Genomic DNA, 50862 nt, shown 5'->3' with positions numbered 1-50862 from the left:
GTGTAGTTGAGCACGCATTCGCCTTCCCGGAACAGCCCGGAGATCAGATAGCGGTCGCGCAGTTCCTCATTGCTCACGCACGCCATCATGTCCGGGTGCGTGGCGTAATAGGTACGGTCGAACATCCGGCACTCCTTCAAAATCATGCGGGACGGAGTCGATGCGCCGATCAGGACAAGGCCGGCCGACACCGGCAGGCACCTTGCACCCATCGGGAAACGCCGATCATGACGATCCTCTCCATCCGCCGCGTCTAGCGGTTGGCCCAATTGGTAACCGGTGTCATGAGCGTGCGCAACCCTCCTGGTGCACCTGCTGCGTCTTGGCGTAGAGATCCGCTTCGACTTCCGTGTGTTGCATGAATGTAACACTTGGGGCTCGACTCGCTCGATCCACTTTCCTTGGTCGCCGTCGAAACGATTTTACGTCCGTACCGCACGCGGCAGCTTGCCATTGACACCGGTTTCCCATACCGATCGGGAAAAGGACGATCAAAGCGAGAGGGGCGGCAGTGGAGCCGAATAGCGATATTTCGCAGATAGCGCGCGCGTTCGTAAAAGCACGCCGGACTGCCTCCCCGCTTGCCGCATTCCCCGGCGCCATTCCAGCGGACCTGCCTGCAGCCTATGCCGTGCAGGACGCAGCCTTGGCGTTGGTGCCGAAAGCCGTCGCGGGCTGGAAAGTCGGGCGAATCAACCCGCCCGTCGACGGCGTCGACCGGCTGGCGGGTCCCATTTTCGCCGATCAGGTCGAGACGGAAGACGGCGTCGCGATGCCGATCTTCGCCGACGGCTTCGGCGCGGCCGAAGCGGAATTCCTGCTGCGCATCGGCCGGGCGCCCGATCCGGCGCAACGCCGTTTCAGCATGGCCGAGGCGCGCGCGCTGATCGATGCGGTGCATGTGGGCATCGAGATCGCCAGTTCGCCCTTTGCCGGCATCAACGATCACGGCCCGATGGTCACCATCTCCGACTTCGGCAACAATAACGGCCTGATCGTCGGTGCCCCCATCGACGACTGGCGCGAAATCGATCTGAACCGCTGGCCCGTCGCGCTCCACATCAACGGCGTGGAAATCGGCACCGGCGTCGCGGCGGACATGCTCGACGGGCCCTTCGGCGCGGCGCGCTTCCTGTTCGAGCATCTGGCGGCGCGCGGCATCGCGGTCACGCCGGGCCAATGGATTTCCACCGGCGCGGTCACCGGCGTCCACCCCGTCGCGATTGGCGATCGGGTGGAAGCGCGGTTCGACGGCCGGCTTTCGCTACGCTGCACGATCACGGCACAATAAGGCCCGCCAAGCGGCCGCACACAGGAGAGAGAGCCGATGGCTAGCAGGGAGGCGCCGGCGGTCGCGGCCGCGGCAGACAAGGTCGGGCGGTATCGCTGGGTGATCTGCGCGCTGTTGTTCGCGGCGACCGCGATCAACTATGTCGATCGCCAGATGATCGGCGTGCTGAAGTCGACCATCTCGGGCGAGCTCGGCTGGTCGGAAACCACCTATGCCGACGTCATCTTCTGGTTCCAGGCCGCCTATGCGATCGGCTATCTGACCTTCGGCAAGCTGGTCGACTGGGTCGGCGCGCGGATCGGCTATTCGATCGCCTTCGTCATCTGGACGCTCGGCCATACGCTGTGCGGCTTTGTCGGCTCGGCGTTCCAGTTCTCGGTCGCCCGCTTCATCCTCGGCATCGGCGAAAGCGGCAACTTTCCTGCGGGCCTCAAGGCAGTAACCGAGTGGTTCCCGGCCCGCGAGCGCGCGCTGGCCACCGGTATCTTCAACGCAGGCGCCAATGTCGGCGCAGTGGTGACGCCGCTGATCGTGCCGGCGATCACCATCGCCTTTGGCTGGCGGATGGCCTTCATCGTCACCGGCGTCGCCAGCCTGGTCTGGCTGGTCGCCTGGGTGGCGCTGTATCGCCGGCCGAAGGAGAGCAAAAAGCTCTCCGCTGCCGAGCTCGCCTATATCGAAAGCGACATGCCCGATCCGGTGTGCAAGATCGGCTGGCTCAAGCTGCTAGGCTATCGCGAGACCTGGGCCTATGCGCTGGGCAAGTTCCTGATCGACCCGATCTGGTGGCTGTTCCTGTTCTGGACACCCGATTTCCTCGCCAAGACCTATCATCTCGATCTGGTCAGCTTCGGGCCGCCGCTGATCGTGATCTACCTGATCTCGGACCTGGGCAGCGTCGCCGGGGGCTGGGCGTCGTCGCGGCTGATGCAGCGCGGGTTCACTGCCAATGCCGCGCGTAAATGGACGATGCTGGCGTGCGCGATCCTGGTGACGCCGATCTTCTTCGCCCAATATATCGACCATCTCTGGCTCGCCGTCGCCATCGTCGGGCTGGCGACGGCCGCGCACCAAGCCTTCTCGGCCAATCTCTACACCCTCCCGTCGGACATGTTCCCGCGCGCGGCGGTCGGGTCGGTGGTCGGCATCGGCGGGACGGTGGGCGCGATCGGGGGGATGATGATGGCCAAGTTCACTGGCTATATCCTCGAGGCGACGGGCAGCTACACCATCATCTTCGCCGTCGCCGGCAGCGTCTATCTGCTCGCCGTGGCGGTGGTCCATCTGCTGAGCCCGCGCCTCGCCCGAGTCTACAGCATCTGAGCCGGTTGCAGGAGAGGATCGCCGCCATGCCCACCCGCCCCTTCGCTTCCGTGCTCGCTTTGGCAGTCGGTTGCCTGTCGCTGCCCGCACAGGCGCAGACCGATGCCGCTCCCGGTCTGCTGTTCCGCGCATCGGCGGACACGTCGCTCGATGCCGATGTGGCGCAGGGCGACCCCGCCCCCAATTTCCGCGCGCATGTCGACATCGTGCCCGACGGGGCGATCCGCGGCGCGGCGCGCTGGGCGGACGACGGTTATGTCGCGTGGAAAGCGCCGGGCAACATGCGCGCGGCGCGCGGCACGCTCGCCTTCTTCTGGCGCGCGCGCGAGCCGCTGGGCGAAGTGCCGTTCGTGATCTTCCGCGCGGGATTTGCGGATCACACGAGCTGGGACATGGCCTTCCTGCGGATCGACTGGAACGGCCATGGCTTCGACGCCTTCGTCACCGACGCCAATCTCTCGCGGATTCGCGTCTCGTGGCGGATCGACCGCCTGCCCGATCCCGCCGCGTGGCAGCATATCGCCTTCGCCTGGGAGGAGACGCAGGGCGTCCGGCTCTATGTCGATGGCCGCGAGGTCGCCCGCAAGGACCAGCGCGCCGATCTCGACTCCGGGCTCGACCAGTTCGGGCTTGCCGGGCGCGTCATCGCCCCGCACCAGGTGCAGAGTCGCTACAGCTTCATGCGCGGATCGGACGTGGACGAGATCCGCGTCTATGACCGGATGCTGTCCGCCGCCAATGTCGCACGTCTGGCCGCCAAGGCGGAGCCGGGGCACCTTCCCGCCCCCGATCGGACCGCCGAACGCGCCGCCTGGCTGCACCGCTATGGCTGGGACAAGGCGCTGCCGCCGCTGCTCGATGCGCCCGTGACTCGCGTGCGCAAGGTCGAGTTCGCCGACGCCAAGGACCTCAAGCAATGGATGTGGAAAGGCGTGGACGGTATCGCCGAGACGACTTGGCCCGGCGTCTACAACCGCTCGCGCCTGCCCGGCCGCAACGATTATTTCGAGCTGCCCGACTGGAACACCTATGTCGAGGGCGGCAAGCGCTATGACCTGACGGTGCCGACAGGCGAGCGCTTCAACCGGGTCGAGCTGCGCGGCGCCGCCTATGGCACGCTCGGCTGGAGCGGGGACGGCAAGGACCAAGTGCTGGCCAAGCGGCCGCAGGGCGTGGTGCGCAGCGTCGACCAGTTCGCGCCTCGGACCGGCGGCACCCTCCACTTCACCAACGTGATGCAGGAACAGCCGATCCAGGAGCTCTGGGCCTATGACATCGGCGCGGGCGCGGAGCCCGAAGGCAGCTTCAAGCTCGACTACACCATCCGCGCGGACATGGCGCCGACACTGGCGGCGCTGGCCCCGCTCAACGCCTTCATCGCCGGCCGCTACGCACCCGACGAACGCGCGACCGTGGTGGCGATGCCGAGCGCGGGCGTGAAGGCCGCCGTGGGTGCTGGCGCGGCGGGCGGCGGCGGCAAGGTGGCGCGTCCGGCCGGCATGGCGCCGATCGTCCACATCCTCCTGCCTGCCAGCCTGGGCGACGCCCCGCCCGACCAGCCCGTCGCCCGCGCCTTTGATTATGGCTGGCAGAATATCCATGACGGGCTGGACGGCATCGCGATCGACCTGCCCGCGCTGCCCGGCGCCCGGCCGGTCGCGCTGGACATCCGGGTGAAGGACCCGATCTGGCCCGAGCGCGACATGATCGACCTCTCGGTCACCGTCCGCCCCGGCGAAAAGCGCACGCTCTGGCTGGACCTGCGCGATCGCATCCTGTCGCAGGACAGCCTCTATCTTTCGATCGCCGCCTCCGATCCCGCTTTCTCGGCGACGAGCCTCGACGGCGCGCGCATCCGGCTGGTGTTCAAGCCGCGCGCCGAGGCGCTGCAGGAGCATGTCACGGACCGGCTCAACCAGGTGAAGGACAATTGGGCATTCCTGGTCGAGGAGCATACCGCGTCGAAGCGGATGGCGCTCTACCGCCGCCTGTTCGCCGACATGACCGACCTGCTGCGCGTCGACCCCGACAACAAGCTCGCGCGAACCTATTGGGCGGACATCAACTATCGCCCCGAGAACCTGCCCGCGTTTACGCAGCCGGTCCCCCAGGCGGGCGAGCCGCTCTGGGCGTTCCGGCAGCTGGAGGACCTTCGCTATGTCCGCCGCTTCGTCGACTGGTGGATCGACAAGCGGCAGGTGCCCTATGGCGATTTCGGCGGCGGCATCTCCGACGATACCGACCTGACCCAGCAATGGCCGGGGCTCGCGCTGATGGGCATCGAGCCGGACAAGATCAACGCCTCGCTGCGCACGCTGTCCGACGCGGTCTTCGCCAACGGCATGCGTACCGATGGGCTCGGCACCGTCACCACCGACGAGCTGCATGCCTATGAGGAAGGCCTGAATTCCGATGCCGAGCGGCTCTACCTCAACTGGGGCGAGCCCAAGGCCGTCGAGCGGCTGATGGAGACGACGCGGGCGCTGCAGGGCGTGATCCTCAAGAACCCGGCGGGGCATTTGCACTTCGCTTCCAACTGGTATGGCGGGCGCACGATGTACCGCGACCCGGCCTGGGCCTGGCAGAAGCCGTACAGCTTTACCGTGCTGCACGCGCCGATCCTGATCGGGCTGTACAACGGCAACGCGAAGGCGCGCGGGCTGGTCACCGGCGTGATGGACGGGTGGCTGGCGCATGGCCGGCAGGATGCGAGCGGCAGCTGGAGCTTCCCCAACGAGATCAACTGGGGCACCGATGCCGAGCGCGCCGGCGACGGCGGCGGCGTCACCACACCGCTGCAGAGCGCCTGGAGCGCGTGGCGCTTCACCGGCGACGCGAAATATCTCCGCCCGATCGAGGCGCGGATCGCCAAGAGCGGCGCGGCGAGCCTCGCCGAATTCAACGAGAACGCCTTCACGGCGCTTCCCGGCGGCGCCAAGCTGCGCGCCGACATCGTCGCTGCGGCCAAGGCCGATCCCTTCTCGCTCTATGCCCGCTGGGACGCGACGGGCGACACCAAGCCGCTCGAACGGCTCCATGCCGAGGCGATCGCGGACAAGGCGCAGCACGAATATCTCTACACCGAAGGCCATTGGTGGTCGGACCGGGTCGAGCAGCCCAACGAGATCCTGCAGCGCGAGCGGCTGGGCGGCATCGCGCTCCGCCGCAACCAGACCTGGCCCGGCAACAGCGTCTCCTGGCGCTTCGCCGAGGACGGTGCCGGCGAGCAGGTGGCGATCCTCGTCCCCGGCGCGACGCCCGATCGCTTCCGAGTGCTCGCCTATAACCGCACCGATCGCCCGCAACGCGCGAAGATGACCGCCTGGAACGTCACCGCCGGCAGCTGGACGGTGCAGCGGTCGACGAGCAGCGACGGCGGGAAAACGCTAATCGCGGACGGTCCCCCTGTCACGCTGCCACTCGAGCGCAGCCTCGGCACCGAGGTCGTCTTCGCGCCGCATACCACCACCCTCTATGACTTCGCGCTGGCAGTCCCGACCATGCCGGTGGAGCAGCGGCCGGATCTCGGCATCGGCATCGACGATGTGGTGCGCACGCCCAAGGGCTTTGCGGTGACGGTGCACAGCCTCGGGGCGCAGCGTGTCGTAGGCGGCACGCTCACGCTGCGCGCCGCCGATGGCGCGGTGCTGGCGACCACGGCGATCCCGCCCCTCGATGCGCCGACCGACCTGCGGCCGCGTACAGCCGTAGTGCGGATCGCGGCGCCGAAGCAGCAAGTGGCAAGCGTCGAGGTCGCGCTTCCGCAGAACGCGCCGGAGGTCACCCGCCTCAACAACCGCGTCACGCTGACACCCGCCCGATGACCTTCTCGCGGCGCCATCTGCTCGCAGGCGCCGGCGTGCTGGCACTCGCTCCCCTGCGGGCAAAAGCGACCAACGATGCCGACGTCCGCCACGCACTGGACGAAGCGGCAGCGCTTCCGCCCGACCGCGCCCTGGCCCTGCTCCAGCCCCTTCCGGCAAGGAGCGGGTCGGTCGGCAGCGACCTCGACCTTCAGGCAGCACGCGCAGGGCTGCGCATCGACCTGGCGCTGGAGCATGCACCCTCGACGGAATCGCAACGCTTCGACCTTCAAGTGCAACGGATCACCGGGAACGATGCCGAGCTGACGCGGGTGGAGCGAGACCTCCATGCCGCCCACCGCGCGCTGCTGGCACGCGCCACCGCAGCCTTCGATCGCCTCGCCCTCCCCGGAACCACGGTGGGCGCGCGCTTCGAGCGGCTCTGGCGCGATCCGCGCTATCTCTTCCCGGACGACGCCGACGGGCGCGCCGCCGCCGTGGACGCGATGCGGGCGACGCTCGCCGCCATCCAGCCCCGCCTGCCGCGACTGGTCGGCGCCCTGCCCCCGGAATGCAGCCAGGTCGAGATCCGCGCGCTGACTGCCGAGGAAATCGCCGCCGGCAAGGGCGGCTACCGCATCCTTCCCGGCGCGGGGACGCCCGGCGCCTATGTGGTGGACCTGAAGGAGATCCGCCGCCGGCCGAGCTTCTCGCTCCCGAGCGTCGTCGCGCACGAACTGCTGCCGGGCCATATGGCGCAGCTGCCCCAGGAAGCGAACGCCGACCCGCATCCGCTGCGGCTGCGCTATGCCGCCGCCTTCACGGAAGGCTGGGGAAGCTATGCCGAGATGCTGATGGCCGAAGACGGGCTGTTCGCCGATCCGCACGCGCTGCTGGGCCATCTCCACTGGATGCTCTTCCGCATCTGCCGCGGCCTCGCGGACATCGCCCTGCATGTACGCGGCGCGCGCCTCGACCAGGCGCTGGCCGCGATGCGGGCCGCGATGGGCGAGCCCGTCTATTTCGCGCCCTTTGCCGCGGACCTGGCCCGGATCGCGAAGGAACCCGCCGTCCGCGCCGCCGAGGCTTGGCTGCCGCTCCGCCTCCGCGCCCTACGTCCGCGCGATCGACGCGACTGGCCGCGCTACCATGCGGCGCTCCTCCAAACCGGGCGCCGCAGAACCGAGCAATGTCGCTGAGCGGCGACGCGTGCTTCCTCCCTAACGGCTCTCGCTCGCCAGCCCGCCAATCGCTCGCAGATATTCCCGATGTGGCTGCGCGAGCGATACCGCGCGGGCAATCGCCTCCCGCGTGCGGGCGAAGGCACCCTCCAGTTCGCCCTCGGTGAAGTGATGGGCGAGAGATTGTGGCGGTCGGGCAGCAGGCCCGAGGATGTCGCACGGCACCTGCCCGACGCGAGGTATCCGCCTGCCTCGGCCATCGTGCTAGTTCCCGGGGTGGAAGCCCTTGTCTTCGGTCACCGGCTTGGCTGTGGGGCGAGGCGCGGGCAGGCGAAGGTGGGCGCCTCAGTCGGCGCGCGGCAGCAGCACGCGGAAGGTGGAGCCCTGCCCCACAACGCTCTCCTTGAGCACGATGCTGCCGCCGTGCAAGCGCACCAGCTGCCGGACCAGCGCCAGGCCGATGCCGAGCCCGTCCGCCTGCTCGCCGCTGCGGTCCACCTGCGCGAACAGGTCGAACACCTGCCCCTGCATTTCCGGCGGGATACCGAGCCCGGTATCGGCGACTTCGATCGCCACCTGCCCTGCTTCCTGCCGAACCCGCAGATCGATGGCGCCGCCCTCGGGCGTATATTTCGCGGCGTTGGAGAGCAGATTGCTCACCACTTGCGCGATACGGGCCTGGTCGGCGTGCAGCCAGACCGGCGCCTCGGGCAGGTCGAGTGTCAGGCGATGCCCGCGCGCCTCAATCTGCTGTCGGCTGAGCTCCACCGCCAATGCCAGCGCGTCGCCCAGGTCGATGCGTTCGGCACGCAGCACGATCTTGCCCTGGTCGATCCGGGCGACATCGAGCAGATCCTCGATCAGCCGCGTCATGTGGGTGACCTGCCGCTCCATCTGCGCACGGACCTGCTCGCCCGCATCCTCGCCGGCGCGGCGCTTGAGCAGGTGCAGCCCGGCGCCGAACGCCATGATCGGGTTGCGCAGCTCATGGCCGACCATCCCCAGGAATGCGTTCTTGCGCCGATCTGCAAGACGCAGGCTCTCGGTCAGCCGCGCGAGTTCGTCGCGCTGGGCGATGATCTGGCGGCGTTGCTCGTAGAGATCGAAGAAGACGTTGCTCTTCGAGCGCAGGATGCCGGCGTCGATCGGCTTCTGGAGGAAATCCACCGCGCCCGCCTCGTAGCCGCGGAATCGCCGCTGCGCGTCGGCGCTGCCCGCGGTGAGGAAGATGATCGGCACGTGCCGGGTGCGCTCGTTGCCGCGCAGGAACTCGGCCAGCTCGAAGCCGTCCATGCCGGGCATCTGCACGTCGAGCAGCGCCAGCGCGACGTCGTGAACGAGCAGCAGCTCCAGCGCCTCGTCGCCCGAGCGCGCCTTGAGGCACTCCAGGCCGTCGCGCCGCAGCAGCGCTTCCAGCGCCAGCAGATTCTCGTCGAGATCGTCGACGAGCAGGAACTTCACGGGGTCTGGGGCGGACATGTGGCTCAGGCCAATCGCAGGAGGTGTGGGGCGATCGCGTCGATCACCAGACGGGTTGCGCCGGGGTTCGCGGCGAGGCCCGCGGCGGGCATGGTCGGTACGCGCGCGGTGGCCGGATCCTCGACGATCGCGGTGCCGCCAGTGCGGGCGACCGCGCGCAGCCCTTCCGCGCCGTCATTGTTGGCGCCGGTGAGCAGCACCGCGATCAGTCGGCTACGCAACGCGTCGGCGGCGCTTTCGAGCAGCAGGTCGATCGAGGGGCGGCTATGGTTGACCGGATCGTCGGCGGAAAGCGCCATGCTGCCGTCGGGCTCGACGAGGAGGTGATAATTGGCCGGCGCGAAATAGATGGTGCCGGGCGCTGGCATCTGCTTGTCCTCGGCCTCGCACACCTGCATCGCGCAGCGCGATTCGAACAGCGCCGCCAGGCCGTGGTCGTGATCGGGGGGGACATGGACGACGATCAGCACCGGCCGCGGGAAGTCCGCGGGCAGCGCCGGCAGCAGCGTGAGCAGCGCCTGGACGCCCCCCGCCGAGGCGCCGATCACGACGATGCCGGTCATCGCTCGCGCCGCTGGTAGATCTTCTCCTCGCGGACGAAGTCGGCAAAGCCGGCGGCGTGGTCGGAGAAGCGCAGGCTCTCCTTGCGGCCTAGGCCGAGGAAACCGCGGCGGACCAGCGATTCCTCGAACAGCCCGACCGCGCGTTCCTGCAGCGCCCGATCGAAATAGATCAGCACGTTGCGGCACGAGATCAGGTGCATCTCGCCGAACACCGAATCGGTCGCCAGGCTGTGATCGGAGAAGACGATATTGGCGCGCAGGCTGCTGTCGAAGATCGCACGGTCGTAATCGGCGACATAATAGTCGGAGAGCGAGGTGCGTGCGCCCGATTTCTGGTGATTCTCGGTGAACTTGCGGATCTGGTCGAGCGGATAGACCCCCGCCTCGGCCGCCTTGAGCGCCTTGGGATTGATGTCGGTGGCGTAGAAGATCGTGCGCTGCTCCAGCCCCTCCTCGCGGAACAGCATGGCGAGCGAATAGACTTCCTCGCCGTTGCTGCACCCAGCGATCCACACCTTGAGCGAGGGATAGGTGCGCAGGTGCGGGATCACCTTCTCGCGCAGTGCCCGGAAATAGCTGGGGTCGCGGAACATCTCGCTCACCTGGACGGTGAGGTAGTTGAGCAGCCTGGCCAGCATGTCTGGATCGTGCAGCAGCCGGTCCTGCAGCGCCGAGAAGCTGCTCATCCCCAGCCGCCCGCGCGCCTGGATCAGCCGCCGCTTGATCGAGGCGCGGGCATAATGGCGGAAGTCGTAGTGATAGCGCCGGTATAGCGCCTCGAGCAGCAGGTCGATCTCGATATCGTCGACATCGGGTTCCGGAGTTTCGTCGTTCATCGCGGCATCCAAACGCGGACGAGCGACAAGAGTTTATCGACGTCGATCGGCTTCGCCATATAATCGCTCGCGCCCGCCTCGATACAGCGTTCCTGGTCGTCGGGCATCGCCTTGGCGGTGAGCATGATGATCGGCAGCTTGGCCCAGCGCGGGTCCTGGCGGATCGCACGGGTGGCGGTGAGGCCGTCCATCACCGGCATCATCACGTCCATCAGCGCGAGGTCGACTCCCTTCTCGGGGTCGGTCGCGGCCTCGGCCAGCGCGTCGAGCGCCTCCTGGCCGTTGCGGGCGATGCGGACGAGCACCCCGCGCGGCTCCAGCACGCTGGTCAGCGAATAGACGTTGCGGACATCGTCCTCGACGATCAGCACGCGCCGACCCTCCAGCACCGCGTCGCGGCGGCGGGCGGCCTGAATCATCTCCTGCTGCTCGCTGGGCAGCTCGGACACGACCTGGTGGAGGAACAGCGAGACCTCGTCGAGCAGCCGCTCGGGCGACTTGGCGCCCTTGATGATGATCGAGCTCGAATAGCGGCGCAGCTTCTGCTCGTCGTCGGCGCTGAGATCGTGGCCGGTATAGACGATCACCGGCGGGAAGCTGTGCGATCCGTCCTCCTCGCTCAGCGTCTCGAGCAGCGAATAGCCCGAGGCATCGGGCAGCGAGAGGTCGAGCACCATGCAGTCGAAGGTCTGGCTGCGCAGCATCTCCAGGCATTCGGCGGCGGTGCGCACGCCGACGGTCTCGACATCGTCCTTCTGCAGCAGCCGGGAGACCGCGTCGCGCTGGACGTCGTCGTCCTCGACGATCAGCACGCGGCGGACGCGGCTGGCGGTACGTTCCTGCAGACTCTGCAGCACCTCGGCGAGCAGCTCGCGCTTGATCGGCTTGATGTGATAGCCGACCGCGCCGAGCGACAGCGCCGTCTGGCTCTGGTCCGCTGCCGAGATGACGTGGATCGGGATGTGGCGGGTGGAGTCCTCCTGCTTGAGCTGGTCGAGCACGATCAGCCCGGACTGGTCCGGCAGGCCGAGATCGAGCACGACTGCGCTCGGCCGATAGGTGCGGGCCAGCTGCAGCGCCTCGTCCGCCGTGCTCGCGACCAGGCACTGGAAGCCGAGCTCGCGCGACAGGTCGCAGACGATAGACGCGAAGACCGGGTCATCCTCGATCACCAGCAGGTGGCGTCCGCCTGGCACCAACCTGTCGCGGTCATCCTCCAGCACCCAGTCGGCCGCGGCAGCGGCGCGACGCGGCGCGGCCGGCGGCGCCGCGGGGGCCGGTTGGGCGACCGGCTTGGCTGGTGCAGCAGGCGCCGTGGGCAGCGTGCGCGGGGCGACTGCCTCCGCGTCGTAGCTGACCGGCAGCGTCAGCGTGAAGGTGCTGCCCTCGCCCGCCCGGCTCTCCAGCGTGATGCCGCCCCCGAGCAGCCGGGCCAGCTCGCGCGAGATCGACAGGCCGAGCCCGGTGCCGCCATAGCGGCGGTTGATCGTGCCGTCGGCCTGGTGGAAGGCCTCGAAGATCATCTTCTGCTGCTCGGGCGAGATGCCGATGCCGGTGTCGCGCACCGCGAAGGCGATCTTGTCCCCCGTCGCCCGGACCTGCAGCCGCACCGATCCCTTCTCGGTGAACTTGAGCGCGTTGGACAGCAGGTTCTTGAGGATCTGCTCCAGCCGCATCCGATCGGATTCGATACCCTTCGGTGCCGTCTCGTCGACGAGGATCTCCAGTTCGATCCCGCGTTGCTCCGCCACCGGCTGGAAGACCTGGCGGAGATCGGTGCCGAGCCGCACCAGACTCACCGGCTCGGGGCGGATGTCGACATGCCCCGCTTCGATCTTCGACAGGTCGAGGATGTCGTTGATCAGCGTGAGCAGGTCGTTGCCCGAGGATTCGATCGTGCGGGCGAACTTCACCTGCTCGGCGGTCAGCGTGGCAGGACCATTGTCGCCGAGCAGCTTGGCGAGGATCAGCAGCGAGTTGAGCGGCGTGCGCAGCTCGTGGCTCATATTGGCGAGGAAGTCGCTCTTGTACTGGCTCGCCTGTTCCAGCTCGCGCGTCTTGACCAGCAGCGCGGCGCTGCCGCGTTCGAGTTCGTCGCGCTGGTTCTCCAGCGCCTGGGCCTGCTCCTCGAGCTGGCTGTTGGTCTGCTCGAGCTCGACCTGCTGCTGCTCGAGCATCGCCTGCGATTCGCGCAGCGCCCTGCCCTGCTCCTCCAGCTCCTCGTTGTTGACCTGGAGTTCCTCGCTCTGGGTCTGCAGCTCGGCGGCCTGGCGCTGGGTTTCCTCCAGCGCATCCTGCAGCTGGGCGCGGAAACGCGCGGAGCGCAGCGCCACGCCGATCGCCGGCGAGGCACGCTCCAGCAGCTCCAGCATCATCGGATCGGTCGGGTAGAAGAAGCCGAGCTCGAGCACTGCATTGACCATGTCGTCGGCCTTGGCCGGCACGATCATCAGGTGGCGCGGCTTGTCGCTGCCGAAGGCCGAGCCGATCTCCAGATAATGGTCGGGCACGTCGTCGAGCAGGATCGGCTTACCCTCGGCGGCGACGCGGCCGAGCAGGCCTTCGCGCAACCCAAACGCCTCGGGCACATCGGCATCGCCGGGGACGCCCAGGGTCGCGACGCGGCGGAAGACCCCGGCTTCGCCCTTGAACAGCGCGCCCGCCTGGAAGCCGAGCTTGTCGGCCAGATAGCCGAGCACCGCCTCGGCGATCTCCTCCACCGAGCGATCGCCGCGCACCGCCGCCGAGATGCCGAGCAGGCCGTTCTGCAGCCATTCCTCACGGGCGCGCGCGCGGAGGTTGCGGCGGACCAGCACGAAGATCATCAGCGTCAGCGCCGCGCCGATCAGGCTGGAGACGAGCCCGCTGGCGATCGCCGCCTGCGAGGCGGCCGCCATGTCGGCGAGCCGCTCCTGGCGAAGCCTCCCCTCTTCCTGCGCCATCACCCCGAGCTGGGCGCGGATCGCGTCCATGCTGTTCTTGCCTTTACCGGTCTCGACGATGGCAAGTGCCTCGGAGAGCCCCTTGGTGCGGCGGAGCTCGATCGTCTCGCGCAGCTCGGCCAGCTTGGCACCGACCTCTCGGCGCAGCTGGACGATATTGTTTTGCTGAACCGCATTGTCGCTGACCAGCTGCTGGAGATGGTCCAGCCGCCCGTCGAGCGTCTCGGTCGCCTTGGTATAGGGCTCGAGATAGCTTTGCCCGCCGGTCAGCAGAAAGCCGCGCTGGCCGGTCTCGGCGTCCTGGACGGTGGAGAGCAGTTCGTCGAGCGCGATCAGCACGGTATGGCTGTGCCGGATCGCCGCGTCGCTTTCGCCAAGTGCCAGCACGTTGCGATAGGCGAGCGCGCCGCTGATCAGGAAGAAGGCGAGGCCGAGGACCAGCCCCACCGTCGTCCAGACGGAACGGCCCCCAGAGTCGCGCAACAAATTCCGACGCTTCATGCACTCGATCCCAGAAAAGGCCCCGGGATCCGCATACCGCGCTGCGAGAGGAGAGCAAGCGTGCTGACGGACAGGGTGGGACAGGCAGGCCGCCTGCCCCACCAACGGGTTAGAACACGAAGTTCACCGCAAGTGCGTAGGTCCGGCCGAAATAGGCGGTGTAGAGCGGGTCCTTGCGGACCGTATCCACCGTCAGCCGGTTGGTTTCGTTGGTGATGTTCTGCACCTCGGCGATCAGCTTGATATGCTCGCTGAGATTGTACGAGGCCGAGGCATCGACGAAGATCGACCGGGCATTGGCGGTCGAGTCCGCATCGACCGAACCGCTCGGCACCGCCGTCAGGAACGACGAGCGATAGTTGACCGTCGAGCGGATGCTGAACTTGCTGTCCTCGTAATAGAGCGTGCCGCTCGCCGTCTCGGGCGACAGGCCGACCAGCGGCGCGGTACGCGAGAGCGTCGGCGAGATGATGTAGTTGATGTTCGAGCGCACGCGGGTGAAATTGCCCAGCGCGCCGAAATTCTTGAGCACGCCCGGCAGGAAGGTGAAGGGCAGCTGCACGTTCACCTCGACGCCCCGCAGCGGGCCGCCCGGCGTGTTGTTGCTGCGCTGGACGGTGAACTGGTCGGTCGGGCGGAGCTGGGTGCCGTTGAGCAGCGACAGCGGCAGGCCGATGTCCTGGAAGGCCAGGCTCTGGCTGGTCGTCTGGATATAGGTCTCGATATCCTTGTGGAAATAGGCGACCGAGAGCAGCGAACCGGGGCGGAAATACCATTCGAGCGCGGCGTCGAAGGTATTGGCGCGGATCGGATCGAGGAACGGGTTGCTGAACGACGCGGTCTGGATCACCAGATTCGCCGAGCCCGCCGGGATCAACTGGCCATAGGAGGGCCGCGACATTACCCGCGCCGCCGAGACGCGCGCGATCAGGCTCGGCGTGATGTCGAGCGCGAGGTTCATCGACGGCAGCCAGTCCTCGTAGGAGCGGCTGACGTTGGAGATGACGAAGCGCGACGGGTAGAGCGATCCCGCCGGCGATGCGGTGGTGATCGGGCCATAGGTATCGAGGCTGGTGCGGACATAGCGCACCCCGGCATCGCCGCGCAGCGCGAAGGGCAGGATGTTCGCCGTGTCGAACTTCGCCATCAGATAGCCCGAGGCGTATTTCTCGTCGACGCCGCCATAGGTGCCCTTGGCGCATTCGATGCTGCAATACACATAGTTGTCGAGCCCGACGACCTGGCGGAACTTGTCCGGGTCGATCGAGACGAAGTCCTGCAGGTTGCCGCCGAGATTCTTGCCGACACCGGTGGTGACGAAGCTGAAATCGGCGATCGAGGCGCCCGCCGGCAGCGCCAGCGGGGTGTTGGTGGCGAGCTGGCGCTCGCGCGCGGTGTATTTGTTGGTGCGATACTGGCCGCCGGCCTGGATCGAGAAGCCGGGCGTCACCTTCCAGTCGGCGTTGAGCTCGAAGGTCTTGCTGGTGATCGTGTTGCGGCGGATGAAGTTGGAGAGCTGGCCGCGCTGGTCGCCATTGGCGAGCGGCGGGCCATACTGGAACAGCGCGGGGTTGGTCGTGTCGATCCCGTAGCCGATCTTCGGGATGTTCGGATTGTCGCGGAAGTCGATCGACCAGTTGCGCGTGTCGTTCGCGTCGATCGCCACCTGCAGGCGATCCACGTCGAGCGTCGACTGGTTGATGCCGGCGAGGCCGAACAGCCGGAAAGCGTCCGAGAAGCGATGGTCGAAGTTGAGGTTCGCCTGCTTGTATTCGGAGGTGAAGCGCTCGTCCTGCATTTCCGAACGCAGGTCGACGCCGTCGAACAGGCCGTGGACCAGCGAGCCGTTGCCGTCGACCTCGATCTCGCGCACCGAGGTGAGCGGCTGCCCGTTGTTCGAGATCGCGCGACCGAACGAACGCGCGTCGATCATGGTGTCCAGCCGCTTGACCTTGAAGCGCGAATAGAGGCCGTCGAGCGAGATGTCGGTATTGTCGTCGGGCTTGAACTGCAGCGTCAGCGAGCCGGCCAAGCGCTCCTGGTTCTGGCTGCCCTTCACCGGGCGCGGCAGGCGCGGCAGGTAGACGCCGCCGCCGGGCTTTCCGTTCACGCCCGTCCGGCTCATGATATAGTCATAGGCCGCCTGGGTACCGGTACGCGGGTTGTTGGTGCTGCAATTGTTGGCGTCCGCGCCGATCGCGGCGCCGCTCGGCTGGGTATAGCCGGCCACCGGACTGTTCACCGGGGCGCCCTTGTAGAGGTATCCCGCGGGGGTGCAGAACGGGAAGATCACGCCCGCATTGGCGCTGCCGGCCGGCTGAGCAAGACCGTAGACGGTCGTCGGCACCACGTCCGCCGCCGAATAGGCATATTCGTCGATATGGCGCTTCGAATAGGCGATGCTGCCGAGCACCCCGAAGCTGTCGCCGAACTTCTTGGAAACCAGCGCGGAGAGGCGCGGATCGGCTTCCTTGCGGATGTCGTTGTAGATCCCGCGCGCGGTGGCGGAGAAGACGAAGTCCTTCTTCTGGTCGAACGGCTTGGGCGCACGCAGGTCCACGGTCGCACCGAGCGAGCCTTCCTCGACATCGGCCGAGGTGGTCTTGCGCACGGTGAGCGCCGAGAAGATCTCGGTCGGGAAGGTCACGAAATCGAACGAACGGCCGGTCGCGACGCCGCCGCGAATGTCGCTGCCGCTGACCTGCGACACGCCCTCCATGCCGTTGATCCGCACGCGGGTGAACTGCGCACCGAGGCCGCGGACCGAGATGTTGCGCCCTTCGCCGCCGTCCCCGCGGGAGAGTGCGACGCCGGGGATGCGCTGCATCGACTCCGCGAGGTTCGAATCGGGAAACTTGCCGATATCTTCCGCAACGATGCTGTCGATCGCGGCGGTCTCAGAGCGCTTCAGGTTGAGCGCGCTGTTGAGCGAGGCGCGGAAGCCGGTGACGACGATTTCATTGTTCTGTGCGTCGTCCGCCTGCACCGGGGCGGGTTGCTCCGATGCGGTTTGGGCGGCGGCGGAAGTTGCGATCAGCGCGGCGAGTGCGCTGCACGATGCGAACAAGGCGCGTTTGTGGCCACGAACGGTGTCCATATCCCCTCTCCCATTTCGCGCGCACCTGTGTCTAAGCGTTTCGGTGCGCGGGTGGTGTCGCCCCCATCTGCGGGTGTCCGACTGCAATACTGCGTAACAGGCGCCATCGTGTCTGGCAACTATGCCTGACCAATTTGCCAGATAGCGTTGTCAGGCCGTTTTTCTGCCAGACAAGGCGCTTGCAAGTGGCCCGACCAAGTTTTACGCCTAGCCATCAAGAGCTTTTCGCCGCAAGCCTTTGGGAAGCGGACGGGGCCACTTCATGGATGAGGGGAGAGACTGTGGTTCGCACATTCGCACTATTGGCCTTTGCCGCCCTGCCGGCAAGCACGCTTCCCCTCGCTGCGGCCCCGCCCGTCGGCACCGCGCCCGCCGCTGCGCCCTGGCGCGACCTCATGCCCAAGGCGGACCTCTCCGGGTGGCACCGCACCGGCGGCAACGCGACCTACGAGGTGGTGGGCGACGAACTGGTCGGCCGCGCGGTGATCGGCAAGGGCAATAGCTGGCTGGTCTCGGACCAGCTCTATGGCGACTTCATCGTCGAGTTCGACGCCAAGACCGATCCGTCGCTCAACTCGGGGATGATGATCCGCGGCCAGAGCCGGCCCGAGTACCGCAACGGCGTGGTGTTCGGCTATCAGGCCGAGATCGACCCCTCGCCGCGCGCGTGGAGCGCCGGCCTCTATGACGAGCAGCGCCGCCAATGGCTGTTCACGCTCGGCCGCAACGAGGCCGCGCGCAAGGCCTTCAAATCGGGCGACTGGAACCATTACCGCGTCGAGGCGATCGGCAACCGCATCCGCACCTTCCTCAACGGCGTCCCCGCCGCCGACATCGTCGACGATACCGATGCGCGCGGCTTCCTCGCCTTCCAGGTCCACGCCCTGCCCGACGACGTTGCGGCCAAGGGCCCCGAGGTGCGCTTCAAGGGCCTGCGCATCATCACCGACTCGCCCGCCCGCTATGCGCTGCCCGAGACCAAGGTCGAGCAGCAGGGCTGGCAGTCGAACCAGCTGACCGCCGCCGAGCGCCGCGCGGGCTGGACGCTGTTGTGGGATGGCCGCACGTCTAAGGGCTGGCGCTCGGCCAAGGGCGGCGGCTTCCCGGCCAAGGGCTGGAGCATCGCCGACGGCATCCTGACGGTGGAGAAGAATGGCGGCGGCGGCGACATCGCCACCGCAGCCAACTACCGCAATTTCGAGCTTTCGGTCGATTTCCGGCTGAGCGAGGGTGCCAATAGCGGCATCAAGTATCTGCTGCCGCCGCTGCAGAATGGCGGCGTGTCGAGCGTCGGCTTCGAATATCAGTTGCTCGACGATGCGCGGCATCCCGACGCCAGGATGGGCCGCGACGGCAACCGCACGCTGGCCTCGCTCTACGACCTGATCCCGGCGCGCAACCTTTCCGACCCGTCGAGCCCCGGCAAACGCAACAACCCGCCGGGCGAGTGGAACCGCGCGACGATCCTGGTCCGCGGGAACCATGTCGAGCATTGGCTGAACGGCTTCAAGGTCGTCGAATATGAGCGCGGATCGGATGCGCTGAAGGCGGTAATCGCCCAGAGCAAGTTCGCCAAGATCGCCGGCTTCGGCACCACGGCCGAGGGCGCGATCCTGCTGCAGGATCATGGCGACCGGGTCGATTTCCGTTCGATCAAGCTGCGCCGTTTCTGAGGAATCTGCGCCGCACTGTTGCAATCACGACTATAAAGAACCGAGGGGAAGCACTGCCATGTTCGACCGTCGAACGATGATGAAGGGCGCCGCCGCGACCGGCGCACTGGCGATCAGCGCGAGCAGCTATGCGCGCATCCTGGGGGCGAACGACCGCATCCGCGTCGGCATCGTCGGCGTCAACGGCCGCGGCCAGGCGCATATGAGCGCCTTCGCCAAGCAGCCCAATGTCCAGGTCACCCATTTCGCGGACGTCGACTCCGCGGTGCTCGCCAAGCGCGCCGGCGAGTTCGCCCAGCGGCACGGCAACAAGGTCGAGACCACCGGCGACTATCGCCGGCTGCTCGACACCAAGGCGGTCGACGTGATCACCATCGCGACGCCCGATCACTGGCATGCCAAGGTCGCGATCGACGCGATGAACGCGGGCCGCAACGTCTATATCGAAAAGCCGATCGGCATCGCGCCGGCCGAGGGCGAGGCGCTGATCGCCGCGCAGAAGCGCACCGGCCGCGTGCTCCAGGTCGGCAACCAGCAGCGCTCGAGCGTCGAGACCCGCCAGCTGCTCGACCTGATCCGCGCCGGCGAGCTGGGCGACGTCTACGAGGCGCAGACCTGGTACGCGAACAACCGCAAGTCGATCGGCAGGGGCCAGATCGTGCCGCCCCCCGCCAATCTCGACTGGGCCATGTGGCAGGGGCCGCGGCCGCGCGGACCGTACCGCTCGAACCTCGTCCACTATAACTGGCACTGGTTCTGGCAATACGGCACCGGCGAGATCTGCAACAACGCGATGCACGAGCTCGACATCGCGCGCTGGCTGATGGGCGTGACCTACCCCAGCACCGTCACCGCGCGCGGCGCCCGCCGCTTCTACCAGGGCGACGACTGGGAGATGTATGATTCGCTCGCGCTGAACCTCGGCTTCGACGGCGGGCGGACGATCCGCTGGGACGGCGAGAGCTGCAACGGCATGCTCCGCTATGGCCGGGGTCGCGGGACGCTGCTGCTCGGCACCAAGGGCTCGGCAGTGGTCGATCGCAACGGCTTCGAGCTGTACGACTTGGCCGGCAAGCGGATCCGCGAGGTGAAGGCACCGGCGGAATCGGAGACGACCGGCACCGTCGGCGAAGGCGCGCTCGACGTCTACCACGCCGCCAACTTCCTCGGCGTGGTCCGCGGTACCGAGACGGCGCTGCACTCGCCGATCCAGGAGGGGCATATCAGCACCACGCTCTGCCATCTCGGCAACATGGCCTATCGCACCGGCGGCGCGATCACCGTCGACCCCGCCACCGGCAAGCCGAAGGAAGCCGCCGCGCTGAAGCTCTGGGCGGTCGACTATGAGCCCGGCTGGGAGGTGCGCGGCTGAGATGACGGGTGCGGCGGCGAGCGTGGCGCGGTTCGCCGCCATGGGTACGCGGGTCGAGCTGCATGTGTTCGGCTGCGACGACCCCGCCGCGCTTGCCGCCGCCAGGGCCGCGATCCTCTCGGTCGAAGACGCGCTGACCATCCACCGCCCCTCGCCCACCACGGCGCTCAACGACGCGCTCTCCAGCGGCGGAAACGCGGTGGTGGAGGACCGGCTGCTGTTCGGCGCACTGGTCCAGGTGGATGCGCTGTGGCGCGGGACCGGCGGACTGTTCGACCCCAGCCTCGGCCACTGGTCTGCACTCACGATCGACCGCGCCAGCCGCCGCGTCTCCAGCACCCGTCCGCTGACCTTCGATTTCGGCGGTTTCGGCAAGGGCTATGCGCTTGATCGCGCTGTCACCGCCCTCCGCGCGATGGGCGTACCCTCCGCCCTGCTCTCCGCCGGGGAGAGCTCGATCGCGGTGCTCGGCCAGCATCCCCTCGGCGGCGACTGGCCGCTCGCGGTGCCGCACCCCGCGAACGACGGCGCATGGCTGGTCGAGCTGGAGCTGCAGGACGCGGCGCTGTCGATCTCGTCCACCATCGGCCCCGGTGCCGCCAAACCGGGCCGCGCCGCAATGATCCGGCCGACCGACGGCGCGATCGTCACCACCGCCGCCACCGCCATCGCGGCCGCCGCGACCGGCGCCGAGGCCGAGGCGCTGAGCACCGCGCTGCTCGTCTCCGACCCCGTCGCCCGCGATCGGCTGTGCGCCGCCGCCCCCGAACAACGTTTTCTCTTTCCCCATGCCGCGCCCGTCGGCGCCGAGCGAGCACTGGAACCTACCGCATGACCGACGACGATTTCGCGCTTTCCCGCCGCACCTTCCTCGATCGCGTACTGCTCGCCTCCGCGGGCGTAGGGATGAGCGCCGCCGCACCCTGGGCGGCCCGTGCCGCCGAGGACATCGCCAAGGGCCCGCGCGTCCGCATCGGCGTGATCGGCACCGGCGATCGCGGCCGCACACTGATCCAGAACCTCAACAAGACGCGCAACTGCACCGTCGCCGCGCTCTGCGACAATTTCGAGCCGCACATGGCCAAGGCGCGCGCCTATGTGCCGGCGAACACGCCGATTTTCACCGATCATCGCAAGATGCTCGAGGCCAAGGGCATCGACGCGGTGGTGATCGCCACCCCGCTCGATCTCCATGCCCGCCACACGATCGACGCGCTCGAGGCGGGCTATCCCGTGTTCTGCGAGAAGGCGATGGCGCGGACGATCGCCGATTGCAGCGCGATGGTCACCCGCGCCCGTGCACGCGGCAAGATCCTCCAGATCGGCCATCAGCGGCTGTTCAACCCGACCTATCTCAACGCGCTCAAGCGCGCCCAGGCAGGCGAGATCGGAAACATCACCCAGATCCGCGCCAGCTGGCACCGCAACCGCAGCTGGCGCCGCCAGATCCCGCCCGGCGGCACCGAGCGCGAGATCAACTGGCGGCTCTACCGCGATCGCTCGGCCGGGCTGATGACCGAACTGGCGACGCACCAGCTTCAGGTCGCCAACTGGTTCATGGGCGGGTTGCCCACGCGGGTGATGGGCTCCGGCAGCATCTGCTTCTGGAAGGACGGCCGCGACGTCTACGACCAGGTCGCGCTGATCTACGATTACTCCGATGGTCGGAAGGTGATCTACACCTCGATGCTCAACAATGCCCGCTATGGCTGCGAGGAGCAGATCCAGGGCAGCAAGGGCACGATCGAGCCAGAGCTCGGCCGAATCTACCAGGAGGTCCAGCCGGGCGCCGTCCCCGCGCTCGCCCGCATGCGCGCGGACGTGCAGGCGGGCCGCAAGAACACCGTGCCGATCGGCGGCGCGACCTGGTTCCCCGAACTCCCCGTCACCACCCCCGGCGACTCGCTCGGCTGGGGCGAATATGACGAGACGATGCTCCAGTTCGAGGGCTTCGGCGAAGCGGTGCGCAGCGGCAAGGAAGTGCCCGGCCTGCTCGCCCAGGCCTATTATGCCAGCGTCGCCTCGCTGCTCGGCGAGCAGGCCATCGACCAGGGCCAGGCGCTCGCCTGGCCGGCCGACCTCGTCACCTTCTGACCTTCTCCCAAAGGGACCTTAGCATGGACATGATCGACCGCCGCCTGCTCCTCGCCAGCGCCGGCCTTATCGGTGCCGGGCTCGCCGGCACGGCGCGTGCGCAATCGACCGCGCAGGGCAACGGCGTCTCCGCCAATGCCGCGCCGACCGGGCCGGACCCGACTGCCAAGGACCGCATCCGCTTCGCCGTGATCGGGCTCGACCATTCGCACATCTATGCGATGACCGATGCGCTGATCCGCGGCGGCGGCACGCTGGTGGCGGTGCATGCGAGCGACCCCAAGCAGCTGGTCCCCTTCCGCGCCCGCTATGGCGACGTGAAGGTCGCCCGCAGCGAGGCCGAGATCCTCGACGACAAGAGCGTCCAGGTGGTCGCCAGTGCCTCGATCCCCAATCTTCGCGCGCCGCTCGGCGTGCGGGTGATGCGCGCGGGCAAGGATTTCCTCTCGGACAAGCCGGGCATCACCAGCCTCGCCCAGCTCGCCGAGGTGCGCCGCACGATCGCCGAGACAAGGCGCAAGTTCGCGATCATGTATTCGGAGCGGCTCGAGGTGCGCGCCGCGGTGAAGGCGGGCGAGCTGGTCCATGCCGGGGCGATCGGCCGCGTGGTGCAGACGATCAACATCGCCCCGCACCGGGTGAGCGCGCCCAGCCGCCCCGAATGGTTCTGGGACGTCGCCAACTATGGCGGCATCCTCACCGATATCGGCAGCCATCAGGCGGACCAGTTCGTCTTCTACACCGGCTCCACCGAAGCGCAGGTGGTGGCATCGCAGGTCGGCAATTTCGCCACGCCGAACCATCCGAAGTTCCAGGATTTCGGCGACATGATGATGACCGGCAATGGCGGCACCGGCTATGTCCGCGTCGACTGGTACACGCCGGACGGCCTGCCGACCTGGGGCGACGGTCGCGTCTTCATCCTCGGCACCGAGGGTTACATAGAGTTGCGAAAGTACGTCGACATCCAGGGGCGGCCCGGCGGCAACCACCTGTTTATCGCCGATCGCCAGGGCACCCGCTATATCGACTGCAGCACGGTGCCGCTGCCCTTCGGCCCGCAATTCGTCACCGATGTGGTCCAGCGCACCGAAATCGCGCAGAACCAGGCACAGGCGCTGCTCGCCGCCGAGCTGGTGCTGACCGCGCAGGACAAGGCGCGGACGCTCGCGGGCGGGCAGCGGCCGCCGGTACAGGACGGCTGACCCGCCGCGATGACGGCAGGGGAAGGTCCGCTCCGCAACGGACCTTCCCATGCTGCCCGACAGCAACGCCGCCATCCACCTGATTGGCTTCGAAATAGCGCCGCCGTGGCCCGAGGCTCGCGTCAGGGCATGGGGCGATTCCCTGCACCATTGCGTCTCCGCTACCACTCCATTCCGGACCAAGTTGCCCTTTGCGAACCGCCCGCGCTCCGCGATGAAGGGGTGAACATAGCAGAAACATGCAAACCCTCCGCGCCAGCACCGCGGGCCCTTGTTTTGGCCGGCGTGCGTATCGAGCGTGCGAAGCGCCGGAGACGTCTGGTCAGGGGTGGGTGCACATGCCGACATTCGAACAGGATGCGTTGGAACATGCCGCGCCAGGTTTGGCAGCCGCGCCACCCGACGCCGGATGGCCGACGGACCAGTCGCATCGCCCCGCCCCGCACGATGCGGCCATCCTCGACGCCGCGCCGTCGATCCCGGAAGCGGCGGCCTCGCACGCGGCGATCGTTGCGTACGCACGAATAGTCCTGGAGCGGGCCGGTGCAGGCCGCGACGAAGCACCGGCTCCACACGACGCGACGGCACCAGCCCTGGACCTCGTTGGCGCACGGGACCTGTTCGTCCAGATCCTGATCGCCGATGCGCTGCTCGACATCGATGTCGGTGCGCAGCATCCGGTAATCGAGACCGTTGTGCGGGAGGTCGTGCGGCATCGCCGGGCAGCCGACCGTGCGCGGCAGACCAGCGCCGATCGCTACTATGACCTGTCGGGCGACGTGGGCGAACTCGCCCAGATCCTGCTGCTGTTCGCGCGACTGAGCAGGCGCGACCTGATCGCCGCGCACTGCGCCCCGCCGCTCGCGGTGTTGCTCGCCTATGCCGAGGCCGACGGGGTGCTCCCCACCTGGGTATTGCCGAACAATGCCGCACCCGACGCGGTGGAGACGGTCGCCAGCCTCGTCTTCGGGCTCGCGCGCTGGGACGCGCGCAGGTTCCTCGGCATGATCGTCGCGGGCGCCCGCTGGATCGCGGACCGCCAGCAGCCGGACGGCAGCTGGGGCTCCGCCGCGGGAATCGACCCCTATCATGGCACCTGGCTGACGCTGCGGCTGCTGGGCGCGGTGATGCCCAACCATCCCGCTGTCGCGCGCGGCGCTCGCTTTCTGCATACGAGCCGCCGGCCTGGCCGCGGTTGGGGAGTCGACGGTGCCGATCCCCTCGCCACCGCGCTGGCCGTGCTCGCGCTGCGGGCGAGCCGTACCGCGCTTCCGCCGGAGCTGGCCGGCGAAGCGCGCGCCATTCTCGCACCCGGCGCCGCCGGCTGGCAGGCACGCCCGCTGCTGCGCTTCGCTCGCACGGCCGCCGGCCTGCCGGTTCTGGTCGATCATGGCAGCAGCGCGACGACGGCGCTGTTCGCCTTGAAGGCAAGCACCGCATTGGAGCCCGGCCGCTCCCGCTGATCGACCGCATGACGGCGTCGCCGTGCAGCCAGACCCCGGCAAACCCCCGAGGAGACGTTCACCGAAATTTATGGCTCTTTCGGCAAACCAGGCCGTCAAACCAAAGCAAAAGCTTGGAAAAGGAGAGGAGCCGATATGTCGAAATGGGCATTGTTGCTGTCCGCGGGCGTGCTTGCCCTGGCCGCACCGGCGGCGGCGCAGGATCTGCGCGGATCCGCCGCCAACACCCCGCCTGAGGCGGACAATGAGTCGCCCAATTCGGCGGACATCGTCGTCACCGCCACCCGCCGTTCAGAGCGCCTGTCCAACGTGCCGATCGCGGTGTCTGCCTTCGGCCAGGCGGCGCTGCAGAATTCGGGCGCGACGGACATCCGGCAGATGACGCAGATCGCTCCCTCGCTGCTCGTCTCCTCCACCGGCTCCGAAGCCAACGCCTCGGCCCGCGTGCGCGGCATCGGCACGGTCGGCGACAATCCCGGCCTGGAGAGCTCGGTCGCGGTGTTCATCGACGGCATCTATCGCAGCCGAACCGGATCGGGCCTCAACGACATGGGCGAGATCGAGCGGATCGAGGTGCTGCGCGGGCCGCAGGGCACGCTCTCGGGCCGCAACTCCTCGGCGGGCGCGATCAGCATCTACACCAAGGTTCCCGAGTTCAAGTTCGGCGGGTTCGCCGAGGCGACCTATGGCAATTTCGACGCCGTCCGCCTATCCGGCGCCCTGACCGGTCCGCTGGTGAAGGACCTCGTCGCCTTCCGCCTCGACGGCGTCTATTCGAAGCGCGACGGCTATCTGCACGACGTGGTCAACAAGACCGATTACAACGACCGCGACCGCTATTTCGTCCGCGGCCAGCTGCTGTTCACAGTCACCCCCGATCTCGGCATCCGCCTGATCGCCGACTATACTCATCGCAACGAGAAATGCTGCGGCGCGGTCTATATGGACACGCGCGAGAAGCTGGACCCCACCCCCGGCAAGCCCGGCGACTTCGCGATCAATCCGGCCGGCAACCGCATCACCGCGATCCTGCGCAGCATGGGCGGCGTGCTGCCGAGCGAAGGCGCTCCTTATAACCGCCAGATCGCGCAGACCCCCGGCCGCGCCTACACCAACCTCACCACCGACTATGGCCTCTCGGCGCGTGTTCGCTGGAACCTCGGCGCGACCCAGCTGACCTCGCTCACCGCATACCGCGAGTACAAGTCGGCGGGCGCGGGCGACATCGATTACGGCAATGTCGACATCGCCTATCGCCCCGATGACGGCAACGCCTATCGCCAGTTCCACACCTTCAGCCATGAGAGCCGCTTCTCGGGCACGATCCTGGGCGACAGGCTCGACTGGCTGGTCGGCGGCTATTACGCCCACGAGAAGCTGCGCGTGGCGGACAATCTGCGCTTCGGCACCCAATATGGCGCCTTCGCCGCGTGCCGGATGGTGGCGACGATCAACCCGGCCGCGGCACTGCGCGACCCCACCCGCCCCGGCTGCCTCAGCGCCGCCGGCCGCGCGGTGCTCACCCCGGCGGTGGGGTCGCAGATCATCGGCGGCATCGATCGCCTCAGCACGCTCAACGATCGCGGCTCGACGCTCGACCTGTACGACCAGACCAGCAACAACTGGGCCCTCTTCACCCACAATATCTACAAGCTGACCAAGACGCTCAGCTTCACGCTCGGCGCACGCTACACGCGGGAAAGCAAGTCGCTGAAGGCCGCGTTCAACAACAACAACACGGTCTGCCCGGCGCAGCAGGCGGCGCTGGGCCCGCTGCTCGTCAGCACCAACGCGACGCTGCAGTCGCTGGCGGGCGGCATCGTTACGCTGACCTGCACCGGCAACTCCACCGCGGCGCTGACCGGCGTGCCCTTCGCGGACAAGTTCAAGGAAGGCCAGCTGACCGGCACCGCGGTGCTTTCGTGGAAGCCGGCGGAGAGCACGCTCTTCTATGCCTCCTATGCGCGCGGCTACAAGGCAGGCGGCTACAATCTCGATCGTTCCGACCTGTCCACGACGGTCTTCGCCACCCCGCGCCCGGCATCGGTCACCAACCTGCGCTTCGATCCCGAGACGGTGAACGCGTTCGAGATCGGCGCCAAGTACAGCGCGCGCCACATAACCGCGAACATGGCGCTGTATCGCTCCGAGTTCACCAACTTCCAGCTCAACACCTTCAACGGCACCAGCTATATCGTCCAGAATATCGGCGGGTGCAGCAGCGCGCTGAACGGTGCCGATCGCGACAACAGCTCGGCCACCGGCGCCTGCACCGGCAGCGTCGGCAAGGGGGTAGTGACCCAGGGCGTGGAACTGGAGCTCGGCTTCTATCCCACCTCCAACTTCACGGTGAACCTCGGCTACACGCTGGCCGATGCCAAGTACCAGCGCGATCTGGTCGGCTCCAAGGCGGGCGAGCCGCTCAATGCAGCGCTGTTCCTGCTCCCCGGAAGCCAGATGTCGAACGCCCCCCGCAACACGGTGACCAGCGCGGTGACCTGGACCCCGCCGATCGGCAGCAACGGCATGACCGGGCTGTTCTATGTCGATGGCCGCATGACCAGCGATTACAACACCGGCTCGGACCTGTTCGTCGAGAAGCTGCAGGACGGCTTCGTGACGATGAACGCGCGCATCGGCGTGCGTGGGCCCGACGAGAAATGGGCGGTGGAGCTGTGGGCGCAGAACCTGCTCGACACCGACTACCAGCAGGTCGCGTTCAACCTTCCCTTCCAGGGCGCGGGCAGTCGCTCGCAGGTCCAGGCGTTCGGCGCGCCCAGCTTTGCCGTGGGCAATGCGATGTTCGGGTCGTTTCTGGCCGAGCCACGCACCTATGGTCTGACGGTGCGCACGCGGTTCTGAGGGCGCACGGCCGGGCGGCGCATCGCCGCCTCCCGGCTGGTCCCACGCGATTTCTACCCTCTGCCGCGCGCCGTGGGTGCGTTCAGCCCGCGACCTTCGCCAGCAGCCGCTCGATCCCCGCCACGGCTTCCGGCTCGTCGAGGGTCGGCGCATGGCCCACCCGCCGCACCGTCACCAGCTCGGTGCCGGGCACCCGCGCGACCATCTTCTCCGCCGTCTCGGCGCGCAGGATGTCCGAGCGTTCGCCGCGTACCACCAGCAACGGGCGACCGGCGAGCGCGTCGATCGTCGGCCACATGTCCGGCCCGGCCTCATTGCCCGGCACGCGGAACGGCTCGGCGATCTTCATGTCGTAATCGAGCACGATGCGACCCTGGCTGTTCACCCGGTGGAGCCGCTTGGCCATCGCCAGCCAGTCCTCGATCCGATAGTCCGGATAGACGTCCCCGTTCGCCTCGGCAACGCCGCGCGCCGCGTGCATCCAGGTCGGGTACCAGACCTGCTTGCCGACATAGGTGCGGATCCGCGCCAGCCCCGCCGGGTTCAGCTCCGGCCCGACATCGTTGAGCACCGCGCCGGCCAGCTTGCCCCCGTCGGTCGCGGCGAGCAGCATCGTCACGATGCCGCCGAGCGAGGTGCCGACCGCGACGAACTTCTCGATCTTCAGCTCGGCGAGCAGCGCCTCGACATCCTGCAGATAGACGAGCGGCACATAGCTCATCGGATCCTTGGCATAGGCGCTCTCGCCCCGCCCCCGAAATTCGACGCAGAGCACCCGCCAGTCGCTCGAGAGGCGTGTCGCCAGGTCGGCGAAGTCGCGCGCGTTGCGGGTAAGGCCCGGGAAGCAGAGCAGCGGCGGGCGGTCGTCGCGCCCCGGATAGTCGCGATAATGCAGCCGCAGGCCGTCTTTCGACCACCAAACGCCATCGGAGTAGTTGCGCCGATCACCCATCGCGCCCCATATCGCCGCATGGCCTTCGCTCCGCAACAGGCGATCCTCGAACTCGGGGATGGCTTCTACGATCCGGTGGCGCCCGCGCGCTTCCCCCAGACGATCCTCCGCTTCCGCAACGACCGCGCCGCCGCGAGCGTGGGGCTGGAGGGGCTGAGCGACGCCGAATGGCTCGCCCATTTCGCCCGGTTCGAGCCGCTCAAGGGCAGCCTGCCCCAGCCGCTGGCGCTGCGCTATCACGGCCACCAGTTCCGCGTGTACAATCCCGAGATCGGCGACGGCCGCGGCTTCCTGTTCGCGCAGATGATCGACGATTCCGGCCGGCTGATGGACCTAGGCACCAAGGGATCGGGCCAGACGCCGTACAGCCGCTTCGGCGACGGCCGCCTGACCCTGAAGGGCGGCGTCCGCGAGATCCTCGCCACCGAGATGCTCGAGGCGCTGGGCGTCGAGACCAGCCGTACCTTCTCGCTGGTCGAGACTGGCGAATCGCTCCATCGCGGCGACGAGCCCTCCCCTACCCGTTCCGCGGTGCTGGTGCGGCTCAACCATGGCCATATCCGCATCGGCGTGTTCCAGCGCCTCGCCTATTTCCAGGACGTGGAAGGCCTGCGGAAGCTCACCGCCTATGTGCTGCGCCACTATTTCGGCGAGCAGGACGGGCCCGACGCGCCGCAGCGGCTACTCGCCCATGTCGTCGCCCGCACCGCGCGGATGGCGGGGCAGTTCATGGCCGCGGGTTTCGTCCACGGGGTGCTCAACAGCGACAATATCAACGTCACCGGCGAGAGCTTCGACTATGGCCCCTGGCGCTTCGCCCCCAGCTGGGCGGCGAACTTCACCGCCGCCTATTTCGACCAGAACGGTCTCTACGCCTTCGGCCGCCAGCCCGAGGCGATCTATTGGGACGTGATGCAGCTCGCCATTTCGCTGCGCCTGATCGCCGAGGAAGCGCCGCTGATCGCCGCGCTCGAAGGCTTCGCCCCGGCCTATCATCGCGAGGAGGCCAATGCCGTTCTCTGGCGCCTCGGTGTCCAGCCGCGCGACGACGCGAGCGACCGCGCGCTCACCGAAGCCGTGGAGGTGGCGCTCAACCAGACCGGCACGCTGCTCCACCGTTTCTATTTCGACGCATTCGGTGGCACCCTGCCCGAACGCTATGGCGCGGAGTTCGCCGAGGTCCGCAGCCGCCTCGCCGACTATCGCCCGCGCAAGGCGCGCGACCACGTCTATTGGCGCGGCGCGCCCCGTTCGATGCTGATCGACGAGGTCGAATCGCTGTGGTCCGCGATCGCGGAGCGGGACGACTGGGCGCCGATCGAGGCAAAGATCGCGGCGATCCGCGAGATGGGCGAGGCTCTGGCCTAGCGCCGCGAAATCGGGCAAAGCGATCGTAACAGGGGCAACGAACCAGAAAATACAGAAGGCCCATGCCGGACCAGGAACTCCTTTCGACCGAACCCGCAACCGGCGCCGTGCTGTGGCGACACCCGATCGGGGACGCGGACACCGAAGTTGCCATCGCCCGCGCCAACTGGGCAGGCTGGGCGGCGCGCCCGCTCGCCGTGCGGATCGAGGCGCTGCGCCGCTTCGCCAATGTCGTGCGGCAGCGCGCCGACGCCTTTACCGACCTGCTCGCGCGCGAGACCGGCAAGCCGCTGTGGGAAGCGCGCACCGAGGTCGAGACAGTGATCGCCAAGGTCGACATCTCGGTCACCAGCTATTCGGAGCGGACCGGCCAGCGCCGGATCGAAGCGCCGATGAACACTCGGCTCGCGCTGCGGCACAAGCCGCACGGCGTGCTGGCGGTGCTGGGGCCCTATAATTTCCCGGCGCATCTGCCGAACGGCCATATCGTGCCTGCGCTGCTCGCGGGCAACGCGGTGGTGTTCAAGCCGTCGGAAAAGACGCCCGCCAGCGGCGCCTTCCTCGTCGAGTGCTTCCATGCCGCGGGCATCCCCGAAGGCTGTATCCGCCTGCTGATCGGCGGACCGGACCAGGGCAAGGCGCTGGCGGGCCACCCGGACATCGACGGGCTGCTGTTCACGGGCTCGGCCAATACCGGCATCGCGCTCAACCGCCAGTTCGCCGCGCGCCCCGAGAAGATCCTCGCGCTGGAGATGGGCGGCAACAACCCGATCGTCGTCTGGAATACGCCGGATCTCTATTCGGCCGCGGTGCTGGTGGTACAGTCGGCCTTCACCACCGCCGGCCAGCGCTGCACCGCCGCGCGCCGGCTGATCGTCGACGAGAAATTGTTCGAACCGCTGATGGCCGAGCTCAACAAGCTGATCGGCCGGTTGATCATCGGCGAGCCGCATGCCGATCCCCAGCCCTTCATGGGCCCGGTGATCGACAACAATACCGCTGACATGCTCACCGAGAGCTTTCTCACGCTCTCCACCATGGGCGGCCGCCCGCTGCGTCACATGGAGCGGCTGATCGAGAACCGCCCCTTCCTCACCCCCGGCGTGGTCGACATGACCGAGGCGCGGGAAAAGGTGGATGTCGAGCTGTTCGGCCCGATCCTCCAGGTGTTCCGCAAGACGAGCTTCGAGGAGGCGATCGCCGAGGCCAACGACACCCGCTACGGCCTCTCCGCCAGCCTGGTGAGCCAGGATCCGCGGCTCTACGACCAGTTCTGGGCGAACATCCGCGCCGGCATCGTCAACTGGAACAAGCCGACCAACGGCGCCTCCTCGGCCGCGCCGTTCGGCGGCGTGGGCTGGTCGGGCAACCATCGGCCCAGCGCCTATTATGCGGCGGACTATTGCGCCTATCCGGTCGTCTCCTCGGAATCCGAGCAGGCGCGCGCGGCGATGGGCGTGGGCCTGCGCGACGCCTGACGCCCCGCGTTAGGCTTTTCGCAACCCTGCCGCTTAACCGCGGTTTCAGTGCCGGGCGTGCAGGATGTCCCCCTTGGGACGGAACGACAGCATGGATTCGGGGCGAACGTCCGCGACGATCTTCAGCCTGACACACGACCTGCCCGCACCGCGCGCGCCCAGCGCCGCGGCGGCGGACGGGCTCGATGCAGGCCAACTCGCCTGGGGTGGCGAGCTGCTCGACTGCGGCATCCACTGGATCGGCCGGGCGGGCGCGCGGCTGCGCGTCGAGCGTGAACTGGCCGAGGCGATGCCGATCCGGCTGCACCTCGGGTCCGCCGAGCCGCTGATCGGCCGTACGCTCTGGTCCGACGGCAACGAGGCGGGGCTCGCTTTCGACGCACCGGTGGACGTGCTGGGGATGGTCGCGCGCAACCTCGCCCGCGCCGCCGCCGAGCGCCGCCGCCTGCCGCGCATCGAGCTGCGCCATACCGTCGGCGTGCACCGCGGCGGCGAGGTCGAGCAGCTGCGCACCCGCGACATCTCGCAAGGTGGGGTCGGCGTCGAGGCGCGCGGGCTCGGCGTTGACGAGGCGGTGCAGCTGACCTTCGACGGGCTGCGTCCGCTGGAAGGCACGGTGCGCTGGATCACGGGCGAGACCGCCGGCATCGTCTTTACCGAGGAGCTGGGCTGGCAGACCCTGTTCCCCTGGCTCCGCGGCATCCAGCAGGCGCCCGCCCCCCAGGCCGGCGGGAGCGATGCCGACGGGTTGCTGCAGGACAAGCTGGCGCTGCGCCTCGACCTGCCTGGGCGGGTGCGCGAGGGCGTCGGCTGGTGGAATTGCCGTATCCATGCGCTCACCGCCCAGCAGGTCGAGTTCGAGGCGCGCCAGGCCTTCGCGCCGGGCAGTTCGCTCTGGGTGGCACTCCCCGAGATCGGCGGCGGCCCGGCGCGGGTGGTGCGGGCGCGGCATGGCCGGACGCTCGCCGAATTCCGCATGCCGCTGCGCGACAGTGACCTGCGCCTGCTCACCGCGAGCCGCCGCACCGGCTGAAGCCGCTTGCATCGCCGCCGCCGCACCGCCAATCGGGCGGCATGGCACTTCTTCCCATCGCCGAGGCCCAGGCGCGGCTGCTCGCGCTTGCCGGCCCCACCCCCGTCGAGACGGTCCCGCTGGGGCAAGCCGTCGGCCGCTGGGCCGCCGAGCCGGTGGTCGCACGCCGCACCCAGCCGGAAACCGACCTTTCGGCGATGGACGGCTATGCGATCCGCTTCGCCGACCTGCCCGGACCTTGGGCCGTGATCGGCGAGAGCGCGGCGGGGTCTGGCTTCGCGGGCACGGTTGCGCCCGGAGAAGCGGTACGGATCTTCACCGGCGCGCCGATGCCCGCGGGCGCGGACACGGTGCTCGTCCAGGAAGAGGCCGCGCGCGACGGCGATCAGCTAAGCCTCGCTGGCGAAGGCCCGTCCTATCTGGGTCGCAACACGCGCCGCCGCGGGCTGGACTTTGCGCAAGGCGACGCGCTGATCGCAGCGGGCGAGCGGCTCACGCCAGCCCGGATCGCGCTGGCGGCGATCGGCGGCCATGCGGCACTGCCCGTCGGCCGCAAGGTCCGCGTCGCCATCGCCGCGACCGGCGACGAGCTGGTGGCACCGGGTATGCCGATCGGGCCCGCCCAGTTGCCCGAATCGAACCGCACGATGCTCGCCGCGCAGCTGGCCGATCTGCCGGTCGAGATCGTCGACCTCGGCATCCTGCCCGACGATCTGGGCGCCCTCACCCATGCCTTCGCCACTGTCGAGGCCGATCTGCTGATCACCAGCGGCGGCGCGTCGGTAGGCGATCACGACCTCGTCCGCCCCGCGCTGGAAGCCGCCGGCGCGACCATCGACTTCTGGCGCATCGCGCTCCGACCGGGCAAGCCGATGATGGCGGGCACGCGCGGCGACATGGTCGTGCTGGGCCTGCCGGGCAATCCGGTTTCGGTGTTCGTCACCGCGCTGCTCTTCGCCAAGCCCTTGATCGCGCACCGATCCGGTGCCGCCGATCCGTTCCCGCGCGGGCGCTCGGCGATCCTCGGCGAGCCGCTGCCGGCCAATGGCCCGCGCACCGACTATCTCCGCGCCGCGCTGATCGACGGCCGCGTCCATGCCTCGGCGATCCAGGACAGCTCGATGCTCCGCACGCTCGCCCGCAGCACCTGCCTGATCGTGCGCGAGCCGCATGCGCCAGCCGCAAATAGCTCCGACTCGGTGGAAATCCTCGACATCGCTTGACAGCGCCTCGGAACATTGCATAAACGTTCCCAGTCTGTTCTGGACCACGGAGGATTGGATGCTCACGCGCAAGCAGCACGAGCTGATCTGCTTCATTTCCGACCGTCTTGCCGAGACGGGCGTATCGCCCTCGTTCGAGGAAATGAAGGAGGCGCTCGATCTCAAGTCGAAATCGGGCGTGCACCGCCTGATCAGCGCGCTGGAGGAACGCGAGTTCATCCGCCGCCTGCCCAACCGCGCCCGCGCGCTGGAAGTGCTGCGCATGCCCGAGCGCGGCGAGCGCAAGCCTGTCGCCAAGGCGCCCAAGCCGGCGAGCGCGGCCGCCGCTCCCGCATCGCCCCCGACGCCGGCCAATGACGTGGTGGAGATCCCGCTGCACGGCCGCATCGCCGCGGGTACGCCGATCGAGGCGCTCGAAGGCTCGACCATGCTGCCGGTGCCCGCCGCGCTGCTCGGCGCGGGCGAGCATTATGCGCTCGAAGTCGCTGGCGATTCGATGGTGGAAGCCGGCATCCTCGACGGCGACTATGCGCTGATCCGCCGCACCGAGACCGCACGGGACGGCGAGATCGTCGTCGCGCTGATCGACGATGCCGAGGCGACGCTGAAATATTTCCGCAAGGAAGGCGCGATGGTCCGGCTCGATCCGGCCAATCGCGACTATACGCCCCAGCGCTATCGCCCGGATCAGGTGCGGGTGCAGGGCCGGTTGGCGGGATTGTTGCGCCGCTACTGATGAATGGGGCCGGGACGAGGCGATGCGAAGCACCAGCTACAGCTTCGCCTTACGCTTCGTCCATTCCTTGTCCGCCCGCCCCCGCACACCTCGGGCGCGCTGATCCGCGTGGTGTACTTTCAGGCATCGATATTACTACTTCTACGCATCGGACATTCATGCCACGGTCTGCACACAAGAAGTGATGGAGCGCGGGCCGATGCGTGGACCTCTTCTGGCGGTGGCGATGAGCCTGCTCTTCCCAGGCCTCGGGATGGCGCAGCAGAGCATATCCTCTTCTCAGGACGCGGCGCAGTCGCCGGCTACCACGGATACAACCGATCGCGCACAGGGGCGCAAGGCGCCTGCCGGCCCCACCGATCCCATCATCGTCACAGGACGCAAGCCTGCTTCCAAGAAGGACATCAGCGCGCTGGTGCATGCGATCACGCCGCCCAGTCCCAACGATGCACCGCTGCCCCGCTTCCAAAGCGCCGTCTGCTTCGGTAGCGTCGGGCTCGAGCGCTCCGTCCTCGAGATGATCGGCTACCGCCTGGCGGCAGATGCCGAGCAGGCCGGGCTAAAGCTCGCGGGCGATGGATGCACGCCCAACATCCTCGTCGTCTTCACCGACGGCGTAGCCACGGGGATCGACACGCTCGTGCGGCGCAAATGGTGGCTCTTCGGGGATCGTACGCCGTCGGAAATCCGCACCATCGTCGGCGAGCGCGGTCCCGTGCGCGCATGGAGCAACAGCGAAGTCCTCAGCCGCGATGGCGAGCATATCAACCAGGGCGGCTTTTTGAACGTCCCGATTGCCTCCAGGCTGGTCTCGCCCACGCGCAAGGACATGCTAGCGTCGATCGTGCTGGTCGAGCGCTCGGCCGTGATCGGCAAGACCAGCAACCAGATCGCCGATTATCTGGCGATGCGCACCCTGGGCGGCGCCCGCCCCCGCGCCACCGGACCGACGGAGACGATCCTGTCCCTGTTCGACGGGAATACCAATCGCGTGCCGAGCGAACTCACCGCCTTCGACCGCGGCTATCTGCGCGGCCTCTATGCCGGACAGGCCAATGCCTTTGCCTGGAGCACGCGCGGATTGATCGTCGAGCGCGTCCTCAAGGAGCAACAGGCAGATCCCCCGCCGTTTGCCGAACACTGACTGCACGCTCGGTGCGGTCCTCGCGTCTGGACGCGTCGGCCGTGCGAAGGATGGGGCCGTTCAGCGAACGTTCGTGGGCCATCCCTTGCGCGCGTGCGGGCTTTGGATGGCGCCCGCGCGCCCGAGGGCCCACCTTGATTGACCGGGGCCCGGCGCGCCGTTCAAGCTGCACGCCTTACTTGGGCGTTTGGGCCCTGAGCTCCGCCTCGAACGCCTTCTGCGCCGCATCCACCCGACGCCCCAGTTCGCCCGGATCGACGAACGCCTCGGGATCGCCCGCCGCCTGCTTGGCGCGTTTGGCGGCGAGATCGAACTGCTCGGCGTGGAAGCTCAGGAACACGTCGGCCTGGGTCGCGCGCAGCTTGGCGAAGGTGGCGCGGAAATCGGCGGGCGCCGCGTCATAGCCATGGCCCGGTGTCAGCGGCTGGTCGGCGACGCTGAAGCTGCAGGCGAACAGCACCGTCAGGCTGTCCCCGCCCGAGGGGACCTGCATGGTGAAGCTGGTGCAGCCCTTGGTGTGCCCCGGCGTCAGATGCGCGACCAGCGTGTTGGTGCCGAGCCGGATCTCCTCGCCGTCCTTGAGCTGCCCGTCCACCTTCACCGGCGGCGCGGCGATGCTGATGTCCGGGCGATAGTCGGACGTGCCCGCCTCCAGCGCCGGGGTATCGGCGGCGCTCGCCAGCAGCCGCGCGCCGGTGCGGCGCTTGAGCTCGGCGAGGCCGCCCTCGTGGTCCCAATGCGCGTGATTGATCAGCAGGATCTTCACGTCGTTGAGCTTGAAGCCGAGCTTCTCGATGTTCGCGGCGATCAGCGGCGCGCTTTCGGGCATGCCGCCGTCGATCAGGATGTGCCCCTGCGGGCTGGTGATCAGATAGGCCGAGATCCCCGCGGTGCCGACATAGTGGACGTTGCCGAGGATCCGGAACGGCGCCATCGGCTGGTTCCATTCGGCGCGGGTCTTGGCCCAGTCGGTGCGCTGGGCCAGCGCCGGGGAAGCCAGGCCAAGTGCCGAGGCCGCAAGCAGAATCCGGATCATCGTCGATCTCCCTTCGCGGCGCTGAATGGGGGCTGGACGGTGGGCGGGTCAAGCCATGGCTGGCGCGCGGTCGTGGCGACGGTGCGGACCGTCCCGCCCGCAAAGGTCACCGCGACCCCGCCGGTAGAGTCGAGCGCCTGCCGATCGAGCCGCAGCCAGCGCGGATGGCAGGCGCGCGGCAGCCGCCGTTCGCTCACCACGATGTCGCTCGACGCGCAGACCGCGACCAGTTCGCGCCACGCCACCGGATAGACGCTGCGCGTGGCTGCGACGCGCCAGCGCCGTCCGCCCTGCGCAACCTCCGCGACACACAGATCGCGGCTGCACCGCGCATCGGGCCGCTCGGCGAGCGCCGCCAGCGCATCGGCCTCGACCCCGCCATTCTCGCCGAGCACCTGGCGGGTGAAGTCGCCCGCGCGGTCGCGCAGCAGCGCGAGACTGCCGTCCGCCATGCGCAGCGCGACGTGGCGCCCGTCGCCGGTGACCAGCAGGTCCGGGCCGGGCGTCGCCAGCGCCCACAGCGCCCCCACGAGCAGCGGAACGAGCCCCGCGATCCGCACCCGCGTCCGCCACAGGCCGAGCCACAGTCCGCCGAGCACCATGCACGCGAAGGCCCCCGCCGGCATCACCGGCAGCACCGCAACCGATCCGGGCGCACTCGCCACGCTGTGCGCGATCCACAGCAGCAGCGCCATGGCCTGGCCGGTCAGCCACCAGAAGGGCGCGCCCACCCCGATCAGGTCGCCCAGCAACGCCAGCGCCTCGAGCGGCATCACCACGAAGGTGGTGAGCGGGATCGCGGCGATGTTGGCGACCGCGCCGTAGATGCCGCCCTTGTGGAAATGGAACAGCCCGATCGGCATCAGCGCCAGCTCGACCAGGATGCCGGTGAGCAGCAGCGATCCCGCCCCGCGCGCGATCCGTCGCGCCAGCCCCTCTTCGCGCGCCTCGAACCAGCGGCGCATGTGCGGGCTCTCGTGCAGCGCGACGATGGCGGCGACCGCGGTAAAGCTCAGCTGGAAGCTCGGGCCCGCCACCGACTCCGGCCACAGCAGGAGCACCACCATCGCCCCGGCGGCGACCAGTCGCAGCGTCAACGCCTCGCGCCCAAGGCGCAGCGCCACCAGCACCAGCAGCGCGGCGACGCAGGACCGGATCGTCGGCACTTGCCCGCCGGTCAGCCAGGTATAACCGATCGCCGCCAGCGCCCCCGCCCCCGCCGCCACCAGCGGCAGTCGCACGCGCAGCGCCAGCCACGGGCTCAGCGCGAGCAGCCGCAAAACCACCAGCATCGCCGCGCCGGTGACGGCGGTGACGTGGAGGCCGCTGACCGACAGCAGATGCGCGAGGCCGGCGCGTCGCATCGCCTCGCTGTCGTCCTCGGAGATCGCGCCCTCATCGCCGGTGGCGAGCGCGCTGGCGATGCCGCCGGCACTCCCCGGCAGCCGCGACTCGATATGCGCGGACAAGGCGGCGCGCAGATCCCGTCCGGCCCGGGGCGGCGCGTGGAGCAGCGTCACCGGGTCGAGCGCCTTGCCGGTGGCGCCGATCCCGTCGAACCAGGCGACCCGGCGGAAATCATAGGCGCCAGGCACCGGTGGGCCCGGTGGCGGGACCAGCCGCGCCCGCAACGCCACCAGCGCGCCCGGCACAAGTCCGGGTGGCACCGCCGCCGCGTCGACATTCACCCGCAGTCGTGGCGGCAGGTCGGCGCGGCGCACCGGCGCGAGCACCAGCCGCACCAGCCCGCGCGCCGGACGCGACTCGACGCGCAGCACGGCGGCGTCGAAGCGCGCCACCTGCGGCCGCGCCAGCACCGGCGCGGCGCAATGCTCGGCCCGCCACCAGATCGCCCCGCAGCCCGCGGCCACCAGCAGCCCGCCCACCAGCAACGCCCGCCCGCTCCGCCCGGGAAGCACGGCGCCGAGAGCCGCCACCCCCAGCGCGGTTAAGACGAAGCCGATCCATTGCCGTGGCCCGGCCAACAGGAACCAACCGCTGATCCCGGCCCCGAAGGCGACCGGCAACCAGAGCGGCAACTGGCCCCGCTCTGCCTCCAGCCATCGTTCGACCATCCCCCATATGCCGGCAGGTCCCTGGGGGAATCGCCACCAGCCCCCCAAGGGAAGGCTCGACACCCCCGGGATGGGGGTCGCAGCGGCGGGACTGACCATGGCGCGAAAGACTGCGGGCATGCGCACAGCCGCGCAACAGAAGAAAGCAGCGCACCGCGCAGCCAAATCCCGGCGCCGCGCAGGACCTCTGCAGCAATCCACCGGATGGGCACAAATCGACATAAGAAGAGAACCGCTGCGGTTTTCTTGCGCTAACCGACGAATGTCCGGCATCGCGTCGCGCACAAGGCGAGGATATTGGCGCCGGCCAACACCGACTCGGCGTCGATAATTTGCACCGCAGCATACGCGTACATCGGGGTTTCGTTCGGATTTTCCAACGTGTGGCGCGCGCCCTCCAGCCCTTCTTTTTCGCATGCGCCCACGTACATTGGACGAAGCGGCAGGCGCTCTGCTAGAGGGCGAACCGCGCCCCCGCGCTCCTCGGTTGCATCCCGCGCTTGACGGATTGGTAACGTGGGATACGGAGGCGCTCGAAGCGGCGGTACGCACCGTCGCGGACGAAGCGGGCGGGAAGCCCGGCGACAGGGCGCAGCCGCAACGTGCGGCGTTAACCGGCCGCCGACCTTCTCCGGCTATCCAGGGCGCCCAGGCGACGCCTGGAACCGAGGGGACCCTCCCCCGCTTCGCAGATCAGATGCGTACGCCCGCGTGAAAACGGGTCGAAGGAAAGGACGACTACATGAGCGATACCGCCAAACTGCACGTTGCGGGGAAAGACGTCGAATATCCCGTCCTCAAGGGCAGCACCGGCCCGGACGTCGTCGATATCCGCAAGCTCTATGCGCAGACCGGCGCCTTCACCTACGATCCGGGTTTCACCTCGACCGCGAGCTGCGAGTCGGGCCTGACCTTCATCGATGGCGACCAGGGCGTGCTGCTCCACCGCGGCTATCCAATCGGCCAGCTGGCCGAGAATTCGAGCTTCATGGAAGTCTCGTACCTGCTGCTCAACGGCGAGCTGCCGACGCAGGACGAACTGACCAAGTTCGAAAACACGATCACCCGCCACACCATGCTGCACGAGCAGCTGGCGACCTTCTATCGCGGCTTCCGTCGCGACGCGCACCCGATGGCGGTGATGTGCGGCGTCGTCGGCGCGCTGTCGGCCTTCTACCACGACTCGACCGACATCACCGATCCGACGCAGCGCATGATCGCGTCGCACCGCCTGATCGCCAAGATGCCGACGATCGCGGCGATGGCGTACAAGTACAGCGTCGGCCAGCCGTTCCTCTATCCGAAGAACGACCTGAGCTACACCGGCAACTTCCTGCGCATGACCTTCGGCGTTCCGGCCGAGGAGTATGAAGTGAACCCGGTGGTGGAGAAGGCGCTCGACCGCATCTTCATCCTCCACGCCGATCACGAGCAGAACGCCTCGACCTCGACCGTGCGCCTCGCCGGTTCGTCGGGCGCCAATCCGTTCGCCTGCATCGCGGCCGGCATCGCCTGCCTGTGGGGCCCGGCGCATGGCGGCGCGAACGAAGCCGCGCTCAATATGCTGCACGAGATCGGCCGTCCGGAGCGCATCCCCGAGTTCATCGCCCGCGCGAAGGACAAGAACGATCCGTTCCGCCTGATGGGCTTCGGCCACCGCGTGTACAAGAACTACGATCCGCGCGCTACGGTCATGCAGAAGACCGTCCGCGAAGTGTTCGCCGCGCTCAACGTTTCCGACCCCGTGTTCGAGGTCGCGCTGCAGCTCGAGGAAATGGCGCTCAAGGACGACTATTTCGTCGAGAAGAAGCTGTTCCCGAACGTCGACTTCTATTCGGGCGTGATCCTGTCGGCGATCGGCTTCCCGACTACGATGTTCACCGCGCTGTTCGCCCTGGCCCGCACCGTCGGCTGGGTGGCACAGTGGAACGAGATGATCTCGGACCCCGAGCAGAAGATCGGCCGTCCGCGCCAGCTCTACACCGGCCCGACGCAGCGCGACTACGTGCCCGTCAGCCAGCGCTGAGCGCAGTTCCCGGGGTTCGCCTCGGGTCAGGCTTGAAGAAAACGGCGTTCCGCACTTCGCGGGGCGCCGTTTTTCTTTTGGGCGCGTCGACGCGCCCAGCAACTGCTCCGGAAGACGATATCGTCGTCACCGGCACCGTGCCGCGCTGCTGGCCGCGCAGATCAGCTACGGCACCCAGCTGCAGGACGGCGGCGACGCCTGGCTCGCCCGTCCGCGCTTCGTCGAGGTGACGGAGGACAAGCTGTCCCCCTCGATACGACGCCTGCCCCAAGGCGCGGCCATGCTACGCGAGGATCCGATTTGCCGCTACCGACTGGCGGGCGCGCCGCTCTACACGCTGCGGTCGGGCAGCTATGCGAAGCTTGGGCCGGGCGACCCGGTGTATCCGGGCATGGCCCTGGCGGCGGATCAGCGCGGCGCGATCCAGTATCGAAGCAGCTTCGCCCTCGGCCTTGTCGAGTTCTGAACGGCGACAGCCAATTGACCCCGCGCGCGAAACATGGCTTTCCCCTTGCCATGTCAGGGGAAATGCTGGGCGCGCTGGCGCCGTTGGTGGGCTATCATTTACGGCGGGCGCTAAGCGCCTTTTCTGCGGATTTTACCGCAGCGATGGAGGGCACCGGGCTTCGCCAGGTGCCGCTGGCGGTTCTCGCCATCGTGCAGGCCAATCCTGGGATCAACCAGGGCGCGGCCGGCCGCATGCTGGGTATCAAGCGCGCCAACATGGTCGCGCTGATCAACGATCTCGTCGAAAAGGGGCTGATCGATCGCGTGGTGGACGTGAGCGATCGCCGCGCCTTCTCGCTGACCGTCACCAAGGCCGGCATCGCCGCGCTGGCGGATGCGATGGCGCGGATCGAGGCGCATGAGAACCGGATGCTCGACGAGCTGAGCATGGCCGAGCGCGCGCTGCTGCTCGACCTGCTCGGCCGGATCGAGCGCCGCAGCCCGGCGGGCGACGGCGACGAGAATGGCGACGCTTAACGGAGTGCAGCCGGCACGCCGAAGCGCGCCGGCTGCCTCTCAGAAGCGACCCGAGAGCTGCAGATACCAGTTGCGCGGGCGGGCATACATCCGCTCGGCATAGCCGAGCGTCGCGAGCGAGGCGTTGCCCTGGATGAGGTAGCGGGAATCGAGGAGGTTGTTCACCCCAGCGCTGACCTCGTAGCGATCGTTGAACTTCAGCGTCACCGATCCGTTGCCGACGAAATAGCCGTTCTCCTCGATCAGCGGGATGCTGCCGGTGATGAAGGTGATCTTGGAGGTGTAGCTGCCGTCGACCCGCGGAGTGAGCGTCATGCCGTTGCCCAGCGCGATGTCGTAGCCGAGCGCGAGATTGGCCTGGAGCGAGGGGGTGAGCGGCAGGTCGTCGTTGGGCGTCACCGTCGCGGTCGCGCCCGGCACCGGGGTGATGCTGCGGATCTTGTCGTCGAGCACGCTGACGCCGCCGTCGATGTTGAGCCCGAAGGCGGTGCGCAAATTGGCCTCGGCCTCGACGCCGCGGATCCGCGCCTTGCCGGCGTTGAACAGCAGCGGCACCACGCCCTGGCGGAAGATCAGCTGGATATTGTCGTAATCGGCCTGGAACGCGGCGAGGTTGAAGCGCAGCCGGCCGATATTGGTCTTGATGCCGACCTCATAGCTGGTGACGTCCTCCTCGTCGAACGGCACCGGCACATTGCCGGCGGGCGCGGCATTGTAGCGCGTGTTGAACCCGCCCGACTTGAAGCTGCGCGCATAGGAAGCATAGGTGCTGATCGCGTTGTTCCAGCGATATTGCACGCTCGCCGATCCAGTGAGCGCCGAGAAGGACTTGGCGAAGGGCCGGTGGTAGAGGAACAGCGGCCCGCCCTCCGGCACGGCCTTGGTCGGCAGAGGATTGGGGTCGGGCTGGCTCGACGGGAACAGGTTGAACACCGTGCCGAGGAAGGTCTTGCGATCGGTGGTGTAGCGCAGGCCGCCGGTGAGCTCGAGGCCCGCCGCCGGCTTCACGCTGATCTCGCCGAAGCCGGCCAGCGAGTCCGTCTTGAGCCGCGAGACCTGGAGATCGCGCGAACCGGGGCCGCCCGCCAGGATCGAGCGGATCACCGGGGGGGATGGCGGATAGGCCAGGAACACCGTCGCCCGCTCGTCGGTGACTTCGTTGAAATAATAGCCGCCGAGGATCGCGCTGACCTTGCCCCAGTCGAGCTGGAGCTGGACTTCCTGGCTGAACTGACCGGATTCGGCGCCGACATCGGTGGTGATCAGGGTCAGCGGCGTGTTGTCGCCGTCGCGGATGCCGCGCGAGCTGGTGTTGCGATAGGCCGAGATCAGCTTCACCGCAGCCACCTGCGACAGGCGGATATTGGCGGTAGCGCCGAAGCCCCAGACCTCCGAATTGCTCAGCACCGGCGCGGTGCCGCCGTTGACGAACGGGCCCTTGGCCTGGAGGTCGTTGGCGCAGCGCGGGTCGGCGATCATCGGCACGTTGGGCGCCCCGAAGCGCGGGTCGCCGGCAGTGAGCGGTGCATAGGGAATGGTCGCCCCTGGGCATCCTGCCCCGACGCTGGCGATCGCCGCGACCGGCGCCTGCTCGTTGATCCCGGCGAAGACGAACGGCGCGCCATGCTCCTTCCGCTTCGAATAGTCGCCGCGGAGGTACAGGTCGAAATCGGACGAGGGCTGCCATTTGAGCGCGCCGTTGAACGAATAGCCGTCCTCGTTGCCGAGATCGAGCCCGTCGACCGCGCGGATCACATAGCCGTCGCGCTTGCGATACCCACCGGAGACGCGCGCGGCGAGCGTGCTGGCCAGCGGGATGTTGAGCGCGGCAAAGCCTTCGCGGAGGTTGTACTCGCCCACCCGGGCGCGGGCGCGGCCGCCCCATACGCCGAGTTCGGGCTGCTTGGTGCGCACGAGGATCGCGCCGCCGATCGTGTTGCGGCCGAACAGCGTGCCCTGCGGCCCGCGCAGCACCTCGACCCCGTCGATGTCGCCGAAGTCGATCGCGCCGCCCACCGCACGGCCGAGATAGACTTCGTCGAGATAGATGCCGACGCCGGGATCGACCGCCGCGGTAGGGTCGACCTGCCCGACGCCGCGGATGAACACTACCGCCGAGGCGCTGTTGCCCGAAAGCTGCCCGGCGGGCTTGAACTGGAGGCTGGGGGTAACGCGCTCGAGATCCTGGGTCTGCTGGATCTGCCGCGCGGCGAGCGTCTCGGCGCCGAGCGCGGTGATCGCGACGGGCGTGTCCTGCAGGCTCTCGGCGCGACGCCGCGCGGTGACCACGATCTCCTGGGCGACCGGGTCGCTTACCGAAGCCTTGGGCTGTTCGGTCTGTGCCCAGGCGGCAGGTACGCCGCCCGCCCCTGCGGCGGCCAATGCCGCCAAGCCGCACGTGATGCGCACGCGAATGCGCGTCGAAAAACCTGCCATGCGTACCTCTCCCCTGGCTCGGGATCGTTACACGTCCCGATGCAAGGCAAAGGTCGCATGACAGATTGTTTCAGTCAATAACAGTTATGCAACGTACCAAGTTTGCAACCATCGGAGATCATCCGGCCGCCTGCCGCTCGACCAGCCGCAGCGGCGGGCGCGGCGAGAGCCCGAACATCCGCAGCGCGGTACCGGCGACGAAGCGCGGGAATTCGCGGCGCTCGATCGGCGCGTCGAGCCCCTCGGCCTGCAGCGCCCACAGCCGCTGGAAGGCCCCGCCCGCGCGCAGCAGCGACAGCGGCGCGCCGTCCTCGACGATCCGCCCCTGCTCGACCACGATGACGCGGTCGAAGCCGACCACGGTCGACAGGCGGTGCGCGACCGCGAGCACGGTCCGATGCGCCATCAGCGCGTCGAGCGCCTGCTGCACCTCGATCTCCGAACCCGTGTCCAGTGCCGACGTCGCCTCGTCGAGCAGCACGATCGGTGCCTTGCTGAGGAAGGCCCGGGCGATGCCGATCCGCTGGCGCTGGCCGCCCGAGAGGTTGGTGCCGCGCTCGCCGACGATCGTGTCATAGCCCTTGGGCAGCAGCGCGATGAAGCCGGCGCAATGCGCCGCCTCGGCTGCCGCCCGGACCTCGGCATCGGTCGCGTCGGGGCGGGCGAAGCGGATATTCTCGAGGATCGAGCGGTGGAACAGCAGCACTTCCTGCGGCACCACGGCAACAGCCTGGTGCAGGCTGTCCTGCGTCACCCGGTCGATCGGCTGGCCGTCGATCAGCACTCGACCCGCCTGCGGATCGTGCAGGCGCTGGACGAGCTGGAGGATCGTCGACTTGCCGGCGCCCGAGGGGCCGACGATGCCGATCTTCTGGCCAGGTGCCACCTCCAGCGAAAGGTCGTGCAGCACCGGGCGGCCGGGATGGTGGCCGAAGGTGAGGCCCTCGATCCGCACTTCGCCCTTCTCAGCCTGGAGCGGCACCGCGTCGGGCGCGTCTTCCAGCGCATGGGGCGCGCCGACGATCTCCAGCGTCTCGCGCAGATAGCTGAACTGCTGGCTGGTATCGATCAGCGCCATGGCGAGATCGCGCGAGCCGTTGAGCATGCGGAAGGTCATCGCGCTGACGACGACGACATCGCCCGCGGTGATGCCGCCCCCGATCCAGCGCTCGACCGCCCAGACCAGCGCGCCGCCGACGAGGATCACCAGCGCGACGTCGTGGAGCGCGCGGATCCGCTCGACGAACATCCAGCCGCGCTTCTGCGCCGCCGCCTCGGTCTGGAAGAAGCCGGCGAGCCGCTCGGACTCGCGGCGGCGGGCGCCGAACGACTTGATCGCGGCGATATTGCCGACCAGGTCGACCAGCTCGCCGCCGCTCTCGCTGGCCGCGCGGGCAAAGGCCTTGTGATATTTGTCGCCGCGCATGCCGAGGAAGACCAGGCCGGTGCTCGCCGCCACGAAGATGCCGGTAATCGCCACCGCCATGCGCCAGTCGATCGCGAGGAAGATCAGCAGCGCGCCGCCGAACGCGATCAGCGGGGGCGTGATCTCCATCAGGATGCGGTGGGTGAGCGCCTGGAACGAACCGGTCAGCGCGCCGACGCGGTGCCCCAGCGAGCCGCCGCGCTGGTTCTGGAAGAAGCCGATATGATGGCCGGTCAGATAGTGGAACATGTCGAGCCGGATGCGCACCCCGCTCGCCACGGTGATGTTGCACAACAACATCGCCGCACCGCGGACCAGCCCGTTCTCGATCGCCACCAGGCCGACAAATGCCGCGAGCGCGAAGTACACCGCCGTGTGCGACGGCGCCGCGACCGTCATTGAATCGATCAGCAGCTTCATCGCGTACTGCACGCCCACCGCGCTGGAGGCGCCGCCCACGACGAGCAGCGCAAGCAGCGCAAAGGCCAGCGGCCGCCGCGTGACATAGTGGAGCAGGAACCGAGCCGGGCTCTTCAGAAACGGCATGTCGTTCCCCTTCGGGGTTTCCGGGCGCTGCATTGCAACAATCATGCGACCGAAAAGACCCATCGGGCCATGAACCCTGGGTGAACTTTGCGACAACTGCAGGTGAGCGGAGAAATTGCGGCGACGAAATGCGGCAAAATCTGGGCAGTCACTGCCCGAATCAGCGCTCCTGAAGCACTGCCACCGCCCCGCCCGTCGCCGCGAGAGTGAGCGTCAGCGGCGCGTCGCGCGACACGTGCCTGGTCTCCACCTGCACCGCGTCGGGGGCAGCCCCGTCGCTCCAGATCCGCGCTTCGGCGCCGCGTGGCCCAAGGAAATCGAGCGGCACGGAGACGGTCCGCGCCTTCTCGTCGTTCATCGCGCCGAGATACCAGATCTTTCCCTTGCGCCGCGCCAGCACGATGTAGGCCCCCGTCTCCCCGGCGAGGAAGCGCGTCTCGTCCCAGCTGGTCGGCACCTGGCGAAGGAAGTCGAAGCCGGCGGGGCTGGCGGCATAAGTGTCCGGGCTATCCGCCACCGCCTGCAGCGGCGAGAGAAAGACGACATACATCGCCAGCCCGTGCGCCCGCGTCGACTGCACCATCGGCAGGTCGCCGCGCATGCGGAAATCGGCGGGCGCCACGTTGCGGAAGCCGCCCGGCGTATAGTCCATCGGCCCGAGCAGCCCGCGCGTATAGGCGAGCATCACGTCGTTGCCCGCGGTCGCCCGCGTGCTCCACTTGTTGTACTCGGCGCCCATCACGCCTTCCTGGGTGACGAAGTTGGGCCAGGTGCGGGTGAGCCCGCGCGGTGCGAAGGCACCGTGCAGGTCGACCATCAGATGGTGGCGAGCAGCCGCCCCCAGCAGCTTCTGGTACCAGTTGACCATCCACTGGTCGTCGCGTTCCATGAAGTCGATCTTGATGCCGGCGACGCCGAGCTTCTCGTAGAGCGCGAGCGCATCCTCCATCTGCTCGTCGAGCGCCTGCCAGTGCGCCCAGAGCCACAGCCGCACCTTCTTCGCGCGGGCATAGTCGGCGACTTCCTGGAGGTTGATGGCATCGGCCCATTTGGTGATATCGACGCCGGGCCGCCGCACCCCGCCGCCGCCCGCGCCAGCATACCAGCCCTCGTCGATCATCGTGTAGGGCATGCCGTTGGCTGCAGCGAAATCGATGAACGCCTTGGCCACCGCCGTCGTGGTGCGCTGGCCGGGAAGCTTCGCGATGACGGGCCCGCTCCACCAGTCCCAGCTGGTGAGGCCCGGCTGGATCCAGCTGGTGTCCTCGATCCGGCTCGGGCTGGAGAGGCTGGTGAGCAGCGTCGACTCCTGGAGCGTGCCGAGCCGGTCGGCGAGCATCACCACGCGCCACGGCGTGACGATCGGGCTGCCGATGCGGGTGTGCACGGCGATGCGCGGGTCGTCGAGCGAGGGCGACAGCTTCACCTGCAGCCCAGGCCCGCCGTCGCCGCGGCCCGTGAGATACATCGCGGCGAAGTCGATCAGGTCGGCCTCGGCGATCGCGAAGGCGCCCTTCCCCGTTTCGCAGACGAAAGGCACGTCGAACAGATTGTGGTCGCGCAGCCGGGTGGTGTCGACGGGATCGAACTCGCCTTCGTGGCTCGATCCGAACCGGCCGACATTGAAGCCCCAGCATTTCCAGGGCTGCGGGAAATAGAAGCCGGTACGCTCGTAGCGCACCACCGCCGCGGCGGTCGCCGGCTGCACCGGCACCAGCATACGGAAGGCGATGCCGTCGTCATAGGCGCGCAGGATGATGTCCATCCGACGCTTGGCGCCGCCGCGCTCCTGCAGGTGGACGATGCGCTGGTTGTAGCGATCGCGCCCCTCGGCGGCCTTGCCGAGGACGATCTTGTAGCGCGTATCGGCGCTGCTCGCCTCGCTGCCGGTGACCGCCATGCCCCAGCCGAGCATGTCGCGGTCGAGATCGAGCGCGATCGGCGCGGGCGCAAGGACCAGCTCGCCGCGCCGCTGCACCGTATAGTTGGGCACGCCCTGCCGATCGAGCGTCACCACCACGCGGTTGGCGCCGTCCGGGGAGACCAGTTCCAGCGTCTGCCCGGCGGCCGGAGCCGCGACCAGCAGCGCCGCCGTGCCGAGCAGTCGCTTCACGCGCGGCGGGCTTTCAGGATCGGCTCGATCACCGTCGCCATCGCGTCATAGCCCGCTTCGGTGGGATGGACGCCGTCATAGGCGAGGCCCGGCTTCATCGCGCCCTTCGCGTCGCCGAGCACCGGGGTATAGTCCACCCAGGTCAGCCGCTCGGCCTCGGCATAGTCCTGCAGCCAGGCGTTGATCTCGCGGATCGGGCCGACCACGTCGAGCCCCTCGCGCCAGGGGAAATGATCGGCGGGCGGCACCGAGGCGAGGATCACGCCGATGCCGTTCGCCTTGGCGATCTGGGTCATCATGCGGAAATTGTCATAGCTCTGCGCGCGGGTCATCGGGCCGGTATTGCCGGCGATGTCGTTGGTGCCGGCCATGATGTGGACGAAGCGCGGCTTGAGGTGGACCACGTCGGCCATCATCCGCAGCACCATCTGCGGCGTGGTCTGGCCGCTGATGCCGCGCCCGACCCGGCCCGGGGTGAAGAAGCCCGGCCGCTTGCTCTTCCAGCCCTCGGTGATCGAATCGCCCAGAAAGACGATGTTCACCTTCTCGCCTGCCGCCAGGATGCGGGCATTGTCGGCGGCATAGCGGCTGAGTTCGGGGAAATCCTCGTGCAACAGGCGTTCCTTGCGCTGCTGATAGGTTTCCTGCGTCTGCGCGCGGGCGACGAGGGGCAGCGCAAGCGCGCCGGCGAGCAGCGAACGGCGGCGGAGGGACATCCCGATTCTCCTGGAGAAGACGTTGGTCGTTAGGGCCGAGCGTGGCGCAACGCTTCGGAAGCGTCAAACCCTCGCCCGGCCCCTGCCAATCAATGCAGCGAGGCACCGCCGCCGGCGCGCACCGGCTTGGCGCGGCCCGCGGCGATCGCGAAGCCGCACAGCACCACGTAGCAGAGCGCGGGCACGATCAGCGCGAACGCATAGCCGTGCAGATCCGCCACCTTGCCGACCAGCAGCGGCAGCAGCGCGCCGCCGACGATCGCGGTGCAGAGCAGGCCCGAGGTCGCCTCCTCGCTGGCGCCCGAACGCTCGAGCGTGAGCGTGAAGATCACGGGGAACATGATCGAGTTGAACAGGCCGATCGACAGCGCGACGAAGCCTGCGGTGACGCCGCCGACCGCGACGACATAGAGGCACATCGCCGCCGCGATCACGGTGAACAGCGCGAGCAGCTTGTCCGCGCGGACGCGGGTGAGCAGCAGCGAACCGAGCGCGCGGCCGACCATCGCCCCGCCCCAATAGAAGGCGACGGCCTTGCCGGCCTCCTGGAGCGACACGCCGTGCACGCCGTCGCTGCCCATCAGCGTACCGAGGATCGGCACCCCGAAGGCTGCGTCGGACTGGCCCCAGATGCTGTTGTCGTTGAGGAACAGCGCCATCTGGGTGCCGATCGACACTTCGGCGCCGACATAGAGGAAGATGCCGAGCGCGCCGAACATTGCCCAGCGCGAGGAGAAGGCATCGAGCAGACCCGATGTGGTAGCCGGCTTGGGCGCGGCATCGCCGACGACGCGGCGGCTGAGAAAGAAGAACAGCGCGAGCGCGAGGATCAGCCCGCAGATCCACAGATAGGCGGTGTCGATGCCGGCCAGCGCCTCGGCGCGGACCGCCGGATCGACCACCGCGCCCGACTTCACCTCGACGCCCTTGAGGAACAGATGCGCGCCGAGCAGCGGGGCGAGGAAGGTGCCGAAGGAATTGAAGGTCTGGCTCAGCACCAGCCGGAAATGGCTGCCCTTCGGGTCACCCAGCGCCGCCGCGAGCGGGTTGGCGGCGACCTGCAGCACGGTGATGCCGCTCGCCAGCACGAACAGGCCGAGCAGCACCAGCCAGTAATTGGCGAGGTTCGCCGCGGTCAGCATGATCAGGCAGGCGACTGCCATGGTGCAGAGTGCCAGCAGGATCGACGGCACCGCCTTGAGGCGCGAGACCAGCGCGGCGGCGGGCAGCGAGACCACGAAATAGGCGAAGAAGAAGGCAAACGCGCTCGCCTGCGCCTGCAGATTGGTGAGCGTGAAGATGCCCTTCACCGCCGCGACGAGCGGGTCCACCAGCGCGGTGATGAACCCCCAGGCGAAGAACAGCGTTGTTACCGCGGCGAATGCCAGCGTGGTGTGCGTCGAACGTGCGGTGGCCAAGCAATCCCTCTCCTGCCCTGGTGGCGTGTGGGCGCGACGCTTCCCGACAACGTTGGCAAAAGTCAAGCTGAGCGGGGGATGGGTTTTCCTTCTCGCATGTTCGTGCGGGCATCGCCTATAGGCCGATGCGTTGATCAACGACGCGGCGAGTGGAGTATTGCGCGTGGACGAAGCGAAGAAGCCGGTGGGAACGAAGTTGGTGCTGACGAAGGGGGTAGCCGTACTGGCGCTGGCAAGCGCGATCGCCTCTCCTGCGATGGCCCAGTTCCGGCTGATTCCGAAGCCCAAGCCGAGCCCGACCCCGATCGCGCAGCCGGTGGCGACGCCCGTGAGCCAGGCCCAGGCGCCAGCGCGCACGCAGGCACCGCGTCCCGCGGCGACGCCCGCGCAGCGGGCACCGCAGGGCCAGACGCCGGCGGTGCAGACGCCCCGCCCGACGCTCGCGCCGCCCCAGGTGCAGCCGACCC

35 protein-coding genes and 2 pseudogenes are annotated in these 50862 nt (G+C 68.3%); 22 read left to right on the top strand and 15 right to left on the bottom strand.

The window, feature by feature from the left end; translation table 11 throughout:
• Positions 1-125: pseudogene (locus CA234_RS25015) on the bottom strand (5-dehydro-4-deoxy-D-glucuronate isomerase); the annotation flags it as partial.
• Positions 126-511: 386 nt separating this feature from the next.
• Here CA234_RS25015 and CA234_RS18230 point away from each other — a divergent pair.
• Genes CA234_RS18230 through CA234_RS18215 form a run of 4 tightly spaced genes read left to right on the top strand, consistent with a single transcriptional unit; the run spans position 512 to position 7616 of the window.
• Positions 512-1291 (top strand): 2-keto-4-pentenoate hydratase, encoded by a 780-nt coding sequence (locus CA234_RS18230; protein WP_125975353.1) that lies wholly within the window; start codon positions 512-514, stop codon positions 1289-1291.
• A gap of 36 nt (positions 1292-1327) precedes the next feature.
• A complete protein-coding gene (locus CA234_RS18225) occupies positions 1328-2614 on the top strand; it encodes an MFS transporter (protein WP_125975351.1) in 1287 nt (428 codons plus the stop codon).
• Positions 2615-2640: 26 nt separating this feature from the next.
• Positions 2641-6438, top strand: a complete 3798-nt coding sequence (locus CA234_RS18220) for a LamG-like jellyroll fold domain-containing protein (RefSeq protein WP_125975349.1) — start codon at positions 2641-2643, stop codon at positions 6436-6438.
• Positions 6435-7616 carry a DUF885 family protein gene (locus CA234_RS18215; protein ID WP_125975347.1) on the top strand — a complete coding sequence of 394 codons (1182 nt, stop codon included), beginning with the start codon at positions 6435-6437 and terminating at the stop codon, positions 7614-7616. Before CA234_RS18220 ends, CA234_RS18215 begins: the two co-directional genes overlap by 4 nt.
• Before the next feature lie 327 nt (positions 7617-7943).
• Here CA234_RS18215 and CA234_RS18210 read toward each other — a convergent pair whose 3' ends face one another.
• From CA234_RS18210 to CA234_RS18190, 5 genes are all read right to left on the bottom strand, one after another.
• Entirely contained in the window at positions 7944-9077 is a 1134-nt protein-coding gene (locus tag CA234_RS18210; RefSeq protein ID WP_126002406.1) for a hybrid sensor histidine kinase/response regulator, read from the bottom strand.
• Between the two features lie 5 nt (positions 9078-9082).
• Positions 9083-9640, bottom strand: coding sequence for a chemotaxis protein CheB (locus CA234_RS18205; RefSeq protein ID WP_125975341.1), 558 nt, complete (start codon positions 9638-9640; stop codon positions 9083-9085).
• Entirely contained in the window at positions 9637-10476 is an 840-nt protein-coding gene (locus tag CA234_RS18200; protein WP_125975339.1) for a protein-glutamate O-methyltransferase CheR, read from the bottom strand. Before CA234_RS18200 ends, CA234_RS18205 begins: the two co-directional genes overlap by 4 nt.
• Positions 10473-13919, bottom strand: a complete 3447-nt coding sequence (locus tag CA234_RS18195; RefSeq protein ID WP_125975337.1) for a response regulator — start codon at positions 13917-13919, stop codon at positions 10473-10475. The genes CA234_RS18200 and CA234_RS18195 overlap by 4 nt, the downstream gene beginning before the upstream one ends.
• A gap of 109 nt (positions 13920-14028) precedes the next feature.
• The gene (locus CA234_RS18190) at positions 14029-17016 is read right to left on the bottom strand and encodes a TonB-dependent receptor (protein WP_125975335.1); all 2988 of its coding nucleotides are present in this window, start codon (positions 17014-17016) and stop codon (positions 14029-14031) included.
• Positions 17017-17297: 281 nt separating this feature from the next.
• On the opposite strand from CA234_RS18190, the gene CA234_RS18185 reads away from it, so the two are divergent.
• From CA234_RS18185 to CA234_RS18155, 7 genes are all read left to right on the top strand, one after another.
• Complete coding sequence (locus CA234_RS18185) at positions 17298-18689, top strand: DUF1080 domain-containing protein (RefSeq protein ID WP_241213573.1); 1392 nt, start codon at positions 17298-17300, stop codon at positions 18687-18689.
• Between the two features lie 58 nt (positions 18690-18747).
• Positions 18748-20061 (top strand): Gfo/Idh/MocA family oxidoreductase, encoded by a 1314-nt coding sequence (locus tag CA234_RS18180; RefSeq protein WP_125975333.1) that lies wholly within the window; start codon positions 18748-18750, stop codon positions 20059-20061.
• A gap of 1 nt (position 20062) precedes the next feature.
• A complete protein-coding gene (locus CA234_RS18175; protein ID WP_125975331.1) occupies positions 20063-20896 on the top strand; it encodes an FAD:protein FMN transferase in 834 nt (277 codons plus the stop codon).
• Positions 20893-22155, top strand: a complete 1263-nt coding sequence (locus CA234_RS18170; RefSeq protein ID WP_125975329.1) for a Gfo/Idh/MocA family oxidoreductase — start codon at positions 20893-20895, stop codon at positions 22153-22155. The genes CA234_RS18175 and CA234_RS18170 overlap by 4 nt, the downstream gene beginning before the upstream one ends.
• A 23-nt stretch (positions 22156-22178) precedes the next feature.
• Positions 22179-23360 carry a Gfo/Idh/MocA family oxidoreductase gene (locus tag CA234_RS18165; protein ID WP_126002405.1) on the top strand — a complete coding sequence of 394 codons (1182 nt, stop codon included), beginning with the start codon at positions 22179-22181 and terminating at the stop codon, positions 23358-23360.
• A gap of 338 nt (positions 23361-23698) precedes the next feature.
• Positions 23699-24823 (top strand): hypothetical protein, encoded by a 1125-nt coding sequence (locus tag CA234_RS18160; protein ID WP_125975325.1) that lies wholly within the window; start codon positions 23699-23701, stop codon positions 24821-24823.
• Between the two features lie 135 nt (positions 24824-24958).
• Entirely contained in the window at positions 24959-27685 is a 2727-nt protein-coding gene (locus CA234_RS18155) for a TonB-dependent receptor (protein WP_125975323.1), read from the top strand.
• 82 nt (positions 27686-27767) lie between these two features.
• Here the strand turns inward: CA234_RS18155 and CA234_RS18150 are convergent, their stop codons facing one another.
• A complete protein-coding gene (locus CA234_RS18150) occupies positions 27768-28637 on the bottom strand; it encodes an alpha/beta hydrolase (protein WP_125975321.1) in 870 nt (289 codons plus the stop codon).
• 18 nt (positions 28638-28655) lie between these two features.
• Here CA234_RS18150 and CA234_RS18145 point away from each other — a divergent pair, with 18 nt between their 5' ends.
• The 6 genes from CA234_RS18145 (at position 28656) to CA234_RS18120 (ending at position 35619) form a co-directional block, all read left to right on the top strand.
• Complete coding sequence (locus CA234_RS18145; RefSeq protein WP_125975319.1) at positions 28656-30005, top strand: protein adenylyltransferase SelO family protein; 1350 nt, start codon at positions 28656-28658, stop codon at positions 30003-30005.
• A 62-nt stretch (positions 30006-30067) separates the two neighbouring features.
• Positions 30068-31483, top strand: coding sequence for a succinylglutamate-semialdehyde dehydrogenase (astD, locus tag CA234_RS18140; RefSeq protein ID WP_125975317.1), 1416 nt, complete (start codon positions 30068-30070; stop codon positions 31481-31483).
• Positions 31484-31574: 91 nt separating this feature from the next.
• Complete coding sequence (locus CA234_RS18135) at positions 31575-32516, top strand: PilZ domain-containing protein (protein ID WP_241213572.1); 942 nt, start codon at positions 31575-31577, stop codon at positions 32514-32516.
• A gap of 41 nt (positions 32517-32557) precedes the next feature.
• Positions 32558-33739, top strand: coding sequence for a molybdopterin molybdotransferase MoeA (locus tag CA234_RS18130; protein WP_125975313.1), 1182 nt, complete (start codon positions 32558-32560; stop codon positions 33737-33739).
• Positions 33740-33797: 58 nt separating this feature from the next.
• Positions 33798-34475, top strand: a complete 678-nt coding sequence (gene lexA / locus CA234_RS18125) for a transcriptional repressor LexA (protein WP_125975311.1) — start codon at positions 33798-33800, stop codon at positions 34473-34475.
• 226 nt (positions 34476-34701) lie between these two features.
• Positions 34702-35619, top strand: coding sequence for a hypothetical protein (locus CA234_RS18120; protein WP_167712991.1), 918 nt, complete (start codon positions 34702-34704; stop codon positions 35617-35619).
• A gap of 175 nt (positions 35620-35794) precedes the next feature.
• Here the strand turns inward: CA234_RS18120 and bla are convergent, their stop codons facing one another.
• The 3 genes from bla to CA234_RS18105 all read right to left on the bottom strand — a co-directional run bounded on the left by bla (position 35795) and on the right by CA234_RS18105 (position 39161).
• Positions 35795-36655, bottom strand: coding sequence for a subclass B3 metallo-beta-lactamase (gene bla / locus CA234_RS18115; RefSeq protein WP_126002404.1), 861 nt, complete (start codon positions 36653-36655; stop codon positions 35795-35797).
• Positions 36652-38730, bottom strand: coding sequence for a ComEC/Rec2 family competence protein (locus CA234_RS18110; RefSeq protein WP_126002403.1), 2079 nt, complete (start codon positions 38728-38730; stop codon positions 36652-36654). The genes bla and CA234_RS18110 overlap by 4 nt, the downstream gene beginning before the upstream one ends.
• Before the next feature lie 251 nt (positions 38731-38981).
• Positions 38982-39161, bottom strand: coding sequence for a hypothetical protein (locus CA234_RS18105; RefSeq protein WP_126002402.1), 180 nt, complete (start codon positions 39159-39161; stop codon positions 38982-38984).
• Here CA234_RS18105 and CA234_RS25010 point away from each other — a divergent pair.
• The 4 genes from CA234_RS25010 (at position 39146) to CA234_RS18090 (ending at position 41740) form a co-directional block, all read left to right on the top strand.
• Positions 39146-39445, top strand: coding sequence for a hypothetical protein (locus CA234_RS25010; protein ID WP_241213571.1), 300 nt, complete (start codon positions 39146-39148; stop codon positions 39443-39445). The genes CA234_RS18105 and CA234_RS25010 overlap by 16 nt on opposite strands.
• Positions 39446-39472: 27 nt before the next feature.
• Positions 39473-40756 carry a citrate synthase gene (locus CA234_RS18100; RefSeq protein ID WP_125975301.1) on the top strand — a complete coding sequence of 428 codons (1284 nt, stop codon included), beginning with the start codon at positions 39473-39475 and terminating at the stop codon, positions 40754-40756.
• Between the two features lie 280 nt (positions 40757-41036).
• Positions 41037-41222 (top strand): hypothetical protein, encoded by a 186-nt coding sequence (locus CA234_RS18095; protein ID WP_125975299.1) that lies wholly within the window; start codon positions 41037-41039, stop codon positions 41220-41222.
• A gap of 50 nt (positions 41223-41272) precedes the next feature.
• On the top strand, positions 41273-41740 hold the full coding sequence (locus CA234_RS18090; protein WP_125975297.1) for a MarR family transcriptional regulator: 468 nt from the start codon (positions 41273-41275) through the stop codon (positions 41738-41740).
• 39 nt (positions 41741-41779) lie between these two features.
• On the opposite strand, the gene CA234_RS18085 is transcribed toward CA234_RS18090, so the two are convergent.
• From CA234_RS18085 to CA234_RS18065, 5 genes are all read right to left on the bottom strand, one after another.
• Positions 41780-44176 (bottom strand): TonB-dependent receptor, encoded by a 2397-nt coding sequence (locus CA234_RS18085; RefSeq protein ID WP_164521863.1) that lies wholly within the window; start codon positions 44174-44176, stop codon positions 41780-41782.
• 118 nt (positions 44177-44294) lie between these two features.
• The gene (locus CA234_RS18080) at positions 44295-46148 is read right to left on the bottom strand and encodes an ABC transporter ATP-binding protein (protein ID WP_126002401.1); all 1854 of its coding nucleotides are present in this window, start codon (positions 46146-46148) and stop codon (positions 44295-44297) included.
• Between the two features lie 160 nt (positions 46149-46308).
• On the bottom strand, positions 46309-48261 hold the full coding sequence (locus CA234_RS18075; protein WP_126002400.1) for a glycoside hydrolase family 97 protein: 1953 nt from the start codon (positions 48259-48261) through the stop codon (positions 46309-46311).
• Complete coding sequence (locus CA234_RS18070; protein ID WP_125975291.1) at positions 48258-48977, bottom strand: GDSL-type esterase/lipase family protein; 720 nt, start codon at positions 48975-48977, stop codon at positions 48258-48260. The genes CA234_RS18075 and CA234_RS18070 overlap by 4 nt, the downstream gene beginning before the upstream one ends.
• Positions 48978-49066: 89 nt before the next feature.
• Positions 49067-50395, bottom strand: coding sequence for an MFS transporter (locus tag CA234_RS18065; RefSeq protein ID WP_125975289.1), 1329 nt, complete (start codon positions 50393-50395; stop codon positions 49067-49069).
• Between the two features lie 199 nt (positions 50396-50594).
• Between CA234_RS18065 and CA234_RS18060 the strand changes: the two are divergent.
• A pseudogene (locus CA234_RS18060) lies at positions 50595-50862 on the top strand (hypothetical protein); the annotation flags it as partial.

Source organism: Sphingomonas sp. ABOLE (assembly GCF_003950455.1).
GTDB lineage: Bacteria > Pseudomonadota > Alphaproteobacteria > Sphingomonadales > Sphingomonadaceae > Sphingomonas > Sphingomonas trueperi.
The sequence above is the reverse complement of the archived record's forward strand: the minus strand, read 5'-3'. Positions and strand labels throughout refer to the sequence as shown.

Bases quoted from the DNA above. Each gene is read 5' to 3' on its own strand.
- CA234_RS18120 (WP_167712991.1), top strand. From the start codon at position 34,702: ATGAGCCTGCTCTTCCCAGGCCTCGGGATGGCGCAGCAGAGCATATCC.
- CA234_RS18085 (WP_164521863.1), bottom strand. From the start codon at position 44,176: ATGGCAGGTTTTTCGACGCGCATTCGCGTGCGCATCACGTGCGGCTTG.
- bla (WP_126002404.1), bottom strand. From the start codon at position 36,655: ATGATCCGGATTCTGCTTGCGGCCTCGGCACTTGGCCTGGCTTCCCCG.
- CA234_RS18210 (WP_126002406.1), bottom strand. From the start codon at position 9,077: ATGTCCGCCCCAGACCCCGTGAAGTTCCTGCTCGTCGACGATCTCGAC.
- CA234_RS18220 (WP_125975349.1), top strand. From the start codon at position 2,641: ATGCCCACCCGCCCCTTCGCTTCCGTGCTCGCTTTGGCAGTCGGTTGC.
- CA234_RS18145 (WP_125975319.1), top strand. From the start codon at position 28,656: ATGGCCTTCGCTCCGCAACAGGCGATCCTCGAACTCGGGGATGGCTTC.
- lexA (WP_125975311.1), top strand. From the start codon at position 33,798: ATGCTCACGCGCAAGCAGCACGAGCTGATCTGCTTCATTTCCGACCGT.
- CA234_RS18160 (WP_125975325.1), top strand. From the start codon at position 23,699: ATGCCGACATTCGAACAGGATGCGTTGGAACATGCCGCGCCAGGTTTG.
- CA234_RS18070 (WP_125975291.1), bottom strand. From the start codon at position 48,977: ATGTCCCTCCGCCGCCGTTCGCTGCTCGCCGGCGCGCTTGCGCTGCCC.
- CA234_RS18195 (WP_125975337.1), bottom strand. From the start codon at position 13,919: ATGAAGCGTCGGAATTTGTTGCGCGACTCTGGGGGCCGTTCCGTCTGG.
- CA234_RS18130 (WP_125975313.1), top strand. From the start codon at position 32,558: ATGGCACTTCTTCCCATCGCCGAGGCCCAGGCGCGGCTGCTCGCGCTT.
- CA234_RS18190 (WP_125975335.1), bottom strand. From the start codon at position 17,016: ATGGACACCGTTCGTGGCCACAAACGCGCCTTGTTCGCATCGTGCAGC.
- CA234_RS18155 (WP_125975323.1), top strand. From the start codon at position 24,959: ATGTCGAAATGGGCATTGTTGCTGTCCGCGGGCGTGCTTGCCCTGGCC.
- CA234_RS18090 (WP_125975297.1), top strand. From the start codon at position 41,273: ATGTCAGGGGAAATGCTGGGCGCGCTGGCGCCGTTGGTGGGCTATCAT.
- CA234_RS18100 (WP_125975301.1), top strand. From the start codon at position 39,473: ATGAGCGATACCGCCAAACTGCACGTTGCGGGGAAAGACGTCGAATAT.
- CA234_RS18110 (WP_126002403.1), bottom strand. From the start codon at position 38,730: ATGGTCGAACGATGGCTGGAGGCAGAGCGGGGCCAGTTGCCGCTCTGG.
- CA234_RS18205 (WP_125975341.1), bottom strand. From the start codon at position 9,640: ATGACCGGCATCGTCGTGATCGGCGCCTCGGCGGGGGGCGTCCAGGCG.
- CA234_RS18165 (WP_126002405.1), top strand. From the start codon at position 22,179: ATGGACATGATCGACCGCCGCCTGCTCCTCGCCAGCGCCGGCCTTATC.
- CA234_RS25010 (WP_241213571.1), top strand. From the start codon at position 39,146: ATGCGCCCACGTACATTGGACGAAGCGGCAGGCGCTCTGCTAGAGGGC.
- CA234_RS18200 (WP_125975339.1), bottom strand. From the start codon at position 10,476: ATGAACGACGAAACTCCGGAACCCGATGTCGACGATATCGAGATCGAC.
- CA234_RS18095 (WP_125975299.1), top strand. From the start codon at position 41,037: ATGCTACGCGAGGATCCGATTTGCCGCTACCGACTGGCGGGCGCGCCG.
- CA234_RS18135 (WP_241213572.1), top strand. From the start codon at position 31,575: ATGGATTCGGGGCGAACGTCCGCGACGATCTTCAGCCTGACACACGAC.
- CA234_RS18170 (WP_125975329.1), top strand. From the start codon at position 20,893: ATGACCGACGACGATTTCGCGCTTTCCCGCCGCACCTTCCTCGATCGC.
- CA234_RS18150 (WP_125975321.1), bottom strand. From the start codon at position 28,637: ATGGGTGATCGGCGCAACTACTCCGATGGCGTTTGGTGGTCGAAAGAC.
- CA234_RS18215 (WP_125975347.1), top strand. From the start codon at position 6,435: ATGACCTTCTCGCGGCGCCATCTGCTCGCAGGCGCCGGCGTGCTGGCA.
- CA234_RS18180 (WP_125975333.1), top strand. From the start codon at position 18,748: ATGTTCGACCGTCGAACGATGATGAAGGGCGCCGCCGCGACCGGCGCA.
- CA234_RS18080 (WP_126002401.1), bottom strand. From the start codon at position 46,148: ATGCCGTTTCTGAAGAGCCCGGCTCGGTTCCTGCTCCACTATGTCACG.
- CA234_RS18105 (WP_126002402.1), bottom strand. From the start codon at position 39,161: ATGTACGTGGGCGCATGCGAAAAAGAAGGGCTGGAGGGCGCGCGCCAC.
- CA234_RS18175 (WP_125975331.1), top strand. From the start codon at position 20,063: ATGACGGGTGCGGCGGCGAGCGTGGCGCGGTTCGCCGCCATGGGTACG.
- astD (WP_125975317.1), top strand. From the start codon at position 30,068: ATGCCGGACCAGGAACTCCTTTCGACCGAACCCGCAACCGGCGCCGTG.
- CA234_RS18225 (WP_125975351.1), top strand. From the start codon at position 1,328: ATGGCTAGCAGGGAGGCGCCGGCGGTCGCGGCCGCGGCAGACAAGGTC.